General features: G+C 66.8%; 58 protein-coding genes, 2 tRNA genes and 1 pseudogene (1 of these 61 running past the window's edge). 29 read left to right on the forward strand and 32 right to left on the reverse strand.

The genetic code is table 11. The features are described 5' to 3' along the window. Positions 1-295, reverse strand: a pseudogene (locus ABQE44_RS23295) (hypothetical protein); the annotation flags it as partial. A gap of 303 nt (positions 296-598) precedes the next feature. Here ABQE44_RS23295 and ABQE44_RS23300 point away from each other — a divergent pair. Continuing rightward, complete coding sequence (locus ABQE44_RS23300) at positions 599-1,078, forward strand: hypothetical protein (RefSeq protein ID WP_448432122.1); 480 nt, start codon at positions 599-601, stop codon at positions 1,076-1,078. 378 nt (positions 1,079-1,456) lie between these two features. Here the strand turns inward: ABQE44_RS23300 and ABQE44_RS23305 are convergent, their stop codons facing one another. From ABQE44_RS23305 to ABQE44_RS23335, 7 genes are all read right to left on the reverse strand, one after another. After that, positions 1,457-1,786, reverse strand: coding sequence for an SseB family protein (locus ABQE44_RS23305; RefSeq protein WP_448432124.1), 330 nt, complete (start codon positions 1,784-1,786; stop codon positions 1,457-1,459). Positions 1,787-2,368: 582 nt separating this feature from the next. After that, a complete protein-coding gene (locus tag ABQE44_RS23310; protein WP_448432126.1) occupies positions 2,369-2,851 on the reverse strand; it encodes an Imm61 family immunity protein in 483 nt (160 codons plus the stop codon). A 340-nt stretch (positions 2,852-3,191) separates the two neighbouring features. Further along, positions 3,192-3,635 (reverse strand): Imm61 family immunity protein, encoded by a 444-nt coding sequence (locus ABQE44_RS23315; protein WP_448432128.1) that lies wholly within the window; start codon positions 3,633-3,635, stop codon positions 3,192-3,194. Positions 3,636-3,687: 52 nt separating this feature from the next. Next, entirely contained in the window at positions 3,688-3,981 is a 294-nt protein-coding gene (locus ABQE44_RS23320; RefSeq protein ID WP_448432130.1) for a hypothetical protein, read from the reverse strand. A 169-nt stretch (positions 3,982-4,150) separates the two neighbouring features. Beyond that, positions 4,151-4,885, reverse strand: a complete 735-nt coding sequence (locus ABQE44_RS23325) for a hypothetical protein (protein ID WP_448432131.1) — start codon at positions 4,883-4,885, stop codon at positions 4,151-4,153. 634 nt (positions 4,886-5,519) lie between these two features. Next, positions 5,520-7,232, reverse strand: a complete 1,713-nt coding sequence (locus ABQE44_RS23330; protein WP_448432133.1) for a glycohydrolase toxin TNT-related protein — start codon at positions 7,230-7,232, stop codon at positions 5,520-5,522. Positions 7,233-7,241: 9 nt separating this feature from the next. After that, positions 7,242-7,556, reverse strand: a complete 315-nt coding sequence (locus ABQE44_RS23335; protein WP_448432135.1) for an ESX-1 secretion-associated protein — start codon at positions 7,554-7,556, stop codon at positions 7,242-7,244. Positions 7,557-7,702: 146 nt separating this feature from the next. Between ABQE44_RS23335 and ABQE44_RS23340 the strand changes: the two genes are divergently transcribed. The 6 genes from ABQE44_RS23340 (at position 7,703) to ABQE44_RS23365 (ending at position 11,028) form a co-directional block, all read left to right on the forward strand. Next, positions 7,703-8,404 carry a mycothiol-dependent nitroreductase Rv2466c family protein gene (locus ABQE44_RS23340; protein WP_448432137.1) on the forward strand — a complete coding sequence of 234 codons (702 nt, stop codon included), beginning with the start codon at positions 7,703-7,705 and terminating at the stop codon, positions 8,402-8,404. Positions 8,405-8,470: 66 nt separating this feature from the next. Next, positions 8,471-9,613, forward strand: coding sequence for a serine hydrolase domain-containing protein (locus tag ABQE44_RS23345; protein WP_448432139.1), 1,143 nt, complete (start codon positions 8,471-8,473; stop codon positions 9,611-9,613). Positions 9,614-9,681: 68 nt separating this feature from the next. After that, positions 9,682-9,879 (forward strand): antitoxin Phd, encoded by a 198-nt coding sequence (locus ABQE44_RS23350; protein WP_448432141.1) that lies wholly within the window; start codon positions 9,682-9,684, stop codon positions 9,877-9,879. Then, the gene (locus tag ABQE44_RS23355; RefSeq protein ID WP_448432143.1) at positions 9,876-10,259 is read left to right on the forward strand and encodes a type II toxin-antitoxin system death-on-curing family toxin; all 384 of its coding nucleotides are present in this window, start codon (positions 9,876-9,878) and stop codon (positions 10,257-10,259) included. Before ABQE44_RS23350 ends, ABQE44_RS23355 begins: the two co-directional genes overlap by 4 nt. A gap of 104 nt (positions 10,260-10,363) precedes the next feature. After that, entirely contained in the window at positions 10,364-10,621 is a 258-nt protein-coding gene (locus ABQE44_RS23360; RefSeq protein WP_448432145.1) for a type II toxin-antitoxin system Phd/YefM family antitoxin, read from the forward strand. After that, positions 10,621-11,028 carry a type II toxin-antitoxin system VapC family toxin gene (locus ABQE44_RS23365; RefSeq protein WP_448432252.1) on the forward strand — a complete coding sequence of 136 codons (408 nt, stop codon included), beginning with the start codon at positions 10,621-10,623 and terminating at the stop codon, positions 11,026-11,028. Before ABQE44_RS23360 ends, ABQE44_RS23365 begins: the two co-directional genes overlap by 1 nt. A 232-nt stretch (positions 11,029-11,260) precedes the next feature. Here the strand turns inward: ABQE44_RS23365 and ABQE44_RS23370 are convergent, their stop codons facing one another. Continuing rightward, on the reverse strand, positions 11,261-12,553 hold the full coding sequence (locus tag ABQE44_RS23370; protein ID WP_448432147.1) for an alpha/beta hydrolase fold domain-containing protein: 1,293 nt from the start codon (positions 12,551-12,553) through the stop codon (positions 11,261-11,263). 87 nt (positions 12,554-12,640) lie between these two features. Here ABQE44_RS23370 and ABQE44_RS23375 point away from each other — a divergent pair, with 87 nt between their 5' ends. From ABQE44_RS23375 to ABQE44_RS23405, 7 genes are all read left to right on the forward strand, one after another. Continuing rightward, the gene (locus ABQE44_RS23375; protein ID WP_448432254.1) at positions 12,641-12,874 is read left to right on the forward strand and encodes a hypothetical protein; all 234 of its coding nucleotides are present in this window, start codon (positions 12,641-12,643) and stop codon (positions 12,872-12,874) included. Positions 12,875-12,929: 55 nt separating this feature from the next. After that, positions 12,930-14,078 (forward strand): hypothetical protein, encoded by a 1,149-nt coding sequence (locus ABQE44_RS23380; protein ID WP_448432149.1) that lies wholly within the window; start codon positions 12,930-12,932, stop codon positions 14,076-14,078. A 79-nt stretch (positions 14,079-14,157) separates the two neighbouring features. Beyond that, entirely contained in the window at positions 14,158-15,810 is a 1,653-nt protein-coding gene (locus ABQE44_RS23385) for an NERD domain-containing protein (RefSeq protein WP_448432151.1), read from the forward strand. 3 nt (positions 15,811-15,813) lie between these two features. Continuing rightward, entirely contained in the window at positions 15,814-16,362 is a 549-nt protein-coding gene (locus ABQE44_RS23390) for a class I SAM-dependent methyltransferase (RefSeq protein ID WP_448432153.1), read from the forward strand. 109 nt (positions 16,363-16,471) lie between these two features. Further along, a complete protein-coding gene (locus tag ABQE44_RS23395) occupies positions 16,472-16,711 on the forward strand; it encodes an AbrB/MazE/SpoVT family DNA-binding domain-containing protein (RefSeq protein ID WP_448432155.1) in 240 nt (79 codons plus the stop codon). Beyond that, positions 16,708-17,142: a type II toxin-antitoxin system VapC family toxin gene (locus ABQE44_RS23400; RefSeq protein ID WP_448432157.1), complete on the forward strand. Its 435-nt coding sequence runs from the start codon at positions 16,708-16,710 to the stop codon at positions 17,140-17,142. The genes ABQE44_RS23395 and ABQE44_RS23400 overlap by 4 nt, the downstream gene beginning before the upstream one ends. A gap of 48 nt (positions 17,143-17,190) precedes the next feature. Continuing rightward, entirely contained in the window at positions 17,191-18,843 is a 1,653-nt protein-coding gene (locus ABQE44_RS23405) for an SWIM zinc finger family protein (RefSeq protein ID WP_448432158.1), read from the forward strand. 55 nt (positions 18,844-18,898) lie between these two features. On the opposite strand, the gene ABQE44_RS23410 is transcribed toward ABQE44_RS23405, so the two are convergent. The 4 genes from ABQE44_RS23410 to ABQE44_RS23425 form a co-directional block, all read right to left on the reverse strand. Then, entirely contained in the window at positions 18,899-19,942 is a 1,044-nt protein-coding gene (locus ABQE44_RS23410) for a DUF2293 domain-containing protein (RefSeq protein WP_448432160.1), read from the reverse strand. A 12-nt stretch (positions 19,943-19,954) separates the two neighbouring features. Then, positions 19,955-20,305: a hypothetical protein gene (locus ABQE44_RS23415; RefSeq protein WP_448432162.1), complete on the reverse strand. Its 351-nt coding sequence runs from the start codon at positions 20,303-20,305 to the stop codon at positions 19,955-19,957. A 146-nt stretch (positions 20,306-20,451) separates the two neighbouring features. Beyond that, positions 20,452-22,062, reverse strand: coding sequence for a peptide chain release factor 3 (locus ABQE44_RS23420; protein WP_448432164.1), 1,611 nt, complete (start codon positions 22,060-22,062; stop codon positions 20,452-20,454). 20 nt (positions 22,063-22,082) lie between these two features. Further along, the gene (locus ABQE44_RS23425; RefSeq protein WP_448432166.1) at positions 22,083-23,099 is read right to left on the reverse strand and encodes a TIGR03617 family F420-dependent LLM class oxidoreductase; all 1,017 of its coding nucleotides are present in this window, start codon (positions 23,097-23,099) and stop codon (positions 22,083-22,085) included. A gap of 30 nt (positions 23,100-23,129) precedes the next feature. On the opposite strand from ABQE44_RS23425, the gene ABQE44_RS23430 reads away from it, so the two are divergent. The 5 genes from ABQE44_RS23430 (at position 23,130) to ABQE44_RS23450 (ending at position 27,776) form a co-directional block, all read left to right on the forward strand. Beyond that, complete coding sequence (locus ABQE44_RS23430) at positions 23,130-23,483, forward strand: Fe-S protein (RefSeq protein WP_448432168.1); 354 nt, start codon at positions 23,130-23,132, stop codon at positions 23,481-23,483. Positions 23,484-23,622: 139 nt separating this feature from the next. Then, positions 23,623-26,046 (forward strand): nitric-oxide reductase large subunit, encoded by a 2,424-nt coding sequence (locus ABQE44_RS23435; RefSeq protein ID WP_448432170.1) that lies wholly within the window; start codon positions 23,623-23,625, stop codon positions 26,044-26,046. After that, a complete protein-coding gene (locus tag ABQE44_RS23440) occupies positions 26,043-26,678 on the forward strand; it encodes a hypothetical protein (RefSeq protein WP_448432172.1) in 636 nt (211 codons plus the stop codon). The genes ABQE44_RS23435 and ABQE44_RS23440 overlap by 4 nt, the downstream gene beginning before the upstream one ends. Continuing rightward, positions 26,675-27,487, forward strand: coding sequence for a slipin family protein (locus tag ABQE44_RS23445; protein WP_448432174.1), 813 nt, complete (start codon positions 26,675-26,677; stop codon positions 27,485-27,487). The genes ABQE44_RS23440 and ABQE44_RS23445 overlap by 4 nt, the downstream gene beginning before the upstream one ends. After that, entirely contained in the window at positions 27,480-27,776 is a 297-nt protein-coding gene (locus tag ABQE44_RS23450; RefSeq protein ID WP_448432176.1) for a hypothetical protein, read from the forward strand. The genes ABQE44_RS23445 and ABQE44_RS23450 overlap by 8 nt, the downstream gene beginning before the upstream one ends. Here ABQE44_RS23450 and ABQE44_RS23455 read toward each other — a convergent pair. The 11 genes from ABQE44_RS23455 to ABQE44_RS23505 all read right to left on the reverse strand — a co-directional run bounded on the left by ABQE44_RS23455 (position 27,773) and on the right by ABQE44_RS23505 (position 44,172). Then, positions 27,773-28,795, reverse strand: coding sequence for an esterase family protein (locus ABQE44_RS23455; protein WP_448432256.1), 1,023 nt, complete (start codon positions 28,793-28,795; stop codon positions 27,773-27,775). The two genes, ABQE44_RS23450 and ABQE44_RS23455, sit on opposite strands and share 4 nt — an antisense overlap. Positions 28,796-28,992: 197 nt before the next feature. Beyond that, a complete protein-coding gene (locus tag ABQE44_RS23460) occupies positions 28,993-29,571 on the reverse strand; it encodes a YdcF family protein (protein ID WP_448432178.1) in 579 nt (192 codons plus the stop codon). Positions 29,572-29,632: 61 nt separating this feature from the next. After that, the gene (locus ABQE44_RS23465; RefSeq protein ID WP_448432180.1) at positions 29,633-30,376 is read right to left on the reverse strand and encodes a TspO-related membrane protein; all 744 of its coding nucleotides are present in this window, start codon (positions 30,374-30,376) and stop codon (positions 29,633-29,635) included. Then, positions 30,373-32,154, reverse strand: a complete 1,782-nt coding sequence (locus ABQE44_RS23470) for a sulfatase-like hydrolase/transferase (protein WP_448432258.1) — start codon at positions 32,152-32,154, stop codon at positions 30,373-30,375. The genes ABQE44_RS23465 and ABQE44_RS23470 overlap by 4 nt, the downstream gene beginning before the upstream one ends. A gap of 19 nt (positions 32,155-32,173) precedes the next feature. Continuing rightward, entirely contained in the window at positions 32,174-32,617 is a 444-nt protein-coding gene (locus tag ABQE44_RS23475) for an SRPBCC family protein (protein ID WP_448392114.1), read from the reverse strand. After that, complete coding sequence (locus tag ABQE44_RS23480) at positions 32,604-33,881, reverse strand: metal-dependent hydrolase family protein (RefSeq protein WP_448392113.1); 1,278 nt, start codon at positions 33,879-33,881, stop codon at positions 32,604-32,606. The genes ABQE44_RS23475 and ABQE44_RS23480 overlap by 14 nt, the downstream gene beginning before the upstream one ends. A gap of 50 nt (positions 33,882-33,931) precedes the next feature. Beyond that, positions 33,932-34,987 (reverse strand): tartrate dehydrogenase, encoded by a 1,056-nt coding sequence (locus ABQE44_RS23485; RefSeq protein WP_448432181.1) that lies wholly within the window; start codon positions 34,985-34,987, stop codon positions 33,932-33,934. A gap of 105 nt (positions 34,988-35,092) precedes the next feature. After that, positions 35,093-36,754 carry an exodeoxyribonuclease V subunit alpha gene (gene recD / locus ABQE44_RS23490; RefSeq protein ID WP_448432183.1) on the reverse strand — a complete coding sequence of 554 codons (1,662 nt, stop codon included), beginning with the start codon at positions 36,752-36,754 and terminating at the stop codon, positions 35,093-35,095. Next, positions 36,751-39,993: an exodeoxyribonuclease V subunit beta gene (recB, locus tag ABQE44_RS23495; RefSeq protein ID WP_448432260.1), complete on the reverse strand. Its 3,243-nt coding sequence runs from the start codon at positions 39,991-39,993 to the stop codon at positions 36,751-36,753. Before recB ends, recD begins: the two co-directional genes overlap by 4 nt. 2 nt (positions 39,994-39,995) lie before the next feature. Beyond that, on the reverse strand, positions 39,996-43,247 hold the full coding sequence (recC, locus tag ABQE44_RS23500) for an exodeoxyribonuclease V subunit gamma (protein ID WP_448432185.1): 3,252 nt from the start codon (positions 43,245-43,247) through the stop codon (positions 39,996-39,998). A gap of 19 nt (positions 43,248-43,266) precedes the next feature. Then, positions 43,267-44,172 (reverse strand): universal stress protein, encoded by a 906-nt coding sequence (locus tag ABQE44_RS23505; protein ID WP_448432187.1) that lies wholly within the window; start codon positions 44,170-44,172, stop codon positions 43,267-43,269. A gap of 121 nt (positions 44,173-44,293) precedes the next feature. Between ABQE44_RS23505 and ABQE44_RS23510 the strand changes: the two genes are divergently transcribed. The 4 genes from ABQE44_RS23510 (at position 44,294) to vapC (ending at position 47,016) form a co-directional block, all read left to right on the forward strand. Next, positions 44,294-45,028 (forward strand): ZIP family metal transporter, encoded by a 735-nt coding sequence (locus tag ABQE44_RS23510; RefSeq protein WP_448432189.1) that lies wholly within the window; start codon positions 44,294-44,296, stop codon positions 45,026-45,028. 38 nt (positions 45,029-45,066) lie between these two features. Beyond that, the gene (locus ABQE44_RS23515) at positions 45,067-46,221 is read left to right on the forward strand and encodes a zinc-binding dehydrogenase (protein ID WP_448392106.1); all 1,155 of its coding nucleotides are present in this window, start codon (positions 45,067-45,069) and stop codon (positions 46,219-46,221) included. A 181-nt stretch (positions 46,222-46,402) separates the two neighbouring features. Beyond that, a complete protein-coding gene (locus tag ABQE44_RS23520) occupies positions 46,403-46,615 on the forward strand; it encodes a type II toxin-antitoxin system VapB family antitoxin (protein ID WP_448432191.1) in 213 nt (70 codons plus the stop codon). Beyond that, complete coding sequence (vapC, locus tag ABQE44_RS23525; protein WP_448432193.1) at positions 46,612-47,016, forward strand: type II toxin-antitoxin system VapC family toxin; 405 nt, start codon at positions 46,612-46,614, stop codon at positions 47,014-47,016. The genes ABQE44_RS23520 and vapC overlap by 4 nt, the downstream gene beginning before the upstream one ends. A gap of 6 nt (positions 47,017-47,022) precedes the next feature. Here vapC and ABQE44_RS23530 read toward each other — a convergent pair whose 3' ends face one another. Beyond that, on the reverse strand, positions 47,023-47,697 hold the full coding sequence (locus ABQE44_RS23530; RefSeq protein WP_448432195.1) for a DUF3060 domain-containing protein: 675 nt from the start codon (positions 47,695-47,697) through the stop codon (positions 47,023-47,025). 57 nt (positions 47,698-47,754) lie between these two features. On the opposite strand from ABQE44_RS23530, the gene ABQE44_RS23535 reads away from it, so the two are divergent. After that, positions 47,755-48,123: a VOC family protein gene (locus ABQE44_RS23535; protein WP_448432197.1), complete on the forward strand. Its 369-nt coding sequence runs from the start codon at positions 47,755-47,757 to the stop codon at positions 48,121-48,123. A gap of 36 nt (positions 48,124-48,159) precedes the next feature. Then, positions 48,160-49,257, forward strand: a complete 1,098-nt coding sequence (locus tag ABQE44_RS23540; protein ID WP_448432199.1) for an NAD(P)/FAD-dependent oxidoreductase — start codon at positions 48,160-48,162, stop codon at positions 49,255-49,257. Here the strand turns inward: ABQE44_RS23540 and ABQE44_RS23545 are convergent. The 7 genes from ABQE44_RS23545 to ABQE44_RS23575 all read right to left on the reverse strand — a co-directional run bounded on the left by ABQE44_RS23545 (position 49,235) and on the right by ABQE44_RS23575 (position 55,607). After that, positions 49,235-50,200: a magnesium transporter CorA family protein gene (locus tag ABQE44_RS23545; RefSeq protein ID WP_448432201.1), complete on the reverse strand. Its 966-nt coding sequence runs from the start codon at positions 50,198-50,200 to the stop codon at positions 49,235-49,237. The genes ABQE44_RS23540 and ABQE44_RS23545 overlap by 23 nt on opposite strands. 6 nt (positions 50,201-50,206) lie before the next feature. Continuing rightward, positions 50,207-50,905 carry a crotonase/enoyl-CoA hydratase family protein gene (locus ABQE44_RS23550; protein ID WP_448392099.1) on the reverse strand — a complete coding sequence of 233 codons (699 nt, stop codon included), beginning with the start codon at positions 50,903-50,905 and terminating at the stop codon, positions 50,207-50,209. 120 nt (positions 50,906-51,025) lie between these two features. Continuing rightward, positions 51,026-51,988, reverse strand: a complete 963-nt coding sequence (locus ABQE44_RS23555; protein WP_448432203.1) for a phospholipase effector Tle1 domain-containing protein — start codon at positions 51,986-51,988, stop codon at positions 51,026-51,028. Between the two features lie 90 nt (positions 51,989-52,078). Continuing rightward, positions 52,079-52,627, reverse strand: a complete 549-nt coding sequence (locus ABQE44_RS23560) for a DUF4352 domain-containing protein (RefSeq protein WP_448432205.1) — start codon at positions 52,625-52,627, stop codon at positions 52,079-52,081. Positions 52,628-52,636: 9 nt separating this feature from the next. Further along, complete coding sequence (locus ABQE44_RS23565) at positions 52,637-53,353, reverse strand: MBL fold metallo-hydrolase (protein ID WP_448392096.1); 717 nt, start codon at positions 53,351-53,353, stop codon at positions 52,637-52,639. Between the two features lie 20 nt (positions 53,354-53,373). After that, complete coding sequence (locus tag ABQE44_RS23570; protein ID WP_448392095.1) at positions 53,374-54,237, reverse strand: NYN domain-containing protein; 864 nt, start codon at positions 54,235-54,237, stop codon at positions 53,374-53,376. After that, the gene (locus tag ABQE44_RS23575; RefSeq protein WP_448432207.1) at positions 54,234-55,607 is read right to left on the reverse strand and encodes a DUF2254 domain-containing protein; all 1,374 of its coding nucleotides are present in this window, start codon (positions 55,605-55,607) and stop codon (positions 54,234-54,236) included. The genes ABQE44_RS23570 and ABQE44_RS23575 overlap by 4 nt, the downstream gene beginning before the upstream one ends. A gap of 166 nt (positions 55,608-55,773) precedes the next feature. Between ABQE44_RS23575 and ABQE44_RS23580 the strand changes: the two genes are divergently transcribed. The 4 genes from ABQE44_RS23580 to hadA all read left to right on the forward strand — a co-directional run. After that, a tRNA-Thr gene (locus ABQE44_RS23580) sits at positions 55,774-55,846 on the forward strand. Positions 55,847-55,908: 62 nt separating this feature from the next. Then, positions 55,909-55,982, forward strand: a tRNA-Met gene (locus tag ABQE44_RS23585). Positions 55,983-56,017: 35 nt separating this feature from the next. Then, positions 56,018-56,185: a 50S ribosomal protein L33 gene (gene rpmG, locus ABQE44_RS23590; protein ID WP_059101288.1), complete on the forward strand. Its 168-nt coding sequence runs from the start codon at positions 56,018-56,020 to the stop codon at positions 56,183-56,185. 21 nt (positions 56,186-56,206) lie between these two features. Then, positions 56,207-56,468: the 5' portion of a (3R)-hydroxyacyl-ACP dehydratase subunit HadA gene (gene hadA / locus ABQE44_RS23595; RefSeq protein WP_448392092.1), read on the forward strand. 215 nt of this gene lie beyond the right edge of the window; the window shows 262 of its 477 coding nt (coding positions 1-262); it begins with the start codon at positions 56,207-56,209; its stop codon lies beyond the right edge, outside the window.

A 56,468-nucleotide genomic window follows, 5' to 3' on the forward strand; every position in this document is an offset into this window, starting at 1 on the left:
CGTAGCGCCCGTCGAATCCGTGCAATCCCACCAGCGATGCCGGAATAGCGCGGTGAGACAACCACATATCTGCGATCGCTGCGCCCGCTTTGCCGTCGGACCGGACTCGACCGACTTGCAGCAGCGCCAATCTGGGCTCGCAGTCGAATATCACGACCACGCCGTCGCCTCGTCGTGAATCCGGCAGCTCTGGCCATGGCCGGTACGGCGAGCGCGGCTCCAGATGACTGATGACGGCGTCCTTCCACGGCGATCCGACGACGACATGAATCCGTTTCGGCGCGGAGTTATACATCCGCGGACTCTTTACACCACGTCGGCATAACCGTCGTCCGGCCGACAACGCCCGCCGTGGCCCCCAGGCACATGGTCTGCATGCATGTTCCCCCTTAGATTCGCGCTTGAGAGGACGGTACGACTGGCCACCGACAGAAAATGTGACCGCGAGCTCGAGCGAAGCGGTGTACCGGCGTGCGCTTGGCGGCGGACCCAACCGGACCAGCGGGCGCGCTCGAACGCGTCGTGCACTTCAATCCTCAGTCCGAAGCCGACAGCAACGTGACCGGTTCTTGTCAGTGGTCGTCACTAGGATAGTTGTATGCAGGCAGCAACCAGTATTTACCCTACGCTGGACCGCGATCTAGCCCGGGTGAGCAAAGACGACGAGCCGCCGTCGCGGGTCCACACTCAGATTCCCGTCGAGGGCGTCGGCGTCGTTCATGTCATCACTGAAGTGGACACCGACTCGGGATACGCATTCAGCGACGTTACCCTCGCGCGCTATCGCGACGGCGAACTGACCGAGCACATCCCTCTTGTCGGTTCCGTATGTGAAAGCTTGGTGGCGCGGTGCATGCACGAACACTGGTGCGATGTGGAGCGGGCCATCAGGTGCGTCCATCGCGATATGGAGACACTGTGCGTGCTAGATATCGACTGGGAAATGGACGACGACGAAAGCGTGCCGGACCACTCAGTTGAGGACATTGATTCCAGGGAGACGCCGCGAGTACTCGCTCTGTACGAACAGGCTTTGGGCCGCAGTGTGCGAACGCCTAACCTCCACGGCACGTCCTAGGTGCTTCGAAACGCGGGCCCGATCGTGCGTGATGGCCCTCGTCGGGCGCGATCAATGGCAAAATGACGGCCCGACTACCTTGCCGCTCCTAAGTTCCGGCGGGGCCGCTTCGTAGTCTTCACCAATATTTTGAAAGCGAACCCATCGGACGTGCTCCACGCTGGTCTTGGCCGTAGTGCGCGTACCGACTCAATTAGATTTCGATGCACATCGGGGCATACGCGCGAACTTGGTCGACAGGGCCATTGAAAGAACCGTCGTGCGAGTCGAATTCGTGTGGTGCCCGTCCACCGGGTCACATAGCCAGCCGGTGGACCAGTTGCTCAATCTCGTACATCGATTTTGAAGCATTCGGACTGACGGCTTTTCTCCGTCCGGTCAAGAGTTAGGCAGGATCTCGACCGGGTGTTCGCTCAAGGGCTCAATGACGATGCCCACTTCCTTCATCTGCTCAATTGAGCGGTTAGTGTCCATCACGCTCTGTACGTCTCCCTCCAGAATCATGTACGTGGCACGATCGACTCGCTCGTAGAACTCCTTCATCGACTCCACGCTACGAAAGACCGGCAAGTACCGAACGCCCTCGCGTTCAAGTAAAAACAGCCTCTGCTTGCCATCTCGCGTGTCGCCGAAAGGGGTGGAGTAATACACCTTGGCCTCACTGTCAGCTGGCTCGTGCTGCTCCTTCTTCTTCTTGAATAGACCCATGGAACCTCCTTATGTATCGAGTGTCTGCCCTGGGCACATGGACCGGCCCCGGCTACGCGACGCCCTCCTTGACCATTCGCTCGACCTCATCGACAGACATCGACATGAGATGACTGAAGATCGTGGCGATGGACCTCGGCACTATGGCTGAATTATCGAGTGTGCGCAGCTCAACGGCTCCTTCTCGTTCCGTGGGTATGGTGTCCACGTTGGGCGCCATACCGAGAGACTGAAGTTGGAGCCCGAGATGTTTAGCACCAATCGCGCTACGCGTGACGGATGACCATCGCCAGATGAGGTACTTCTCCGCAAGATCGAGCGTGGAGAATTTGGCCCCAGCCCATTGTGCCGCTGATTACGGTCATCGACCTTATCTACCACCCACCAGTTAGTGTCCCGCCTCAGGTGGAAGGATTGGTCATCTGACGTGAAGAGGACTTGGCAGTCTTCGCATTCGGTCGATACTGCAACATGCCGCATGCGGGCGAGGTTGGTCCACTGAACCCAATTCTCGGACAGGCGGGATAAATCCACCATTTCGTCATGGCCTCGGTCTCGTCCAAATGCTATGCGCAGCATCCACTAAGCGATCCCTTCCACGGCCGCCTGCTCAAGCTCCTCGACAGACTTCGCCATCAAATGACTGAAGATTGTCGCAGCTGGCTCCGCCAGACGAGCTCGACCGGCATCAGACTGCAGTTCAACGAACCACTCCTTGTCGGAAGGCCCAACGGAAACGTCGTTGTTGGGGCCTGAGGCATAAAGCTCGGTACCGTACAACTTCGCGCGGAGTGCACTGCGCAGCAGAGAACCCCACCTCCAGACGAGGTATTTTTCGGCGAGGTCGAACGTGGAAAAGGTGGCGGTGTCGCTGTACCTTCTGCCGCGATCATCGACGACATCGATTTTCCACCAGCCGTTCTGCTCTCGGAGAAAGAAAGACTGGTCGTCAGAGAAGAACCCAATTTCAGCGTCGCCTCTGGCCGGATCTACCGACACGTTCGCCATTCCGATCCTGCGCGTCCACTCGGTCCAGACGTTGGCAAGGCGTGAGAAATCTGGCATCCGATTCACCAATCTCTCTTAAGTAGCCCGCATCGCTAGGAATTCTACGGGGAGCCCATGCCGGGAGGGGCGGTGATTCGGAATGACAACTCGCCGCCTGGCTGGCGGAACCATGGCGCTGCCTGCGAGCGTTCGATGCGCGATCCCGGTGGGAGTACGGTGGGGTCATCGACGACCCGTGTTGGGAATCGCATGGGCTTGTTCGGCAGGCCGTCGTCGGGGATCACTGCTTCGACGCCGCCGGCTGCGAGCACGTGCTTTGCCGCTGGGAGGGCCTCGGCGCGGTGGCGGCGGCTTGGCCGGCGATTTCACGGCTGAGGGTCAGGTACCGCGTGACCGGCTACGCGAGACCTCTCTTAACTATGCGGTCAATCTCATCGGCGGATTTCAACATGAGATGGCTGAAGATTGTCGCTGGCACTCCTTTCACGATCGCCTCGCCCGCCGGAGAAGTCAGCCTATACACGCCTTCTCGTAGCCGGTGCATTTGGACTTTGGGGCTGAAGCCTTGCGCGTACAGTTCACGGCCGAGAGACGGTGCGCGAATTGTGCTACGTGCCAGCGATGCCCAGTTCCAGATGAGGTACTTCTCGGCTAGATCGAACGTCGAGAACCTGGCGGCGTCATCGCGTCGCTGGCCGCGGTCGTCTACTTCATCGAGTATCCACTGATCGGCGGATTGTCTGAGATAAAAGGATGCGTCGTCAGACTTGAAGCAGACCTGAGCGCCGTCGCAGTCGGTCGATACTGATGCGTTCGCCCACTGGCTCAGATTCGACCACATGAGCCAGTTGTTCGACAACCGGGAGATGACGACCACTATCGCGGTGACCGATTCAACGGAGCTGCCAGCCGACGCATCGTCCGATTTCCTCCAACGCCTCTGGTGATAGTTCAGGATGCCGCTGACTGAATCTGTAAAGGATGTTGCTGACGCCTTCAGCGAGATTCATATTGCCCCAATCAATCGGCATCGCAACGGCTTCCCGCACTAGGTCCGTGACTCGGTCGGCGACGACGCCGCCCTTGTCATCTCCGTAGCGATCGATGAGCTTTTGTCGGTCGACTATCGGTATCGGCGATCCGCTGATACCTATTGTGATTGCTTCGTTGATCGTGTCTGCGTCCATTTTCGGCGGTCATCCTAATTGGTGGAATACTACGGTCTCAGCACCAGTGTCGGGGTTGATCACAGTGATTCTTGTAGGCTCCCATCAGATCCTCGATGCCTTCTTCGGTGTGAACCAGCCTTCGGCGAAACGTTCAGTGAAGCCGGGCGGCGGATCGCATCGAGTTGCCTTACCCGAATCGACCGTCAGCCAAGCGCTTCAGCGCCTGGCCGTCGGTCAGCTCGTCGCGGTGGCCCGGATTCTGCCAATAGAACCGGACCAGCTCCCGAATAGCTCGCCCCTCTGGAGTGAACGACGCTCCCGGCAATGTCAGCACGTTCTCATCGGACATCACTACGACGATCGCGCTCGGTGTTGGAGCCGACTCGTTCGCCGAGGCGTCAGGGACGTCTACCACCTGCGCCCAGTCACCGCGCTGCGGGCGCCACCCTTGCACGAACGTGAATCCATTGGGGGTCAGACGCAGGTACTGCAAGCTGCCGCGGCGCAATGTTCTCCACATGATTGGCGCACCCATGATTGCGGTGGCCGCGCTGACGAACGGAATGTACAAGCGCATCTGCTCTGGCACCGGAATGTCCAGTAGCCCAGTGGGTCCGAATATCGCGAACAATCCACTAGCTACCGTCAGTCCCAGTAGCGAAATCTGGAGAGGTATGTCAACGCCTCGATCCGGCCGAATCGTCGTCCCCTCGTCGTCGAATTCACCGCTTGGGATCAGCTTCCCCGGAACGGTCTTGGCGAACGGGGCGATAAGACCCAGGCAGAACATCGCGAACCCAAGCGATACAACGGCCGTCAGGTATTCGCTTCGCCCAATGTTGATGACTGCCCAAACCGCCCCGATAATGCCCACGGGTCCGAAGAGCAGCGTGCAGATGATCGCGATGGGGAGAACCTTCATTTGGGACACACGTTATTGCCGATGATTCCGTCGACATAGCCCGGGGCATCGGCGTGAACTTGGTCCGGGGCACTGCCACTTGAGAGATCTATCGTGCGGGCACGTCGCGCGGGTCCGCTGCGACCGGCGTGCCGCCCCGGGGCCTCAGTAGTCAGTCAGTCCCTGGTGGACCAATTGCTCGATCTCGTATACAGATTTTGACATAAGGTGACTAAACATCGCCGCGCTAGACATGGGCAGAACGGCGGATCCATTAGGTGCTCGCAGTTCGACAAAATAGTCGCGTTCTGTCGGCACAGTCTCAACATCCGGTGCCATCCCCAGCGCATGAAGGTCGCGTCCGAGTGGTCTAGCGCCAACTGCGCTCCTAGTCACCGAGGCCCAAGTCCAAATGAGATACGCCTCGGCCAAGTCAAAGGTGGAGAACCTTGCGGTGTCGGCATAGCGTCTGCCGCGGTCATCCACGGCATCAACTGACCACCAGGCGCCGTCCTGCCGTAGGTGGAAGGCTTGGTCATCGGATTTGAAGAAGATCTGGCAGTCATCGCAGTCTTCAGACACCGAGACACGCGTCATGCGGGCCCGGGCCGTCCATTCAGCCCAATTTCTTGACAACCTAGTGAAGTCCGCCATCTCATTTAGCCTGCCTCAAAAATCCCCAGTTAACCAGCGTTTGGACTGAGGGCGTTACCCCGTCGGGGGCGATGATTCGGTATTGCGTTCCACCGCCGGGTTGGTGGAACCAGGGCGCCGCCTGTGATTGTTCGATGCGCCATCCCGGCGGAAGCGCGGTGGGGTCGTCAACGACGTACCGGTAATAGGGCTTCGCGGCACTGTCGGGTGGCAACGACAGTTCGGCGAAGGGCGTTCCTTCTGGGGCCAGGTACGTCCCACCCGGGTATCCGAAGCGCCCGAGCTCGGTACCTGCGGATAGCTGGGCATCGGGGACTACGGTGCCAGGAATCGCATACGGCTTGCTCGGCAGGCTGTCGTCGGGGTAGATGAGACTGCCGTCCGGCCTGGTGAATTCAGGGCCCGGAGGTACTGGATCGTAGCCGTCGAACAACGGCGACTCTAGCGGGAGCGGCGGCGGTGGTCCATCGGGTATCGACGCGTGAGTGCCGTGGTGGCTTGGAGCATCAGCGAGTGGCGTCGGATGATCGACTGTGCCTGTACCACTTGGCATGTCGACGACATTGTCGGGCACGGCCGCGCGGGCTGCGAGAGCGGCTTCACCGCCGAACATGGCACCCGGCGCCGTGATGGCGGCCTCGCCGGCGACTTCGCCCAGGAAGTGCCCAGGGTACTTCGTCGCGTGCTCGACTTCCTCCGTCAAGGTGTCGACGGGGTTGGTCACGTGCTCCCAGGCACCCTTGGCCATATCGCTCCACGCGCCTTTGAGGTCCTCCCACCCGTTGGCCCCAATCAGGTCCTTGATGCCATCTTCGGTGTTGAACCAGCCGTCGGCGAACCCCTCGGCGAAACCGGGCTTCGGCACCGCGTCGCGCTCAGCCGGTTTCGTTGTGGGAAGCGGCTTTTGCGCGGCGGCGACAACCGCATCCAGCCGCTGCTCGACCTGGTCTGGCGGCACACCGCTACGCAGCATCGTCTGCCGCGCAAGGTCTTTGAACTGCTCGACCTTGGCCGGATCCATCCGCACCGGCCCGGTGGCGCCCACACCATCTGGCGTAGACGAAAAAGACCGCTGCTCGGGTTCTCCGGTGAGCTGACCCAACGCGCTGTCGAGACTGTCCGGCGTGGCCGACCGCTCACCGGGCTTATCACGCTTATCACCGTCGTCGGGCAGCAACAGATCCTGCAGCGACGCCGCCGACTTCACCGCCGGTTCGGCAGTGCCACTAGCCGCGGTGATCGCGCCCGCCAGGTCCGCGTCCATCCGTTCACCGTCGGCGAGCGCCGCAGCGATGCGCTCCTGCAGATCGGCGACCTTGGCCGCGACCTGCGCGGCGTACTCCTCGGTCATGTGGCTGGTGTCCGGCGGGATCACCTGATTGGTGGACTCGTCCACGACCACCGCCGGCGAAGCGGCGGCATCATCGAGGATGCGCTTGATCGTGTCGGCGAGATCCTCAGCGTCCTGGTGGACCAGTTCCATCCGGTTCGCCGCGGCGCCGAGACTGTCGGCCACCGACTCGTGCTCGCCCGCCGACGCCTCCATCGCCGACGTCGCCGCCTGCGCGCCGCGTCCCTCCCAGGTAGACACCCTGATCAACGAGCGATAGAAGTCCGCGGAACCGGTGTGGTTCGCCGCCGCATCGCGCGCTGCTCGAGCCAAATCGGCGATCTCAGGAGGCCATTGCTTGAGCTCCTCCAGATTCAACGTCACGTGCTCAGCTCACGGCGCAGAACCCGCGTCGTCGATTTCGTCGGCGCTGGCGGCGTCAGTGCGCACGTAGCCGTCCGCGGCCTCTCGGTGCGCCTGTACATACCTGGCGAAATGCTCGCCGAACCGCGCACCGTCAGCGTCCCAAGCCGCCACCATCGCGGGCAACGCCGCGGCCGCCGATCCCGACCCGAGAGCCGCCCTGCCCGCCCGCTCCTGCGCCGATCGATGCGCTGCCTGAAAACCGCTGGCGTGACCGGCGAGCTGATCTGCGGCCATGCGCAACTCCGTCGGATCGACCTTCAGCGGCTCATCCGGATGTGACACGGCATCCCCCTTCCGCGCGCTAATCGCACATTAACACCGCTCCGATACCCCCCGGTACGCCAATTTGACCGCTACATGGTCATCGACTCCGGCGCGATCGCCTGGCAGGATGGCGACCACCTGCCGCCCAGCCTGAGGTACTCGCTGTGACCAATCGCCCTGTCTCCGTTGACTTTCACTTCGACATCATGTGCCCGTTCGCCTACCAGACGTCGCGGTGGATCCGCGAGGTGCGCGATCAGACGGGTCTGCAGGTGAACTGGCGCTTCTTCAGCCTCGAGGAGATCAACCGCCAGGACGGCAAGAAGCACCCGTGGGAACGCGAGTGGTCCTACGGCTGGTCGATGATGCGCATCGGCGCGCTGCTGCGCCGGCAGTCCATGGCCGACGTCGACGCCTGGTACGAACGCGCCGCCCGCGCCCTGCACACCGAAGGTCTCAAACCGCACGAAAAAGACGTCGCCAGAATCCTTTTGACAGAACTTGGCTTCGACCCCGGGCTCGTCGACCAAGCCATCGCCGACCCGACCACCAACGACGAGGTGATGGCCGATCACCAACGCGTCGTCGACGCCGACGGCTACGGCGTGCCGACCCTGTTCTTCCCCGACGGCCAGTGCCTGTTCGGACCGGTGCTCATCGACCCACCCGTCGGCGATGCCGCGGTGCGGCTGTGGGACGCCGTCGTCGCCTGGACGGAATTCCCGCACCTCTACGAACTGCAGCGCCCCAAGACACCGGCCGACCAGCAGGCGATCGTCGAGTCCTTCCGCCCGTACCTGCAGGCCCGCGACTGGGTCTCGATCAACCGGGGCGAGGTCGTCCCCCTCGACCCGCCACCGAGCTGACACCGACTCGGTCCCCGGGGCATCGTGCAATGATGGCCCGCGTATCCCAAAGCAAAGGAGCTTCGAATGGGGTTCGAGCGCATCGACGACCTGCTCAACGGCGTGACCGCCGACGGCACGTTGCACGGCGTCGCCGCCACCGTGGTCGGCCGCGACGGCGTCCTCTACCAGGGCGCAGCAGGAGATGCCAAGGCCGACAGCATGTTTCGCAACGCGTCGATGACCAAGGCCGTCGCCACCACCGCCGCGCTGCAACTCGTCGAACAGGGCCGCGTGCAGCTCGACGCGCCCGTCGCCTCGATCGTGCCCGAGTTCGGTGAGCTGCAGGTGCTCGACGGCTTCGAGGGTGGTGAGCCGGTTTTGCGCGCGCCCAAGACGCAGGCGACCGTCCGGCAGCTGATGACGCACACCGCCGGCTGCGGCTATCACTTCCTCAACGAGAAACTCTTCAGCTACTGCACCGAGCACGGCTTTCCCAACCCGCTCGAGGGCGTCAAGCGCAGCCTCAGCGCACCGCTGGTCCACGACCCCGGCACGGTCTGGGAGTACGGCATGAGCACCGACTGGCTGGGCCTGGTCGTCGAGGCCGTCAGCGGCCAGACGCTGGCCGACTATCTTGTTGAGCACGTCTACGGCCCGCTCAGCATGGCGGATTCGACGTTTGCCCCCAGCGACGAGCAGCGCGCCCGACTGCTACCGATCCGCTTTCGAGCACCCGACGGCAGCCTCGTGGCGACCGAGCTCGACCTGCCGCCCGAGCCGGAATGGGATGCGGCCGGTCACGGGTCCTATGGGACGATCAGCGACTACGGGCGCTTCCTGCGCGTCTGGCTCAACGGCGGCGAGCTCGACGGCAGCCGCATCCTCAAACCGGAGACGGTCGAGCTGGCATTGCGCGACCACCTCGACGGGGCGCCGCTGCCCAAAAAGCTCGAGCCGACCATCCCCGAGCTGGCCAAGCCGGTCGAGTCGCTCGACGTCCCGCAGGGCTGGGGCCTCGGGTTTCATCTTTACTTGACCGACCTGCCCGGTATGCGCAGCGCCGGCTCCGCGGACTGGTCGGGGCTGTTCAACAGCTTCTTCTGGATCGACCGCAAGGCCGGCATCGCCGCGGTGATCGCCACGCAGCTGCTGCCGTTCTTCGACGACAAGATGGTCGAGACGATCCTCGGGTTCGAGGCGGCGGTGTACGCGGGGCTCGGCGCTTAAGCAGTTCCGGCATCGACGGGCAACTGCATGGTACCGGTCTCGGTACTGAATCTGGTACCGTTCGAAGTATGCCTGCATTGAACGTCAGCTTCAGTGACGAGGAGATGGAGCAATTGCGCACCGCAGCCGCGGATGGGGACCTGTCGCTGCGCGCGTTCGTGCACCGCGCCGCCCTCGATGCCGCGAGCGATCACAAGCGCCGCGTGCGTGAAGGCGCGCGCATCGTCGCAGAGCGCAGCGCAGCGCTCAATCGTCGCCTGGCGTGACCGAATACCTGGATCGCGACGACGTTCTCGTCGCCGGTGCTGCAGCCGTGGGCGTCGAGCTGAGGGTGGCCGACTATGGCCTGCTCGATGCGGCAGTGGCGCGGCCCCAGGCCACCGCCTTCGGGGTCGACGCATATCCCGACCTGTTCACCAAGGCAGCGGCGCTTTTGCAGTCGCTGGCGCGCAACCCTGCGTTGGTCGATGGCAACAAGCGCACCGCATGGGCCGCTGCATGGACGTTCTTGTACCTCAATGACGTCGAGTTGGACCCCGGCTTCGACGTCGACGACGCCGAGGACTTCATGAATGCCGTTGCAACACAAGGAGATCTGGAGTTGGCAGAGCTCTCGGAGAAGATGCAGGCATTTGCGTCCGGATGACTGCACCAGTGCAGCAGCGTCGGCGCACCCAGGTTCACGTCGAGGCGGTCGTTGCGACTGGAAAGCGACCGGCTGGTGTGCTACACAAATGCTACGCTCGTAGCATGTCTGTGGTGCCGTCCCGCGAACTGAGAAACGACACGGCCGGCGTGCTTCGTCGGGTTCAAGCAGGCGAAGAGGTGACGATCACCGTAAATGGACGAGCCGTCGCGGTGATCGCCGCTGTGGCGCCGAAACGTCGGCGGTGGGTGTCGAAGACAGAATTGGTCAAGCGGCTCCAGACCAGCCAGGCGGACCCCGGCTTGCGTGATGACCTCGCGGAGCTCGCTGGTGAAACCACCGACGACCTCGATGAGCTGTGATAGTCGATCAGCCTGCGGCCGGCATCCTCGACACTTCGGTCTTCATCGCCAACGAGAACGGGCGCCAACTGGAGACGTCGCTGATTCCGGAGGAGCTAGCCACGACGGTGGTGACCCTCGCAGAACTGAATGCAGGTGTGCTCGCGGCGCGGACCTCCGAGGTCCGGGCGCGTCGCCTTCGTACCTTGGATGCGGTTGCAGATATGGCCGCGTTACCGGTCGACGAAGAGGCGGCGCAACTTTGGGCGCTGCTACGCGTCCACCTGGCCGAGGCGGGGCGACGGGTCCGCGTCAATGATCTGTGGATCGCTGCCATCGCAGCCGCCAAGCACTTGCCGGTAGTCACGCAGGATGGGGACTTCGATGCCCTGGAGGGTGTTGCGGGTCTGGCGATAGTGCATGTCTGACACCACTTCTGAGCGACGGGCCGAGTCGTTGGGTCGGCGATGCTATGAACCGGCAGTGAACCGGCTGCGCGCGTTGGCGGGCGCATGGCGCCTCTGCGGTCCTATGCACGACATTGCAGTCAGGGTCGTGCGGTAGTGCAGCAGCCCTCAGTGCAGTCTCGGTCATAGCGTCAAGATGGTGTTGGCTCAGCAAGCGCAAACCAGTAATCGGAGCGGAGGTCGGAGTCGGCCGTCAGTACCCGGTGAGACGTTGTGATTCCGTCGCCTGCTGCCGGTCCGCGTAGATCTCGGCCAGGAACTGCTCGACGGCCACCGCCGCATGCGCGGCGCGCGCCGAGCCCAGCATGTCGAAAGCGTGCTGGGCGAACGGTAATTCGGCGTACACGACCGGCTGGGTACTGACGTCGCGCAGCCTCGCCACGAACGCCCGTGCCTGCTCGACGGGCACCAGCGAGTCGTTGGTGCCGTGCAACACGAAGAACGGCGGCGCGTCGGCGCTCACGTGGTTCACCGGCGACGCGTCGGCATACGTTTCGAAGTTCGTCGACTGCGGTTGTTTGATGACCATCTGCTCGAGCAGCTCGGGCATTGACGGATGCATCGCGTCCTCGAATCGGGTGAAGTCGTAGACCCCGTAGAACGGGACGGCGGCCTGCACCCGAGTGTCGACGTCCTCGAAGCCCGGCTGGAACCGCGCGTCGTTGGGCGTCAACGCCGCCAGCGAGGACAGATGCCCGCCCGCCGAGCCGCCGGTGATCGCGATGAAGTCCGGGTCGCCGCCGTACTCGGCGATGTGGGTCTTGACCCATGCCAGCGCGCGCTTGACGTCGACGATGTGGTCGGGCCACGTGTTGCGCGGGCTGTGCCGGTAATTGATCGCCACGCAGATCCAACCGAGCTCGGCGAGGTGGCTCATCAACGGATGTGCCTGTCCGCGTTTGTTTCCGGTGATCCAGGCGCCACCGGGAATCTGGAAGAGCACCGGCGCCTTCCCGGTCGGTTCGAGATCGGGACGCCGCCAGATGTCGAGCTGGTTGGCGCTGCTGTATTCGCCGTAGCTGATGTTGCCGTCGTGAGTGTAGTCGCGGTAGATCCGCAGCATCCTCAGCGCACCGGGGCTCTTGGCGGTGCCGGCGCCGGCAGGCTGGCGCCACAGGCCTGTCGAGTCGGTGCGGCGATCAGCACCCAGGCCGCTGTCCAACGCTTCGCGCAGCGGAATCCCCGCCCGATGACCCGCGCGGTTGAAGTTCAGCAGACCCGCCGCCGAAATGGCGGCCACCACCGCCGCGATGATGCGCACGGGCCGGGTCATGCGCCGAGCCGTCAACGCCAGTCCGCCGAGCTGGCTGGCCAGCGTCTGTAGCGGAAACTCGCTGACCACCAGGCCGAGCCCGAACGAAACGATCGACGGGCGTCCGCGCCGTGCCAGCGGCCGGTAGCCGTTGAGCGTCGCAGCGGCCGTCACAGCCGTGACAGCCAACGCCCCGACCTGCCGGGCGGTGTGGAGAACTCGATCCTTGCGCATTCGGCCACCATACGAGGCGCTATCCACAGCCACCTCATCGACTGACAACACCAGCGGCCATCGTCGCCTACGCTGATCGTCGTGTGGATGCTCGAGGACCATGAAGCGCGGATTTCGGCGCTGGAGGCGGCGCAGGGTGATTACCGCGCCGTGCTGGCGGCAGTCAATGCGCTGGGCTTGAACCAACGGGAACACACGATTCGTCTGACCAGCGTCGAGACCGGACTGGCCGAATTCCGTCAAGAAGCCCGAGCCCGATTTCGCTCGGTGGATGAGCATCTCGTCGAGATCAAGGATTTGATCGTCGGCCGTAACCGCTGACCGGTCGCCTCACGTTCGGCGGAGCTTGTCAGTGTCCGCGCGTACCGTCCGCGCCATGAACGACGGACGCAGACGACGCCGGGCCAAACAGGCGCGACGTGCCGCACGACGTCGAGGCAAACGTGACACCGCGAACAAGGCGCCACTGGTAGCCCTGATCCGCGACTTGCTGTCCACGGGCCGTCCGCTGAAGCTGCTCGCCTTGGCCAGCGCGCTGATCGACATGGCGACGCCCGACCCCCTCGCGAAGCTGAAATCCCGCCCCCGCGAGCCACTTTGTCTCGATGAAGTCGTCACCCACCTCATCGACGAGCCGTGTCGCGAGACGACGACACTGCTCGCGGTGCTCGCCGAACTGCTCGTCGACGACGAGGATCTGCGGGAGCGGTGCCGTCAACATGTTGCCGCGCGAGACGACATGGTTCCGGCCTGGGCGTACCGGCTCGGGGAGGTCGACGCTTACCGGGCGGTGCGGATGCCCCACGTGCTCGGTGACGCCGACCAGCTGCTGATCGGCGCGCGGCTCACCGGCGGGCATGAGCTGACCTGTCTGGTGTACATCGATCACAACGACGGGTCGGAAGTCACCGACGTGCTCGTCCTGCAGACTTCGATCGCCAACGTGCTCCGCGCCGCCAGGCACCCCGATATGAGCATCGTGGATATGCCCCTCGGCGATGCCCGGGCGTGGATCACCCAAGGGCTCGAGCATCCGCTGATTCGGTACCGGAACGGCAGCTGGCGGGAGTGGCGAGCATTGGTGACCTGGCTGATCCGGTACCTGCCCGAGAACGGCACCAAATATCTGCCGCCCGCAGTCGATTTCGAGCAGGGCGAGGAGGTCGTCGACGCGTTCTTGGCGTCGCCGTCGGGTGCGCCGTTCAATGTCCGCGACTACCGGGAACTGGTGCTCGAGCTCCTGGATACCGGCACCGGCGACCCGCTGCGCTGGAGCGCAACGCGCGTCGAGAGTGCGTTGGACGCATCGTCATACGGAGACGACTATATGTCCATCGCCACCGTCCTCAATGTGCCCGAAATTCTGCGGGCCTATATTCCGTTCGCGCACGCGCAGAGCGGGATTCGCGCAGAGCTCACCGAAGCGGCGGTCGCCGTCGTCGACCGGATGGCACAGTCATACAAACGGGAGGTGCTGGAACAAGCGGCGCGATGGCGCGAAGGCTTCGGCGCCGACGCGGGTTAGGTTCAACCGGACGGACCGATTGGTCAACCCGCGAAATTGTCGGCCGACGGCCCTACCCTAGCAACTGTGGGGGAACGTTATGACGATCACGCCTGATGAGACGCCGCGCTTGGCCAACGCCGCCGAGCGCCGGGTCTACCAGTGCCTGCTCGAGCAGCTCGAGCCCAACGACGCGGTGATCGCCGGCCAGCGCGTCACTGACCACCTCAAGGACCACGAGGTCGACTTCGTCGTCGCCATCGAGGGTGCGGGCATCGTCTGTCTGGAGGTCAAGGGCAACGATGTCTGGCACGACGGCGAGTCCTGGTGGCAGCGCCGCCGCGGCCACGAGCACAAAATCCACCCGGTGCGTCAGGCCCGCGAAGCCTGCTACGCGCTGCGCGAGTTCATCGAGAAGGACGACCGCTGGACCCAGGGCCGGCTGCGTTGGGATCACGTCGTCGTCTTCCCCAACGCCGAGATCGCTGCCGACTTCGCGCGACCGGAGTGCCCGCGCTGGAAGGTCATCGACCGCAACGACCTGCCGACGCTGGTCGACAAGCTCAAGTCCGTGCTCATCCGCCAGGAGCTTGACCGCCCGCTGCTGACCGCGACCGGTATCGAGCAACTCTCAACAGCGTTGAGCGGCAGGGGATTACCGCAGCGCAGCATCGTCGCCCGCGCGTTGGCCAACGAGGACTCCGCCGATGCGCTCACCGAACATCAGGCCGTCATTCTCGACGCCATCCAGCTGCTCAACCGCGTCGAGATCCGCGGGGGAGCGGGCAGCGGTAAGACGTTTCTGGCGATGGAACAGGCGCGCCGGCTCTCGGCTAAGGGGCAGCGCGTCGCGCTGGTCTGCTACTCGCACGGGCTGGCGTCGTACCTGGAGCGCATCTGCGCCACCTGGCCGCGACGCCAACAACCCGCCTACGTCGGGGAGTTCCACGACCTCGGCAAGCTGTGGGGCGCCCCGGAAGGGCCCGACGAGGCGCTTCGTACCGACGAAACGGTGCAGTTTTGGGAACACGATCTTCCGCTGCAGATGACCGAGCTGGCAACACAATTGGAGCCCGGGCATCGGTTCGATTCGATTGTCGTCGACGAGGCACAGGACTTCGCCGACGCGTGGTGGGATCCGCTGCTCGCCGCGCTCACCGACGATGAGACCGGCGGCATCTATGTGTTCACCGACGAGGGCCAACGGGTGTTCAACCGGTTCGGGGCGCCGCCGGTACCGTTGGTGCCGCTGCTGCTCGACCACAACCTGCGCAACACCCGCCAGATCGCGAATGCGTTTCAGCCGCTTGTCGATCACCCGATGCGTTACCTCGGTGGGGAGGGGCCCGCGGTGCGGTTCATCCCCTGTGCGCGTGAGGAGGCGATGGGTGTCGGCGACGATGAGGTCGAGCGGCTGCTCGAGGACGGTTGGCGACCCGAAGACGTGGCGTTGTTGACCACCGGCAGTCGTCATCCCGAACAAGTCGAGCGCCAGCGGGCCGGGCACCGGGCCTACTGGGACAGCTTCTGGGATGCAGAGCAGGTGTTCTACGGGCATGTGCTCGGTTTCAAAGGCCTTGAGCGACGGGCGGTGGTGCTGGTGGTCAACGAAGAAGCCGCGTTCGACCGCTCCCGGGAGCGGCTCTATGTCGGATTATCCAGGGCCCGTGATCAATTGGTGGTCTGCGGAGACGCCGACTTCATTCGCGAGGTGGGTGGACCCGACCTGGCGCGGCGACTGAACCTGCCGTAGCCGATGAGCGAGCAGGACCGCGAGCGCTGGGAGGAGCGCTACCAAGCCCGCGCGGCACCGTCGGTGGCCGACGTGCGCATTCCTGCCGTCTTCACCGCCTACCAGGACATCTTCCCGACCGAGGGACGAGTGCTGGACCTGGCGTGCGGGCCGGGGCTGGCCAGCGTATGGCTCGCCCGTCGCGGCATGGAGGTCTGGGGCGTCGACGTCTCGCCGACGGCCATCGACCACGCGCGCGATCTGGCGGCGCGCAGCGGCGTCGGCGATCGCTGCCGCTTTGACGTCGTCGACCTCGACTCCGGCCTGCCTGCGGGCCCGCCCGCCGATGTCGTTGTGTGCCATCGGTTCCGGGACCGCCGGCTCGACCAACCGATCATCGAGCGACTGGCGCCCCGTGGGCTGCTGGCGATCTCGGCGCTGAGTGTCGTCGGTGCCGACCCGGGACCGTTTCGGGTGACGCCAGGGGAGTTGACGACCGCGTTCGCTCAGCTGGACGTCATCGCTTCGGGTGAAGGGGACGGCGAAGCGTGGCTGCTGGCCAGGAAACCTTAGCCGGTTTCGCCCTGCGCGTCGTCGCCTTTCCGAGCGTGGATAGGAGCTTCAGCTAAGGCCCTTCACTTCCTGCCGCGGGGCGATGGGATCTGACTGGTACTCTAATCCCATGGAGGCTGTCATCGATTCCGGCGGGCGTGTTGTTTTGCCCAAGCAACTTCGTGATGCATTGGGCCTGGCGCCCGGTACGAAGGTCGATATCTCTGCCTACGGCGGTGGGATACAGATCATTCCCGGCGGGCGAACGGCACGACTTCGGCGGGATGAGGACGGGCGCCTGGTCGCCACAGCCGACACCGTGGTCACCGACGAAATGATGTTCGCGCTCATCGATTCAGGACGCCGTTGACGCCGGCGGGTGTCACAGCGGTCGACACAAGCGTTGCAGTGCCGCTCCTCATGACCTCCCACCCACAACACGCCATGGTTGCGAAGTGGGCCAAGGGGCGAACTCTTGGCCTTAGCGGTCATGCGCTGGTCGAAACATACTCTGTGCTCACACGCCTTCCTGGCGATGCGCGCGTGGATCCTAGTGATGCCGTGGCATTGCTCGACGAGAATTTCCACGAACCCCTACAGCTCGGTGCACGGGCCGCACGAGCCGCCCATCGCGAGTTGGCCCGACGCGGGATCTCCGGCGGCGCAACATATGACGGACTCGTTGCGTTGGCGGCTCGTGAACACGGCGTAGTCCTGGTCACCCGAGACGCGCGTGCCAGGTCGACCTACGAGGCACTCGGGGTGAGGACCGAAGTGTTGGCAGTCGATATTGCGCCGTGACGGCGTCTCAGTCGCGCCTGGGTCACTCCGATCGGGCACTATGGTGAAGTGCCGCTCTCTGAAACGACGCTGTTCGATATGGCCGGCGATCTGGTCTACGCCCGCGGCGAAGACTACGTCCGCTATGTCCGTGGACTGCGCATCACGCGCAGCAAGGCCTACGCGTCGATCCAGGCCAAGAATGTTTACACCGTTGAGCTCGACTGGTCCGGTCCGCTACCCGACGGAGTGTGCACCTGCCCACACAATGCCGACGGCAACTTCTGCAAGCATCTGGTCGCCGTCGGACTCGCCGCGATCGACAGCGGCCGTGGCAGCGTAGACGACGCTCCCACCCTTGGGCTGGAGGCAGTCGTAGAGGCCATGAGCGTCGACGAACTACGCCAGCTGGTTATGACGCTCGCACAACGCGACGACGGGGTGCGGCGCATGCTCGAGATTCGCGGCGCGACCGCCGTAGGCGACGACGCTCACGTGCAAGCCGAGTTGGAAACGTATGCGCGAAACACGCTGTCGTTCCGCGGGTTGATCGACTATCGACGTTCCTTCGAGGTCGCGCAAGCAGCCGGTGAAATGCTCGACGAACTCGAAGATTATCTCGACACCGGGGCGGCCGACGTCGCGCGGCCGGCATTGTTGCGCGCGGTCACCCGGCTGCGCAAGATCATGGAGCAGGCCGACGACTCCTCGGGCTCGATCGGTGACCAATGTCAACGGGCCGCCGACCTCTACGCACGGGCCTGCCGGCTGGGCAGCCCGGACCCGGTCAAACTCGCGACGTGGCTGGTGAAGTTCCGGGCGGACTCGCCGGGGTGGCCGAACGTCGTGCTGGCAGACTTCGTCGACGCGTTCGACGATCAGGCCCTCGAGACCTACCGCCGCGCGGTGGCCGCGCTGGACCGCAAGCTCGCAGATGGTAACCAATGGGGGCGATTCGACGTCGACGCCATGCTGCTGGAGCTTGCCGACCACGACGGCGACGTCGACCGGGCCGTCCAGTTGCTCAACGAGCGGGAACACCCACAGTATGGGGCGATCATCGACCGGTTACGTGCCGCCGGGCGCGTCGACGAGGCGGTGGCATGGATCGACCGCGCTGTTGCCGAGGGACGGATCTCCAGCCACGGTGGTGGAAACGCATATTGGTTGAGTCCCGACGACGTCGCCGCGACGTACCAGGGACTGGGTCGAATCGACGACGCCGTCGCCGTCCTTCGTGCGGACTTCGTTCGGCAACCGTCTGTCCAGACCTACCGTGTCCTGATGGATTTCGCAGCCCGTGTCGACCGCGCCGAGACCGAACGCGGGTGGGCGTTCGATCACGCGCGCGAACTGGCCTCAGACCGCTTCGCCGCCGGCGCGGTCCTGGTTCAGCTCCATCTGAGCGAGGGTGACGTCGACGCCGCCTGGCAGGCCGCCGACCGGTACGGACCGGGCTGGGCGTGGCGGGAGTTGGCCGACCGCGGCGCCGAAGCCCGGCCGGTGGCCGCCGCGGACCTGTACCGGCCGGAGCTGGAGAAGGACCTGCATCATCCCAACTCCAAGCTTTATCCCGATATCGCCGCGAGGCTGGCGACGATGGCGCACCTCTACGAAAAGGGCGGCCGCAGCAACGACTTCGCGTCGTTCATCGCGCAGATCCGCCAGGACTACGGAAGGCGACCGTCGTTGATGAAAGCACTGGACGCCAAGGGACTTTGAACGTCGCGCCGAGTGGCCGGTTATTCGACGAAATATGCCAAAAGGCGTGCGGTAATTAGCCACTCGGCGAGTCGTCGAGCCTGACAACACCGTCGCGCCACGTGTCGAGCACGTCCTCGACACGCGTATACACCTGTGCGCGAGCCGATTCACGGTCATATCCGGACATGAGCAGGTCGTCGTAGTCGGTGTCGACATGGCGCACCGACGCCGCGACGGCAAGCCGTACCGCATCGGGGTCCAACGACCGCCCCGCCGCGCTTCGCCCGACCCGTCCGCTACCGCGTGCCGCGGCGTGCATCGCGATCGCCTCGGCGCGCTCGGCCGGGCAACCCGGAAACTGCTGGCGAATGGCCTCGGCGAACTCACCGCGAAACTGCGCATCCTCCTCGGCCCGACGATTCTGATCACGTTCCCTGCGACGGGCACGCGCGTCCGCGTCGGACAGACACTCCTGCGCCGCCTGCTCGACGGCCGCCGGTTCCACCAAAACCCCTTGCCGCTCATACCGTTTGCGCCGTGTACTCCAGCGCACGACCACCGCCGACAGCCGGCTGGCCTTGCGTGCGCGACGCGTCAATGCCGCGTCACCGGACGGCAGGAACTCCAGGTGGCCGAGATCGGCGCAATCCAGGCACAGCGCTCCGGCCTTGTCCTTTAGGAGTAAGCCGCCGGGCTGGTTGCACGAATCGCACGTCCAGGCGTTGTGCGGCGAGATCACCACGATCTCCTGAGGCCGCTGGCGTGGGCGCTCGGAGACGGGGTCGGGCCCGTAGGCCGGCATCCAGTGGGTGCGGTAGGCGCGGTCGAGCTCGGGATCATCGTCATCGGTGAATCGCAGGTCGCGGTAGTAGTCCTCGGATGGCCTCAGCTCACGATCTCGGGCCCACTGCTGTAACGCGGCCAGCCCGGCGGCGACCTTGTCCGCGTCGACTCCCATGCACCGGCCGAGCACCGGAACCCGGCCGCGCTCCCACTGGTCGACGTTCGACTGCGCGAGCCACCCGAGGCCGACGAGTATGTCGATGGGCCGGACGAACCCCTGCTCGGCCATCGTTGCCTCGGCAATTCGCGCGACCCGGGTCTGAAGATTCGCCATGGTGCAGGCTGGCTACTGTGCCGGTCCGTTATGGCCCTGATCGGTGATGATGCTCTGAAGAAGGTCGACGATCCGTTGTTGCCCAGCGGCCATCACGTCGAACCTCCCGCGCATCTCCGGGAAGCCGTTGTCGGCGTGGGAGCGGAGGTCGGCGAAGTCCTGTCGCACGGCATTGAAACTCGCGGTGGTTGCCCGGCGGAAGTTCTGAATTTCGCCTCGGAACTCGCTGACATCGCGGTCGGCGGCCCCGGCGAGAACACGGGCGGCCGCCGCGTCCTGCTCGCTGGCGCGCACCCGGCCGGTCAGGTCGTGCACCTGCGCTTCGAGCGCGCTAACGCGTGATTCGAGGTCCCCGGACTCCACGTGTCGAGCTTAGCGGTGCTCTCCGACAACGGAATCACTATTTTCGTCCGGCTAAAGCCCGGCCTTCGGTCGCCTCGACGGCATGGCCACAACAGCCCTCAGTGCAATCTCGCCCGTAGCACGCTTTCGAGCACATCCACCCAGGGCTATTGCCCCGCGGCCACCAACGAACCCAACTGAACGTCCGGATTGTCGCGTTGGAAGCCCTCCAGCCGCCACGGGGTGGAGAACAGCACCAGCATCACCCCGTCGGTGCGGGTGAGCACTTCGGCCGACACCTGCTTGGCCATGAAGTCGGCGTCCGCTGGGTCGACCACCCGTGCCACTTGATACGGCAGTGACTCCAGTGAGATCGGGGCGCTGAGCTCGGTCGCCATCCGGTGCGACGCCACCTCGAACTGCATGGGGCCGACGGCGGCGAGCACCGGGGCCTGCTCACCGCGCCGGTCCGAGCGCAGGACCTGGACCACGCCCTCCTGCTCCAACTGCTCGATACCCCGCCGGAACTGCTTGTGCTTGCTCGGATCCTTGCACCGCGCCACCGCGAAATGCTCCGGCGAGAAGCTCGGAATCGGCGGATACGCCACCGGCTCATCGCGATACAACGTGTCCCCTGGCCGCAACACCGCCGCGTTCGCCAACCCGATGACATCCCCCGGCCACGCGGTATCCAACGTCGACCGCTGCTGCCCGAACACCGACTGCGCATACTTCGTGACGAACGGCTTACCGGTCGCCGCGTGGGTGAGCACATCACCACGCTCGAACGTGCCCGACACCACCCGCGCATACGCGATGCGATCCCGGTGCGCCGAGTCCATACCCGCCTGCACCTTGAAAACGAAAGCGCTGAAAGCTGATTCGGTGCTGCGATGCACCCCGTTGACATCCACCGCGCCCGCCGGCGCCGGCGCGAGTTCGACGAGTACATCCAGCAGCTGGTTCACGCCGAAATTCAGCGCCGCCGACGTGAACAACACCGGAGACGCTGTGCCACTGAGGAACTCGTCGCGTTCGTAATCGGCACCGTCGGCGGACAGCAGTTCGGACTCCTCCACCGCGGTATCCCAATCGGCGCCGGCCGCAGCGTTGGCGTCGACGGCGGCGATGTGCTCTTCCGGAGCCGCCTTGGCCCCGCCCGCGGTGCGGGTGAACCGGATGAAGTGACCGCGGCGGCGGTCCATCACGCCCTTGAAGTCCCCGGCGATACCGACCGGCCAGGTCAGGGGAGTGGGACGCAGGCCGATCCGCTCCTGGATCTCGTCCATCAACTCCAGGGCGTAGCGGCCCGGCCGGTCCCACTTGTTGATCACCGTGATGATCGGAATCCCCTGATGCCGGCACACCTGAAACAGCTTCAGCGTCTGCGGCTCAAGACCTTTCGCCGCATCCACCAACATGACCGCGCAGTCGACAGCGGTCAGCACCCGGTAGGTGTCCTCGGAGAAGTCGGCGTGGCCGGGGGTGTCGAGCAGGTTGATCACGCAGTCGCGGTACGGGAACTGCAGCGCCGTCGACGTGATCGAGATGCCCCTGGCCTTCTCCATGTCCTGCCAGTCCGACACCGTGGCGCGCCTACCTGCCTTGCCGTGCACCGCGCCCGCCTCGGTGATGGCTTGCGCATGCAGGGCCAACGCCTCGGTCAGCGTGGACTTACCTGCGTCGGGGTGGCTGATTACGGCAAACGTTCTACGTCGGGCGGCTTCGGCGGCGATACGGCGAGTTGCCGAAGCGGGCGCCAGGGTATTTTCTGTCATCTCTGCAGCGATGATACGAGCTATCTGTCGGCTATCCGCCGCGCGACCTCGCCGTAGCGCTCGATGCGCTCGGGATCGGCCAGCGCGTTGTACAACACGAGGCGGGTCGCCAGCCCGGTGTACTTCTCAACCAGCGCGTCGGCCAACCCATCCCACGTCGACTCCGTGGCGAACCGAGCGATGTGCTCGTCGGTGATCTGTGCCGCCATCCCCTTGAAGTCGCCGGCCTTCTGCTTCTCGCGGATCCGCGCCGTCGTCCCCTCGAAGCCCGCCTCGTCCCAGATGAACGCGTAGTTCGGCGTGCTGCCGTAGAAGCTCATGCTCGCCCGGACCAGCTCACGCTCGCGATCGCGTTCCGCGTCGCTGTCACCCACGATCGTCATCACCGGAACGATCACCGCGACGTCATCGGGCGATCGGCCCGCCTTCTCCGCCCCTACCGCGATGTTCGGCACCACGTGACGCCACATGTAGCCCGGCTCGCCGAGCGGATGTACATGCACCCCGTCGGCCACTTCACCGGCCATCCGCAACATCCACGGATTGACAGCCGCCACATCGACTTTCGGGTCCGGCGCGTCGATCGGCCCGGGGCTCCACTGGGGCGTGATGAAGTCCAGATCGTAGAACTCGCCGTGGTGGTCCAGCGTGCCGGTCCGAAACGCCGCGAAGCACGCCTTGACGGCCAGCACGTAGTCGCGCAGCCGCGGGCCCGGCCGCTCGAACTCCACCCCGTAACGCCGCACCACGTGCGTGCGCACCTGCGTGCCCAGGCCCAGCCGAAACTTGCCGCCCGTCGACTCGGCCAGCTCCCACGCCGTCGCCGCCGTCACGAACGGGCTGCGCGGAAACGCGACAGCCACCCCCGTCGACAGCTCCAGACCCGGCGCCGCCTGCGACGCCACCGCGACGTTGAGATATGCGGTGCGCCCGGTTTCGGTGAACAGCAGACCCGAGAAACCCGCCTGCTGCGTGCGCCTGGCGAGGTCGCCGGTCTGTCCCAACGGCTGCGGGGTCGTCATCGCGTCGACAAACATGGATCGGACGCTACGGGTTAAGCTCGGACCATGGAACTACTACGCAACGTAGTTGTACTGCTGCACATCGTCGGCTTCGCCGTGACCTTCGGCGCGTGGGTCGCCGAGGCGGCCGCACGACGGTTCCGCATCGCCCGCCCGATGGACTACGGGCTGCTCCTCTCGCTGCTCACCGGGCTCGTCCTGGCCGCGCCCTGGCCCGCGGGCATCGAACTGAACTACCCGAAGATCGGCGTGAAGCTCGTCCTGCTCGTGATCCTCGGCGGGCTGCTCGGTATGGGCAGCGCACGGCAGAAACGCACCGGCGAAGCCGTGCCGCGCCCGGTCTTCGTCGCCGTCGGCGTGCTGTCGTTCACCGCGGCGGCCGTCGCCGCGCTCTGGTAGGCCGCATCCGTCCGGGGACGGTGTGGTGGTCCGCCGAATCCGGACCGGGCCGGAATCGACCAGAACAGCACATATCTCAACGCATACCGTTATTTTTACTAGCAGAATGCGTTAAATTCCAGCAGTGGGGGGGTGTGGTATGACGGATCAGTTCCTGGAACCTCAGCCGACGAAGGCCGAGCTCGCCATCTCGAAAGGCTGGGTCCAGGGCGTCGCGCTCGTCATGATCTTCGGCTTCACGGTCATGGGCATCCTGGCCGCCAGGACCTATACCGACTCGATGCCCCAACCCCAACGGGTGGTCGGCCCGGACGGCCAGACCCTGTTCACCGAACAGGACATCACCGCCGGACAGCAGATCTTCCTGCGCCGCGGCCTGCAGCAGTACGGCTCGGTGATGGGCCACGGCGGCTATCTCGGGCCCGACTACACCGCGGAGTACCTGCGGTTGTCCGCCGACCACGTCGGCCAGCAGCTGCGCGACCGCGGCGTGCAGGACCCCACCGCCGCCGTCGCGGAGATGATGCGCACCAACCGCTACGACGAGTCCACCGGCACACTGCAGTTCACCGCCGAGCAGGCCCGCGCCTTCGATGCGATCCAAGCCCACTACGCCGACATCTTCGGCACCGACTCCACCGAATACGGCCTGATTCCGCGCGTCATCACCGACCCGCAGGAAATCAAGGAGCTGACCGCGTTTTTCGCGTGGACCTCCTGGGCGGCCGCCGCTGAACGCGAAGGCCACGCCTACTCCTACACCAACAACTGGCCACCCGAACAGCGGGTGAACAACACCCCGACGGCCGACATCCTGGTCTGGTCGGCGATGTCGCTGATCGCGCTGCTGGCCGGGCTCGGCGCGCTGTTCGCCCTCTACGGCCGGTGGAGCCGCAGGATCGGTTGGCATGCAACAGAAACCCCGTCGTTGCGGTTCCGCCAACCCGGCGAAGTCCAGATCACCCCGTCGCAGAAGGCGACGGCCTGGTTCTTCCTCGTCATCGCGGCGCTCTTCCTCGGCCAGTCGCTGCTGGGCGGCGCCATCGAGCACTACCGCGCCGACCTGAGCGACTTCTTCGGTATCGACCTGGCCCGCCTCCTGCCGTTCAACCTGGCGCGCACCTGGCACGTGCAGCTGTCGCTGCTGTGGACGGCGGGAGCGTTCCTGGCCGCCGGAATCTTCTTGGCGCCCATCATCTCCGGGCGTGAGCCGCGACGGCAGTCCTGGCTGGCCTACGCGCTGCTGGGCGCGCTGGTGGTCGTCGTCGGCGGCACCGTGGTGGGCACCGCGCTGAGCACGTTCGGCGTGGACTGGGCCAAGGGCTCGATCTTCTTCGACCAGCAGTGGGAGTACCTCGACCTGCCGAGGTTCTGGCAGATCCTGCTCGTTCTCGGGCTGTTCATCTGGATCGCCATCGTGTTCCGGTCGATTCGGTCGCGGCTGAAGACCGAGAGCAAGTTCAACATGCCGTGGCTGTTCTTCTACGCCGGTCTGTCCATCCCCGCGTTCTACGCGGTTGGCCTGCTCGCAGGCACCGAAACACATCTCACGGTCGCCGAGTTCTGGCGGTTCTGGGTGGTGCACCTGTGGGTCGAGGACTTCCTCGAGCTGTTCACCACGGTCATGGTCGCCTACATCTTCGTGATGCTGGGTGTGGTGCGCCGCAAGATCGCGATCCAGCTGATCTTCCTCGACGTCATCCTCTACTCGATGGGCGGCGTCATCGGCACCATGCACCACCTGTACTTCTCCGGAACCCCGGTGGAGCACATGGCCCTTGGCGCGTTCTTCTCGGCGCTGGAGGTCATTCCGCTGACGTTCCTGACGGTCGAGGCGTGGACGTTCCTGCAGCTGGGCTCGCGACAGCAGTCGCGCAGCAGCGCGCCGTTCCCGCACCGGTGGGCGGTGCTGTTCCTGGTCTCGGTCGGCTTCTGGAACTTCGTGGGCGCAGGCGTATTCGGCTTCCTGATCAACCTGCCGATCGTGTCCTACTACCAGATCGGCACGGCGCTGACCGCCAACCATGCGCACGGCGCGATGATGGGCGTCTACGGGATGCTCGCCGTCGGCCTGGCGCTGTTCGCGTTGCGCTACGTCATTCCGCCGGAACGATGGCCGGACAGACTGGCGAAGATCTCGTTCTGGTCGTTGAACATCGGGCTGGCGTGGATGGTGTTCGCCACGCTGTTGCCGCTCGGCGTGCTGCAGCTGTGGCATTCGGTGAACGACGGCTACTACGAGGCCCGCACGTTGGGCTACATCACCGAGCCCGGCAACGCGGTGTTGGAGTGGTTGCGCATGCCCGGTGACTTCCTGTTCATCATCGGCGGGGTGCTGCCATTCCTCTGGATCACCTGGCTCGGTGTGCGTTACGGCATCAAGGCGAGGACGCACACGCTGCCACCGGAGACCCTGTTCGTCGAGGAGCACGCCGAGGCCGAGGAGGACCGCACCGGGTTGGCCGCCACCGGAACTGGAACCGGCGGCGGCGCGGCCTCGCGCTATGCCTCCGATCGGCGTCCGCCGGCGCCCGACGACCGTGACACCGAGGCCAGCCCGTGATCGCGGGTATGCAGGCCGCCACCTTTCTGGTGATGGGCTACGCCGCGGTGCTGGTCGCAATCGCCTACGGCATCGACACATTCGCCCGGCGCGCGGCGGCCAAGGTCGAACAGCACCGCAACGGACCGTTCGTCTACCACGACGACCACGACGCCTGGCAGTGCCCCGAGGACCAGTGGTTGTGGCCCACCTCCTTTGACCCCGACAACCGGGTGATGCGCTACCGCGGCACCCCGTCGATCTGCAACGCGTGTCCGGTCAAGGACACCTGCACCACCTCGCAGGACGGCCGCGAGGTGAGCCGCGCGATCGACAGCTGGCCCGCATCGGAGGCCGCGCGGTTCCACCGCGGAATTGCCTGTGCGGTCAGCGCAATCGCGCTCATCTGGCCGCTGGCCATGGCGCTTGCCGCTGACACCGCACCCGAGGCGCTGCTGTTGGTGGGCACGGCGGTGCTGGCGGGGCTGGTGTCGCTGCCGCTGTGGTCGCATTTGCGCCGCACCCCGGCGGTACCCGAGGGTGTGGTGTTCCAGTCCCTCGACGATAACCTCGAAGAGCGAAACCGGTTGGCCGAAGCAGAAGTACGTCGCCGCACCACGTATGCATCGGATCGACGGGAGCCGCACGGATGAGCGCATGGGCGGTGGTCGTGGTCTTTTTGGCCGTGGTGGTGGTGGCGGTCGGGGTCGCGTCGGTGCGCATCATCAAGGAGTACGAGCGCGGTGTGGCGTTCCGCCTCGGCCGGCTGCGTGGGCCGCTCGGGCCGGGAATCATCCTCGTGCTGCCGGGGATTGACAAACTCGTCCGCGTCGACCTGCGCACGGTGACGCTGACCATCCCGCCGCAGGAGGTCATCACCCGCGACAACGTCACCGCCCGCGTCAACGCCGTCGTGCTGTTCCGGGTGACCGACCCGACGAAATCGGTGATGGCCGTGGAGAACTTCGCGGTTGCCACCTCCCAGATCGCGCAGACCACCCTGCGGTCGGTCGTCGGCCGCGCGGACCTCGACACACTGCTGGCCCACCGCGCCGACCTCAACGAGGACCTGGCCGCCTCGATTGCCAAACAGACTGAGCCGTGGGGCATTCGGGTCGACGTGGTGGAGATCAAGGACGTCGAGATCCCCGAGATGATGCAGCGCGCGATGGCCCGTGAGGCCGAGGCCGAACGGGAACGACGCGCCAAGGTGATCAGCGCGCACGGTGAGCTGCAGGCGTCGACCGAGCTGCGCGACGCCGCGATCACCCTCAGCGAGAGCCCGGCGTCGTTGCAGCTGCGCTATTTACAAACGCTGCTCGAACTCGGCGCCGACCAGAACTCCACCGTCGTCTTCCCCATTCCGATCGACATCGTTCGCCCGTTTCTCGAAGCCGGACAGCACGCAGCCGGTGCGGGCGAGGGCGTCTCGCACATCAGAAGAGTGAGGTCCGATGACTAACACCCCACCCGAACCCGAATCGATCGACGAATCCGGGCGCCCGGTCGTGCTCGAGCCCACCCCGCCGGGGATGTGGCAGGCGCTGCTGGGGTTGGCCGTCGCGGTGCTGGCTCCGCTGTTCGGCTTCCTGGTCGGCGGCATGGTCGGCGTCGGGGAGAGCGGCGACGCCGTTGATCCGATGTTCTTGTCGCTGTTCACCGGGATCGTGATCGGTGGCATCGCCCTGCTGGTGGCGTTCGCCGGCGGGGCGCGGTGGTGGCGGCACCTGCACCGCCACGGCGAGGCCTAACCCGCGGGTACCGGGAGCGCGGGCGGGAGTGCCGGCGGCAGCATGGGCGCTCCGGGCAGCGGCGGCGGTGGGGGTGGCGGCGGCGGAATCGGCGTCGTGAGGATCCGCACCAAATCCGGTTTCATCGCCTGCAATTGGGCACCCCAGTAGCCCCAGCTGTGCGTGCCGTTGGGCGGGAAGTTGAACACCGCGTTGCGGCCACCGGCGGCCAGGTACGTCTGTTGGAACTCCTTGTTGGTGCTCAGCGTGATGTTCTCCAGGTATTGGGCGCTGAACTGGGTGCCGAAATCCCCGCCGGCATCCAGATCGCTGGTGGCGCCGTTGCCGCAGTACACCCACAGCGCGGTGCGGTGGGCCACCAGCCGGTTGATGTTGAGCATCGGGTCGTTGCGCTGCCACGCCGGGTTGGTCGGCGGACCCCACATGTCGACCGCCTCGAAACCGCCGGCGTCTTTCATCGCGAACCCGATCAGCGTGGGCCACAACCCCTTTGACGGGTTCAGGTAGCCCGACAGCGACCCGGCGAAGATGAACTGCTGCGGATACCACGCCGCCAACGTCAACGCCGCACCACCCGACATCGACAACCCCACAACCGCGTTGCCCCGCGGATCCTGACCCCTGTTGGCCGCCAACCACGTCGGCAACTCCCGCGTCAGGAACGTCTCCCACTTGTAGGTGACGGTGCCGTGGGTGCCTTTGGCCGGGGCATACCAGTCGCTGTAGAAGCTGGACTGCCCGCCGACCGGCATCACCACCGAGATGCCCGACTCGTAGAACCACTCGAACGCCCCGGTGTTGATGTCCCAGCCGTTGAAATCCTCCTGGGCGCGCAGGCCGTCGAGCAGGTACACCGCATGCGGCCCGCCGCCCTGGAACTGCACGAGGATGTCGCGGCCCATCGACGGCGACGGCACGCGCAGCATCTCCACCGGCAGGCCCTCACGCGAATACGCCGACGCCTGCGGCGCGACGACCAGAGCCGCCATCGTCACCGCGGCGGCCATCACCGCGCCCATCCGGCGCACGGCACGCCCCAACCCGTTCGTCACCGCGCGAAACTAACAGCAGCGCCGCCGGTGTCGTCGCCCCCGCGCGGGGAGTGATCAGCTTGTTACCGAAAATGATGCTATGGGCGAGATTGCAGCCACGGCTGTGATGGAGGTCCAACAGCCCTGACGTCAATCTCGGTCCTAGCACGCCAACGCGGACCTACCTACCGCACGGCGATGAACGGGCTCATCACGTCGTGCACGAACTGCACCACGTTGGTCTGCGGGTTGTCATCGGGAAAGCTCACCGTGGCAAGGATGTCGGCGCCTTCGTTGATGAAGTTGGTGTCCGCGCGGTCCTGGTGCGACGACGACGTCACCAGGATGATGCCCGACGTGTCCGCCTCCTTGGCCAGCGGCACCGAGAACCGGGCGTTCTGCACCGTGCTGTTGGCCCGGTCCTCCACGATGATCCGATGGGGCGGGAAGCCCAGCAGCGTCAGCATCCTGCGCATCTGCGCGGCTTCGGTGACACCGCTGCGCGGGTTGCCGCCGGTCACGATGACCGGCGACTGCGGGAAGAACTGCGCCACGGTCAGGCCCATCAGCACGCGACGACGCAACACCGGGCGCATGGTGCCGTTCGGATGGAGGCCGTACCCCAGAATGACGATCGCCGGCTTGGAGAAGTCCTTCGCTGCGGCCGTCGGCTGAGCCTGCGCCACAGCTGGCGTGAACTCCCCGACGACGACGGCGACTGACAGTACTAGCGCTGCAAGAGCGGCACCCCAGCGACGACGCACACGGCCTCCCCGACTCCGAAACGGTGTTACGTCAAGATCATCGTCGGGTCGCGCCGAGACGTTACGGCACCCTCCGACGGCGCAGCGCCGTCGCCGCCGTGGCACCGACCATCGCCGCGGCCACCACCGCCGTCGTCGACAACACCGTGCTGTCGCGCTGAGCCGCCCCGATGGCGATCGCCACCAGCGCCCACAACACCCCGACCACATAACCCGGCGTTCCGCGCAGCATCCTCGTCAACCCGACCGCGAACGCCGCGGCCGCCACCAACACCACCAGCTGCCACCACACCACCGTGGCCGGCGCCCCGCTGTCGATCAGCGCCGCGGTGACGTTCGCGAACACCGCGATGCTGCTCCACCCCAGATACAGCCCGAACGTCGCGGTCGCCAACACCGCCAGCCACCGCTGACACGTCAGGTCGTGGCGGCGCCGCACCAACAGCCGCATGATGTGGACCAACGCCGCCACCATCACCGCGAACACCACGACGCTGACCCACAACCAGCCCTGCGCCGCCACCAGCAGCCACCCGCTGAACCCGACGAACACCACGCTGGCGTCGACCAGCACGGCCGTCTCCCACCACGATCCGAGGCCGTAGCGCAGCACCGCCAGCATCGTTGCCGCGCTCAGCAGTGTGATCAGCGTGATCAGCGCCTGGTTGGCGGCGTCCGAGCCCGCCGCGGCCCGGCTGATGAACGGCGCGGCCAACTGGCACAGCGCCAACACCGCGGCGATCCACCGCCACGTCGTCACCCGCACCGAGTTGCGGCTCGGCGCGGGGCTGGTCGCGTTGGTCAACTCGGCAGGATTCCCACCCGTTCCAGCACACCGCGCACGCCCCGCTTCGTCGGCTCAGGTGCTCTGCGCGATACGTACGGCCACGGGTTGTTGCGCTCCGGAATCGATACCGCCCGTGCTTGTTTGAGTTCCATACGCAAGTGCTGGCGCAGCTCGTGCAGCGCGGGATCGGTCCACCGGTTCTGCGCCTCGGCCGGATCGGCGTCCAGGTCGTACAGCTCCCACTGGTCGTCGAGCGGCTCGCTGCGATAGGTCTCGCCGCCCACCCCGCTGGCCGTCAGGTGCCGCACCCCCGGCTCCGTCCACGTCCCCGGATCGTCGAACGTGCGCACCAGCTTCCACAGGTGGCCCTCGCCGCCGGCCACGTCGTCGACGCGCAGCACCAGGCCCTCGAAGTTCGATCCGACATACGCGGGCACCCGGATCCGCAGCGGCGCAGGCGGTTTCACTGTCTGGTTGAGCCGCCGCGCCAGTCCCGAGGCCAGCGTGTCACCCTCGAGGACGTTGTCGCGCGTCATCAGGTACACCGCCCGCGAGTTGTCGGCCTGCTCACCGTCGACCACCGGCATGAGGTCGCGGCCCGGCAGCGGATGCACCTCGCTGAACGTCTCCGCCAACTTGGCCGCCGCCGCGTCCACGTCGACCCCGGCCGCCCCGAGCAGCGTCGGCACGATGTCCACGTGCGACGTCGGCGCCGACACCGTCCGCGCGTCCGTCGCCTGCTCACCGATGCGCGCGACGACGAACGGCACCCGCGTCGCCTCGTCGTAGAGGTTGAACCACTTCTGGTGCAGGCCGCCGTGCGCGCCGAGCAGATCGCCGTGATCCGACGTGCGCACCAGCACCGCGTTCTGTGAACCGCCCTGCGTCACCGCGCGTCGCACCCGGTCGATGGGGGTGTCCACCTCGGCGTGCAGCCGGTAGTACAGATCACGGTAGGTCTGCGCATTCTTGGTGTACACCCGCTCGATCGCGGGCGCGACGCCGTAGCCCGAGTAGTACGACTCACGGTAGGCGATCTGCGCGGCCGGCTTGGTCGACAGGTCCTCGTGCGCGGTGGGCGCCTCCGGTATCGGCGGCGGATCCAGCGGCGACGGATACAACGGGTTGTTGCGCGCCCACACCGGAAACAGCACGATGTCGTGCGGGTTGACGAAGCTGGCGACCAGCAGGAACGGGCGCAGCGCCTCGGGATCTCCTGCGCGACGCCGCGCATAGCGGTCCATCAGCCACGCGACGACGCGGTCGGCGATCAGCGGGTCACGCCGGATACCCGCGTTGGCCAGCGGCGCCCCGTGCGGTTCCGGGCCGACCCAGCCCGAAAAGCCAAACGGGTCAAGGGGATCGGCGTCCAGGTACTGCTGCACGGCGTTTTGGTCGATGACGCCGTCTTCGTCGTTGGTCGCCAACGGTTCGCCGGTCGCCGGGTCGTGCAGGTCGGCGTGCGAGATGTGCCACTTGCCGTCGTAGTGGGTGTCGTAACCGGCGGCGCGGAACCAATTGCCCAGCGTGGGCACCTCGCCTTGCCGCAGCCAGCGCATCCGGGTGTCGTCGTACACCTTGCCGATGCCGTCGGTCTGGGTAACGCCGTGCAGGTCGGGGTACTGCCCGGTGAAGATCGTCGGACGGCTGGGCACGCACGCCAGCGAACCGGTGTAGTGCCGGCCGAAGCTGACGCCATGTTCGTCGAACCACTTGCGGCCGTGCAGGGTTCGGTCGCGCCACGCCCGCACCTCGGGCGTCTCGTAGGGCGGGATCGCACGCTCCTCGTCGGTCATGATGATGACGATGTCGGGTTTAGACACGTGCGTTCTCCAATCGTTGAGCCAGTCCGGCCAGCATCGAGTCGGACTGTCGGGCCAGCACCCGACACAGCACGCGTTCGGCGAGTTGCTGGTCGACGCGCGAGCCGATTTCGACGGTGCTGGTCAGCGTCACCGTGGTCGAGGAACCCGCGGCCTGCAGCGTCCAGCGGTTGGTGAGCGCACCCAGCCGGTTGGGCAGGCCCTCGATGTCGTAGGCCAGCGTGTGCGGCGGGTCGAACTCGGTGATGCGCTCGACCAGCGTTTCGCGCCCGACCTGCAGGCGCCGCGTGGTGCCGACCGGTTCGACTCCGCTGATCAGGATGCACGAGTGCTCGACGTTGTCGGCCCACGTGCTGATCGCGCCGAAATCGGCCAGTACGTCCCAGATTTCCTTGATCGGCGCCGCGATGGTACGGGTGCGGTCAGTCGTTGCCACGGCTACCAATATCGCATGTGTTCTTGACGACCGCCCCGTCTTTAACGATCAGCACCAAGTTCTTGCCGGAGTCGCCGAGCACGCTGAGGTCGGCCAGCGGGTTCCCGTCGACCAGCAGCAGGTCAGCCCACGCGCCCGCGGTGACCTCGCCGAGCCGAGCGGACTTGTACGGATCGCGTTCACCGGCCAGCCGGAACAGCTCGGCGTTGCCCGACGTCACCATCTTCAGCGCCTCGGCGTTGGTGTAGTACTCGCCGAGCCGCACCATCATGTCGCTCTGCCGCGCGTCGTGCTCCGGCTCGAACAGCAGGTCGGTGCCCCAGGCGGTTTTCACGCCGTGCTTTTTCGCCCAGTCATAGACCTGCACTGTACCGCCGCAGATTTCGCGGTTCTTGGCCGCGCTCTCCTCGTTGATGAAGCCGTGGTCGTGTTCCTCGAACGGCTGCATCGACAGCCACACGTCGCGCTCGGCGAGCAACGCGACCGTCGCCTCGTCGGCGAGATGGCCGTGCTCGATGGACTTCACCCCCGCCTCCACTGCCCGGCGGATACCTGCGACGTTGTAGACGTGGGTGGCCACGTAGGTGCCGTAGTCCTCGGCGGCCATCACCGCGGCTCGCAGTTCGGCCTCGGTGAACTGCAGCGTGTAGAGCGGGTCGTACAGCGAGGCCGCCCCGCCGCCGGCCATCAGCTTGATCTGCGACGCGCCCAGTTTCAGCTGTTCGCGCACCGCGGCCAGGACCCGGTCGGGGCCGTCGGCCACCCGCATGAAGCCGATCTGCTCGGCTCGAGACTCCTTGCCGCCCAACGCTGTCGGCGTCTGATACACCCAGCCGAAGTCGCCGTGTCCGGCCGTCTGGGAGAGCGCCGCCTGACTGGGGTAGATGCGCGGGCCCAGCGCGAGGTCGGCGTCGATCACCTTCTTGATGCCCGCGGTGTCGCCGGCCATGTCGCGCACCGTGGTGAACCCGCGCAGCACGATGTCCTTGGCTTTGGCCAGCGACATCGCGGCGAGCTGGGTCTGTGACGCCATGACGAAGTCGATCAGCGTGTTTGCCATCCCGACGAGGTGCACGTGCGCGTCGGTCATGCCGGGCATCAAGGTGCGGCCGTTGCCGTCGATGACGTCGGCGACGTCGTCTTCGCTGATCGGGGAGGTCTCGACCGCGGCGATGGTGTGGCCGTCGACCAGCACATGCCCGGAGGTCAGGCGGTCCGAGCGGCCGTCGAAAATCTCGACGTTCTTGATCAGCAGGCGTCCCATGCCCCCAAGCTATCAGCGATTTCGGCGCGCTAAAGGACGCTAGCGGGGCATTAGCGCGCCGAAATCACGCTGGCGACCAGGGCCGCGGTGACGTCGGCGGTCGACGCGGTGCCGCCGAGGTCGGCGGTGCGGGTCTGCGGATTGGCCAGCGTCGCCTCCATGGCGGCCAGTACGTCGGCGGCGGCCTGCGGGTGGCCGAGATGCTCGAGCATCAACGCCGCCGACCACACCGCGCCGACGGGGTTGGCGACGCCGCGGCCCGCGATGTCGGGGGCGGAGCCGTGCACCGGTTCGAACATCGACGGGTACTGCTTGGTCGGGTCGAGGTTGGCCGACGGCGCGATGCCGATCGACCCGGCGACCGCTGCGGCGAGGTCAGAGAGGATGTCGCCGAACAGGTTTGAGCCCACCACCACGTCGAACCGCTGCGGTTGCAGCACGAACTTCGCGGCCAACGCGTCGATGTGCTCGCTGTCGAACCGCACATCCGGGAACCGTTCGGCGCGTTCGGCGACCACTTCGTCCCAGAACGGCAGCGTGTGCACGATCCCGTTGGACTTCGTCGCCGACGTGACGTATCCGCGCCGGGTCTTGGCCAGTTCGAACGCGAAGTCGGCGATGCGGCTGACGCCGACGCGGGTGAACACCGACTCCTGTACCGCCATTTCGTCGGGGAATCCGCGGTTGAGGCGCCCGCCGATCTCGCTGTACTCGCCCTCGACGTTCTCCCGCACGACCACGAAGTCCACGTCGGCCGCTTGGCGCAGCGGGCTGGAGACGCCGTCGAACACCCGGATCGGCCGCAGGTTGACGTACTGCCGAAACGCCCGCCGGATCGGGATCAGCAGCCCCCACAGCGAGACGTGGTCGGGCACACCCGGCCAGCCGACCGCGCCGAGCAGGATGGCGTCGAAGCCGCCCAGGGTTTCGATGCCGTCGTCGGGCATCATCGCGCCCGCACGCTCGTAGCGTTGACAGGACCAGTCGAATTCGGTGTAGGACAACTCGATTCGGTGTTCGGATGCGACGGCATCGAGTACGGTGCGCGCCGATTCGATCACTTCCGAACCGATCCCGTCCCCGGGTATGACGGCGATAGAACTCATCCGCCCAAACCTAGCAGGCTCTTCCGCCACTTCCTCTTGCCGCCGAGTGTGGGGTCGTGTCACGCCAACCGGCGCCGGAGCGTGCGGGTAACCCACGTTCGGCGGTCAAGGTGTGGACAGGCGGCGGGCTAGGCCTGAGGCGCGCACCGCCCGCCGCTGGATCGCCGCGCGCACCGACGCCTCCGGGCCGACCACCCGCACCCGCCTCTTCGCCCGCGTCACCGCCGTATAGAACAGCTCGCGGGTCAACAGCCGCGAGTCCTCCGGCGGCAACAGCACCGTCACCTCGTCGGCCTGGCTGCCCTGCGACTTGTGGATCGTCATCGCGTGCATGGTCTCGACGTCGGCCAGCCGGCTGGTCGCGAACTCGACCCGCGACGTGCCCGCGATCACCGCCCGCAACACCCCGTCGCGCTGCACCGCAACGCCCGTGTCGCCGTTGTACAGGCCCAGCCCGTAGTCGTTGGCCGTCACCAGCACCGGCCGCCCGACGTACCAGTCCGACCAGATCGGCTCGCCGGTGCGCTCGGCCAGCCACCGCTCGACCTGATGGTTCCAGTACCGCACGCCGTACGGGCCGCGTCGATGCGCGCACAGCAACCGGTGCTCGTTCAACGTCGCCAACGCCGCGGAGTCGTCACCGAGTATCGCGGCCTGCCGAAGGCTAACCGCCCACGGCACCAACACCTTCCGCAGATGTTCGGCGGGTGCGTCGGTGTCGGCCCACTCGATGTGATCGCCACCTTCGCGCAGCACCTCGACGGCGGTGTCCGCGTCACCTGCCCGGATCGCCGGCGCCAGCGCGCCGATCGACTCGCCGAACCGGTGCGACGTCTTCAGCTCCGCGATCCGCGCGCCGCCCAGCCCGTCGACCAGGTCGGCCAGCACCGCGCCGGCCTCCACCGATGCCAGCTGGTCCGGATCGCCGACGAGGATCAGCCGCGCGTCCGGGCGCACCGCCTCCAGCAGCCGCGCCATCATCGTCAGCGACACCATCGACGTCTCGTCGACGACGATCACGTCGTGCGGCAACCGATTTGCGCGGTTGTGCCGGAATCGCGCCGACGTGTCCGGCCGGCTGCCCAGTAGCCGGTGCAGGGTTGTCGCCTGCAGACCTTCCAACGCGGAGCGGTCGGCCGCCGACAGCTTGTCGACCTCGGTCTGCACCGCTTCTTGCAACCGGGCCGCGGCCTTACCCGTGGGCGCCGCCAACGCGATGCGCAACCTGCTGCCGCCGGCCAACAACGCCAGCAGCCGCGCCACCGTCGTCGTCTTACCGGTGCCCGGACCGCCGGTCAACACCGTCAACCCTTGCGACAGCGCCACTTCGGCCGCGGCGCGCTGCTCCTCGAACCCGGCCGGAAACAGCCGGTCGACGTCCGCGGAGGCCCGGGTCGGCGTGGCCGAATACATCGCCAGGATGTCCTTGCAGACCTGCTCCTCCTCACGCCAGTACCGGTCGAGGTAGAGCAGATCGCCCTCGACGCGCAGCGCCACCCCGGTCAACGGGCTGGCCCGCACCGCCGCACCGAGCCCCTTCACCTCGACCTGCGCTTCGGTCGACGGCAGGTCCAGGCACACCGACCCACCCCGCAACGCGCGCACCAGCAGCGCGATCGCCAACGCCGCCCGCTCGTCGTTGTCGCCGGCCAGCATCGTCAGCCGTTGTGCCACATGCACATCCGACGATTCGATCAGCTCGGCGTCGGTGAACGTGCGCAGCAGACCTGTCGCGCCAAAAGCCCGTCGCCACCGGCCGCTCGTCATGCCAGCAGCTCCGACATCTCGACCGTCAGCGCCGCGGGCGGCCGCCAACTGAACACCCCCGCCGGATGCCCGTCGACCACCGGCGTGGACGGCCCGCACATCCCGCGCAGGAACAGGTACAGCACCCCGCCCAGATGCTGCTCCGGGTCGTATCCGGTCAGCCGCCATCGCAGAAAGCGGTGCAGCACAACGCTGTACAGCAGCGCCTGCAGCGGATAGTCCGTGTGCAGCATCGCCTCCACCAGCCGCGGCTGCCCGTAGTCCGCGGCGGTCAACGGCCGCGACGGGTCACCCAGCCAGTTCGTCTTGTAGTCGACCACCAGGTACCGGTCGTCGACGCGCAGCACCGCATCCACCGACCCCGACAGGTACCCCTTCAACGGCTGCCCGCCCAGCGCCGCGCCGGTCAGTCGCTGCGCGTACGACGCCAGCGGATCGTCGCCAGGCAGGTGCCGGCCCAACAGCTCGCCCACCGCGCGCAGCCGACCGCCGCCGAGCGGGAACTCGAAGTCCATCTCCCGCATCCGGTCGGCCAGCCCAATCTGCCGCAACGTGATCCCGGGTGCCAACGGGCCCAGCGGGGTGTCGTGCAGCGGGACCATCGCGGCCGCCAGGTCGTCGGCGGCGACGTCGACGGGCCACCACACCGAATGTTCTTCGATGCGGGCCTGCAATTCGGCGGCCAGATCGGGCGCCAACGGGTCGGCGTCCTCCAGCACCGCGTGCACCAGCGTGCCGAACTTCGCGCCGGCGGGCAGCTCGGCCATCGGCGACGGCACGTCGGCACCGACCGGCGAAGAGGTCAGCGGGATCTCGGCCACCTCGTCGTCGAGCTCGGCGATCTCCGGCTCGCTGCTCACCGGGGTGGCTTCTGCGGCGCGGATCAGCCCCGAGTACGACGTGCGCCGCCACGACGTGTCGATCGATCGGTGAAAGTGCCTGGCCGCCAGTGTGTCCGGCGCCTCAGCTCGGGGCAACTGAGGTATCGGCCGCGGCACCGACTCCTCGACCACCAACCCGCCCACAGCTTCCCACTGTTTGAAATGCGCCCACGCGTCATCGTCGGTCACCTTCGACGGAACGACGGCCGGCGGCACCTGCGCCTGGTTCGGCGTGCGGCCGCGCAGCACCCGCGACAGGCCGCCGCAGGGCTCATCTTTGGACGGCGCCCACCACGCCACCACTTGGGATTGGGCCCGCGTCAACGCGACGTAGGTGAGCCGGCTGTCGTCGCTGGCGTCCTCGGCGCGGCCCTGCTGCACGACGGCGTGGTAGTCGGGGCTGTCGGGTCCGCCGATGTGCAGGCAGCGGGTGTTGCCTTCGTGATAGAGCACCAACTCCGGATCGCGCACGTGCCGGTTGAACGTGAACGGCAGGTACACCACCGGGAACTGCAGGCCTTTCGCGACGAATACCGTCATCACCTGTACCGCCGCGGCATCGTTGTCGAGGCGGCGGAACCGTTCGGTGGCGCCGCTGCGTTCACCGCGCTGCTCCCGCAGCCAGTCCCGCAGCGCGGGCAGGCTGTAATGCTCGCGATGCGCGGCCTCCTGCAGCAGCTGGGTAAGGTGGGCGAGGTCGGTCATGCGCCGCTCACCGTCGCGCCAGGACAGCACCCGATCGGTCATACCCGCCAGCTGCGCGGCCTCGAAGATCGCGGCCACCCCACGCTCGCGGGCATGACCGGCCCACTCCCGCAACGTATCCGCGACAGAATCGGTCAGCGCGTCACCGCCATGCACCAGCTCCTCGGCGGTCTTGCCGAAGAACATCGTCGCCGCGGCCGCGCGCACCATCCCGGGACGGTGCGGCTGGTCGAACGCCTCGAGCAGGCACAGCCAGTCCTCGGCGGCCTCGGCGCCGAAGATGTCCGAATCACCGGTATACACCGCGGCAATGCCGGCTTCGCACAGCGCGTCGTAGCACGCGCGGGCATCGACATGCTTCTCGACGATCACCGCGATGTCCTTGGCCTCGATCGGCCTGCCGTCGAACGTCGCGCCGCTGGTCAGCAACGCGGCGATATCGGCGGCCATGTCCAGCGGGATGTGTCTGCGCAGATCACCGATCAACGCCGGGTTGGTTCCGCTGCGGCCCACCGTCTCCCGACGCACCACCCGCAACCGGAACGGCTCGCACGACGGCGCACCGACCAGCCGCGAACCCTGGTGCGCCGCAGAGACTTCGTGCACGACGATCCGCGGATCCCCGAGTTCGGCGCCTTTCAACACCACCTGCAGCCGGTCGACCAGCGCCCCGTCGCTGCGCCAGTTCGTGCCCAACGTCATCTGCACACCGGCGGTCGCTGCGGCGTCGAGGTAGGTGACGATGTCACCGCCGCGGAACGCATAGATCGCCTGTTTGGGATCGCCGATCAGGATCACCGTCGAACGGCCGGTGAAGGCCCGGTCGATCACCTGCCACTGCACCGGGTCGGTGTCCTGAAACTCGTCGACCAACACGATCGGCCAGCGTTGATGCATCCGCAGCTGAGCGGGGGAGTCCTCGGCCTGCAACGCGAGAGCCAGCCGGCCCAGCAGATCGTCGTAGCCGAGGATGCGACGGCGACGCTTGCGGATATCCAGCTCGGCCAGCACGTCTATGGCGAACTGAACGCAGACCGCGGCGCGTGAGTCGGGTTCGGGGTCGACGGGCCGAAGTTCGGTCGCGGGCTTGTTGACCACCTCGCGGGCCAGGGTCAGCGCATCGTCGTAGTCCAGCAGCGGAGCTTCGCGCTCGCGGCCGAAGTGGCGCAGGTACAGATCGTCGACGATCTCGGTGGTCAACTCGTCGAGGCTCTCCACCAGCTCGACGCCGGCGTCGGTGTCACCGGCCACGCCGAGTGAGCGCAGTACCGTCTGGCAGAACTGGTGCGTGGTGGCGATCGTCGCGGCGTCGAAGGCCGCCAACGCGTCGCGCAGCCGCTGCTGCCGGTTCTGGTACTCGTCGGCGGCGCAGTCCAGCAGATGTTTGACCACCTGGTTGTCGCCGGCCAGCGACGGATCGTCGAAAGCCGTGACCGCATCGACGATTTGGCGGCGGACCCGGTCGCGCAGCTCCTGGGTGGCGGCCCGGCCGAACGTGATCAGCAACATCTGGTCCAGCGTCGCAACGCCTTCGGCCACATAGCGGGTGACCAGGCCGGCCAGCGTGAACGTCTTACCCGTTCCCGCGCTGGCTTCCAATACGGTGGTCGACCGTTCGGCGGGCAGCGGGCCCAGCAGATCGAAGGGCGGCATGGTCATTGCAGCGCTCCCAGCATCGGAAGCCACAACCGGCATGCGTAGGTGTCGAGGCCGCGGGAAACCAGATCTTTGAGCCAGGCGTTCTTGCCGAACGCCAGCTGGTATGCCGCCTCGGTGTCCTCGCCGGGGTAACGGTCCGAGCGCCACCGGTAGCCGGCCCGCCGTTCCGGCTCGCCGTGGCCGTGGACGGCTTCGGCCCACGCGTACGACGTCTTGACCGGCAGCGGCAACGGTTCGCGTCGGCCCTCGTCGTAGAGCGCCACCAGATCGGCCAGCAGCTCGACGGCCGACGACTCGGGGCGGCCCATCACCTCGACGCGGGGGGTGGTGCCCCGCGGGGGCCTGCCGACCGACACCGCGGTCCAGTTGCGCGACGGAGCGTGGGCGAGCAACGCCAGCAACCGAATCCACGGCTGCAGCAGATGTCGCCCGTCGAGCTTGGAGTACGTCGCCGACACCAGCTGATCGCCGTAGACCGGCGCCACCGTGCCGGTGACGCGCCGCCCACCGCCGATGTCGATGTCGACGTCGACCGCGCCCGGTTCGGCGCTGCGAAAGGGCCGCACCGCATCCGCGATCAGCCCGGACTGCTCGCAGATCTTGTTCGCTGTGCGCCAACCCAATTGGCCCGGCGGCAAGGTGCCTCGCCGCCATTCGAGGTCTTTGGCCTCGCGGGGTTCCATGCCGCGCAGCATGTCGTGCAGCATCCGGTCACCGACCGTCCACTCCTCGAGCGCGTCGATGTCGACGGGCATGGCGTCCTGGACGCCGTCGACCTCCCACGGCAGCGTGTACTCCAGCGCGCGAAAGAATCCCTTCACCGGGTCGCGGAAGAAGTTGAGCAGGTCGGCCAGCGCGACATCTTCGGGTGGGGGAGCGGGCAACGGCCCGGCGATGAACGGCTGCCGCTCGGCGCGCTCGCCGGCGCGGGCGTGGGCGGCCCGCAGCACCGTGGGATCGAACGTGAACGGTTGCCCCGCCGGCATACCCAGCGCGCCGGGGACGACGTTGCGGGTGTCGAAGGGCTGCAACGGATGTTCGACGACGACGGTCTTACGTACGGGGTGCTCGGTGGTGTGCTCGAGCGTGTCGAGCAGTTCGGCCAGCGGCACCGCGGGCGGGCGTTCCTGTCCGTTGTATTCGTTGGCGCCGGTGTAGGTAATCACCAGCGTCTCGGTGGCCGCGCCGATCGCGTCGAGCAGCAGTTGGCGGTCCTCCGAACGGATGTCGCGCTCACCGGTCATCGGGTCGCGGGCCAGCGCGTCGTCGCCGTCGACGATGCCGCGCCGCGGGAACACGCCGTCGTCCAGGCCGACCAGGCACACCACCCGGTGCGGCACCGAGCGCATCGGCACCATGGTGCACACGGTCAGCGTGCCGGTGCGGAAGTTCGCCCGGGTCGGCCGGCCGGCCAGGTGGCGCTGCAGCAGCGCGCGGATGTCGGGCAGGCGCAGCAGGGTGTCGGCGCGGGAACCGGCGTCGGTGAGCACGTCGCCGAACTCGCGCTGCAGCTGGCTGATCTGCCACGCGTCGTCGTCGCCGACGTCGGCGAGCAGCTCGATACCGTCGGTCAGTGCCTTCAGCCAGTCCGTCAACGGCTGTGCGCCGGTAAGGGATTCGACAACCTGTTGGAGCCGGTCCACGTACTCGGCCAGCTTTCCAGCCAGCTCGACGCGGTTGCTGCTGACGTCGTCGAGCGGCAGCGTGGTCTCGATCCAGGCGTGCGAATCGTCGGACATCGCCACCCCGGCGAGCACCCGGTCGATACCGAAACGCCAAGTGTTCTGCACGAAGTCGACGCCGAACGGATGGCGATGCTGTTGGTCGAAACCCCACCGGATATTGGCCTGGCGCACCCAGCGGGTGATGTCCTCGAGATCGTCATCGGTGAAACCGAACCGGGTGCGCACCGGCGCGGCGTGCGCGAGGTTGAGCACCTCGCTGGAGGTGGCGCGTCCGCCGGCCAGCGCCAGCAGTTGCGACGCCACCCCGAGCAGCGGGTTGGTCTGGGTGAGCGCGCGGTCGGCGAGCTTGACCCGCAGCTGATGCGCCGGATGCACACCGGTGATCATGTCGCCGAGCCCGAACCCGGCGACGATCAGCGGCGCATAGGTCTCAATATCCGGGCACATCACGAGGATGTCGCGCGGCTCCAGCGTCGGGTCGTCGGCGAGCAGCCCGAGCAGCACCTCGCGCAGCACGTCGATCTGGCGGGCCGGGCCGTGGCAGCTGTGCACCTGCACCGAGCGGTCAGTAGCGTTGTGCGAGCGGCCTTTCGGGCGCAGGGCGTTGGCGGTGATGTCGGCCTGCAGCCAGCCCAGCAGGGTGTCGGGGCGCTCGGGGCCGGGCAGGTATTCGTCGGTGTGGGCGTCGGCGGGCAGGCTGCGCTGCAGCTCGCGAAGGTCGCGGCCGAGGGTGGCCAGCAGCGGATGGTCGACCTCGCGGTGGCTGGTGTCCTCGCTGCGCGGGATCTGCCCGTGCACGCCGCGCAGCGACGACCACAGCCGGTCGCTGGGATGCGGCAGCCACAGGTGCAGGTCGTGGTGGGTGGACAGCGCGCGCAACAGTTCTATCTCGGTGCTGGGCAGCCGGGTGTGGCCGAACAACGACATCCGCTGCGGCAGATCGGTGGGTGACTCCTCAAGCATCGCAACGGTTTTGGCGTGCCTGATGTGCGGCGGATCGGCGGCGATCTTGTCGAGCAGAGCCCGCCACAGCGGCGGCTGCCACCGCAGATCCTCGGCGACGTCACCGGCGTCGCCGTTCTCCCAGTCGACGAGCAGCTGCGGACGCTGCCGGGCGTAGGAGGCGAACAGGCCCGCGAGACGGCGGGCCACCGCGTAGCGCCGGCCCTGCCGCAGTTCCTTTTCCTCACCGGTTTCGAAGTGGCCGAGGTGGGTGGCCAGCGGCTTGCACCAGGCCTCGGTGCAGCTGGCGTCGATCACCTCCAGCAGCGGCCACACCATCGCGTCGGGCGCCCACGGGTCGTCGGCGCTGCGGTCGAGGCCGAGGAGTTCCGCGATCAGCGAGCGCGGATTGCGGAACGCGATACCCGCACAGACACCGTCGTCGCCGGCCCCGCGGCCCAGCACGTGCGAGAGCCGCTGGCTCAGCCAGCGTTCGACACCCTTGGCGGGCACGATGACCAGTTCCTGCGCGAACGGGTCGGCCAGCGGATCCGACAGCAGCGCACCAAGGCCATCGGCAAGCAGGTCGGTACGTTCCGCCCGATGGATAAACAGAGCCATCGAAGCGATTCTGCCGTGTTCAGCCGCGAGGCATACGGGCGATGATCACCGGGACCTGGGCAGCGTTGGCCACTGCGGTGCTGACCGAGCCCAGCAGCATGCCGGTGAACCCGCCGCGGCCGTGGCTGCCGAGCACCACCAGCTGGGCATTGTCGGCCTGCTCCAACAGCCGCGGCGCCGGGCGGTCACACACCACGACCCTGCGCACGCCGACGTCGGGATACCGTTCTTGCCATCCGGCCAGCCGCTCGGCGAGTACTTCTTCCTCCTGGTCCTTGATATTCCGCCATTCGATCGGCGCCCAGTCCGTCGGCGGGAAGCCCAGCGGGCCCATGTCGCTCCAGGCGTGCAGCGCTACCAGCTCGACACCGCGGCGCGAAGCTTCGTCGAAGGCGATCTGTGTCGCGAGTTCCGAGGTCGGTGATCCGTCGATGCCGACCACCACCGGGGCTTGCGAGCGCTCGGTAAGCGGTACCTCGTCGTGGACGACGGCCACCGGGCAGTGCGCGTGATGGGCCACGCCGGAACTGACCGAGCCCATCAGGGCACGGGAGACGGCGCCCTGTCCACGGCAGCCCACCACGATCATGTCGGTCCGCTTGGAGAGCTCCAGCAGGGTCGGCACGACCGGGGCGTAACTGACCTCGGTGCTCACCTGGGCCGCGCGGTCCGAAGACACGGCCGCCACGGCGACCTTGTGCGCGTGCTCGATGATCTGGCGGGCCTGGTCTTGCTGCAACCTCGCGTAGTCATCCGAGGCCTCGGTCCATCCCTCGGTGGTCACCAGCGGCGCCACGACATGCACGACCTTCAGCGGTACGTTCCGCAGCTCGGCATCGCGTGCGGCCCACTCAACCGCCACCATCGACGACGGTGAGCCGTCGGCACCGACCACGATCCCCAACGAAGTTTGTTGGTCCGACACTTCAGTCTCCTTCCCAGCACACCAGGCGCAGGTGCTCTCGACATTAGGTGCGATTCGACGGGATGTCAGTGGGCTTTAGTCCCTAACCGGCCGAGCACTTTGGCCGATAACGTGTTTGGCCATGTCGGTGCTGGGCTGGATCGTCGTTTCGGGCCTGGCGATGAGCGCATTAGCGCTGATCGGTGGCGCGGCGCTGTTTTTACCGCCACCGCTGTTCTCGCGCGTGGTGCTGCCGATGGTGGCGCTGGCCGCAGGCACTTTGCTCGGTGGAGCGCTGTTTCACATGCTGCCCGAATCGATCGCGGTGCTCGGCAACCAGCTATCGGTCTATCTGTGGGTGGCGGCCGGCATGGTCTCGTTTCACGTCCTCGAGCAATTCCTGCACTGGCACCACTGCCATCGCCCGATCGACGAACATCGTCCCATCGGCTATCTGATCCTGGCCGCCGACGGACTGCACAACCTCATCGGCGGAGTCGCCGTCGGCAGCGCGTTCATCATCGACATCCGGCTCGGCATCATCACCTGGCTGGTCGCGGCCGCACACGAAATCCCGCAAGAGATGGGCGATTTCGGGATCCTCGTGCACAGCGGCTGGCGCGTGCGGCACGCGTTGGCCTACAACGTAGCCTCAGCACTGACATTCCCGCTCGGCGGGTTGATCGCCTACGGCTTCGCCGGGCACGTCGAGGTCGCGGTTCTGGTGCCGTTCGCCGCGGGCAACTTCATCTACATCGCGCTGGCTGATCTATTGCCCGAAATCACAAGCTCGCCGCGCCTTCGCGAGAAGGCCGTGTACACCCTGAGCTTCTTAGCCGGGTTAGCGCTGCTGGGGACGGTCGCGTTGCTGGGATGACGCCCACCGAGCCACACTGCGCGGATACGCTCGGACGCGTGAAAACCGTCGTCTGCACCAACGCGAACCTGCACGTGGTCGAGCAACCGACCCCGATCCCGGCGAAGGGCCAGCTCCTGATCGACGTGCAACGCTGCGGCATCTGCGGCTCCGACCTGCACGCCCGCCACTCCATGGACGAGCTCGCCGACGTGATGGCCGAAACCGGCTACGACGAGTTCATGCGTTCCGATCAGCAGGTGGTATTCGGCCACGAGTTCTGCGGCACCGTGCTCGACCACGGGCCCAAGACGCGCAAGGCGCCCAAGCCCGGCACGACCGTGGTCGCGATGCCGCTGCTGCGGCGCGGCAAGGACGTCCACGGCATCGGGCTGACCGCCAAGGCGCCCGGCGCGTACGCCGAGCAGCTGCTCGTCGAACAGGCCCTCACGTTCCCGGTGCCCAACGGGTTACCTGTCGAGGTGGCGGCACTCACCGAACCGATGGCCGTCGGCTGGCACGCCGTGCAGCGCGGCGACGTGCGCAAGGGCCAGGTCGCCTTCGTGATCGGCTGCGGGCCGATCGGGCTGGCGGTCATTCTGGCGCTGAAGGCCAAGGGTGTGCGCACGGTGATCGCCAGCGACTTCTCGGCCGGCCGGCGCGCGCTGGCGACCCGCTGCGGCGCCGACGTCGTCGTGGATCCCGCGCAGGAATCGCCGTTCTCCGGTGAGCACGGCTTCCTCGAATCCTTCACCGACGCCGGGGATCTCGCGCTGAGCACGATCGAGAAGATCCACAAGCTGCGGCTGCCATGGTGGCACGTCTGGCGCGCCGCGGACAAGGCCGGCGCGACCACGCCGAAGCACCCGGTCATCTTCGAATGCGTTGGCGTGCCCGGCATTATCGAGAGCATCATCACCAGCGCGCCGGTGTTCTCGCGCGTGGTGGTCGTCGGGGTGTGTATGGGCGCCGACCACATTCGGCCGTCGATGGCGATCAACAAGGAGATCGACCTGCGCTTCGTGCTGGGCTACACGCCGCTGGAGTTCCGCGACACGCTGTATCTGCTCGCCGACGGCAAGATCGACGCCGCCCCGCTGATCACCGGAACCGTCGGGTTGGGCGGTGTCGAGGCCGCGTTCGACGCGCTGGGCGACCCGGAGGCGCACGCCAAGATCCTGATCGATCCCGGAAGCGACGCGGACGCGCCGTAGCGGGGGCTGGGGCGCCGGGGGGTATGTGGCAAGTGCCAAGCTCTGCGCGAATTATTCGCTGCTAATGGCCATGGTGGTCGGTAAGAGCGAATCTTTCGCGCATAGCTTGGCACCTTCGGTCACCATCCTTCAGAGCGCCGGGGCCACCGGACGGCGAGACTGCGAGGTGTATGCTTGGTGTATGGCACGCACAAACATCGATCTCGACGATGCGCTGGTCGCTGAGGTGATGCGCAGATTCGGCGTCGCCACCAAGAAAGACGCCGTCGATCTGGCGTTGCGACGACTGGTCGGCGCCCCGCTGGACAAGGAGTTCCTCCTCGGGCTGGAAGGCGTCGGATGGGACGGCGACCTCGACGAGCTGCGACGCGAGCAGCCCGACGAGTTGTCGTGATCCTGATCGACACCTCGGCGTGGGTGGAGTACTTCCGGGCGACGGGTTCGGCGGCTGCAGTCGAAGTCCGGCGCTTGCTTTCCGAGGAAACAGACGACGTCGCGATGTGCGAGCCCGTCGCGATGGAAATCCTGTCGGGTGCGCGCGGCGAGGATGTGTACCTCAAACTCGAGCGCTTGGTCAATGGGCTGCCGTCATTGGCCGTCGACGGCGCAACCGACTTTCGGGCGGCCGCACAGATCTACTGCACTGCCCGTCGCGCCGGCCGCACGGTTCGCAGTATCAACGACTGCTTGATCGCGGCGTTGGCCATTCGGCATGACGCTCGAATTGTCCACCGTGATACCGACTTCGAGGTGATCGCGGCGATGACCACCCTCGAGGCAACATCGTTGCGATGAAACCCGTCAGCCCCGGGCCACCGAGTTCCGCGAAGAGGCGTTGATCTCGGGGTCGCCGAAGTGGTAGATCACGCCGTTGTCGAACCCGGACACGATGATGGCGTTGGCGCTGTCGAGGGTCACCTGATTGTCGACGCCGGACACGTTGACCATCGCGCAGTGCCCGGTGATCGTGACGGTGTTGTTAACCCCGCTGATGTTGATTTCGCTGTCGTCGCACTCGACGGTCTTGGTGCCGTCCACGCCCGCGACGCTGAGCTTGCCGCCCGGCGGCGCGGTCACCACCGAGTCGTTGCCGGGCAGCATCGGCTCGATGGCCGGGAAGTCGACGTCGGGCGCAGGCACCGGGTCCAACAATCCGCCCCCGCCGGCCACCCCGGGGTCCACCCTGGCCGTCGTCTGTGTGCTCATGTTCCACACGATCGCCCCGACCACGCCGAACACCGCCAGCACTGCCACCGCGATCACCACGAAGATCACCATGGCCGGCGTCCGACTGTGGGACTGCTGCGGGTACGGCACCCCGTATTGCGGCGCGCCATACGGGTCCGCCCACACCGGCGGCGGCAGCGGCTGTGTAGGTGGCGTCGGCTGGGTCGCGCCCAACTCGACGGCGCCCGGCCCGGTCCGCAGCTGCTCGAGCTGGCGGATGCGCTCCTCGGGGTCGTCCTGCGGATTCATGGGCAGATATTGGCACACTCCCGTTTGCGACGGCGGATTAGCGGCAACTCGGCCCTCATGATCGGCAACTTGCGATCCGTCGTCGTGGACTGCAGAGACCCCCGAGCGCTGGCGGACTTCTATGCCAAAGTGCTCGGCGGCACCATCACACAAAAAGACGACACCTGGGTGGTGCTGACCGACCCCTCGGGTCGACGGCTGGCGTTCCAACACTCGCCGGAGCACGAGCCGCCCACGTTCCCCGATCCGCGTGGCTCCCAGCAGTTCCACCTCGACATCGCAGTCGACGACGCCGACGCCGCCGAACGCGACATCCTGGCTCTGGGCGCCGCCCGGGTCACCGACGCCGTCGGCAAAGACAACTTCCGGGTCTTTCGTGATCCGGCCGGCCACACCTTCTGCCTCGTCTGGGACTTCGACGACTAAAGCGTGCCCGGCGCCCCAGATGGGTATGAAGACGGTGTGGTGGCAGCAGGTTTCATCGCCGTCGGCGCCGGCCCGGCCGGGGTCAGCGCCGCGGAGACGTTCCGCGCCAAACACCGCGACATCCCCGTGCGCATCCTGACCGACGACCCCGCCCTGCCGTATGCCAAACCGCCGCTGAGCAAGGGCTATCTGTGCGGCCGCGAAGACAAGCGCGACCTGCACAGCCCCGCCTGGTTCACCCGCAACCGCGTCGACCTGATCCGCGGCGTCGCCGTCGCCGCCATCGACGTCGACCGCCAGGAGGTCATCACCAAAGGCGGCAGCCGCTACCCCTACTGGCACCTCGTCATCGCGTCGGGCGCCACCGCGGTGCGGCCCGACATCCCCGGCGTCGAGTCGGCGCTGACCCTGCGCACCTTCGCCGACGCGGTCGCGCTCAAGATGGCCGCCCGCTACGCCGACTCGGCCGTCGTGATCGGCGCCGGGCTGATCGGCTGCGAGGCCGCCGCCTGCCTGGCCGAGCAGGGTGTCGCGACGACGTTGGTGGCCGCCGAACCCGTGCCGCTGCACCGTCGCTTCGGTCTGGAAGCCGGTGAACGCGTGGTAAAGATCCTGTCCGACAACGACGTCCGCTTCGTCGGCGAAGCCACCGTCATCGGCATCGACGACGCCGGCGTGCTGCTGGGTAGCGGTGAAGCCGTCGACGCCGACGTCGTCGTGACGGCCACCGGGGTGCGGCCCGACGTCACGCTGGCCCGCGCGGCCGGGCTAAAGATCCACGACGGGCGCATCGTCGTCGACGAGCACATGCGCACGTCGGCGCGCAACGTCTACGCCGCCGGTGACGTCGCGCTGGCCCGAAACGTCACCGCGGGCAGGCACATCCCCGCCGAGCACTGGCGCGACGCCGCCCAGCAGGGTTACGTCGCCGGGCTTACCGCCGCCGGCTACGGCGCCCGCTGGGACCAGGTGCCCCAGTTCTCCTGCCTGATCGGCAATTCCGCGCTCAGGTACCGCGGGTGGGGCACCGGCTACGACGTCAGCAGGCTCGTCGACGACCACAACGGCTTCACCGTCGAGTACGAGGCCGACGGCAAGGAAGTCGGCGTGCTCACAGCCAGTCTCGGCGTTTGAAGCTCACGTACAGGATGATCACGAGCAGCACGATGATGATGCTGCTGGTCAGGAAGCCGGCCACCGTGTCGATGCCCGGAAACATCACGTTCTGGCCGTAGAAGCCGGTGATCGCCGTCGGCACCGCGATGATCGCCGCCCAGCCGGTGAGCTTCTTCATCACCGTGTTCAGCCGCGCGTCCTGCAGCGAGAGGTTGGTCTCGAACACCGTGGTGATCATGTCGCGCAACGACTCGGTCCACTCCGAGACCCGCAGCACGTGGTCGTAGAGGTCGGCATACAGCGGGTCGAGCTCGGGTGCGGTCTTGGCGTCCAGGCGGCGGTGCTGAATCGAGTTGACCATCTCGCGCATCGGCAACACCACCCGCCGCAGCTTCACCAGGTCCTTGCGCAGCTGGAAAGTGCGGCGCTGCAACTCATCACGCGGCCGGTCGGCGAACAGCTCGTCCTCGATCCCCTCGATGGCGTCGTCGAGCACCTGTACCGCGTCGAAGTGGCCGTCGACCACGACGTCGAGAAGTCCGTGCACCAACGCACCCACGCCGTACTCGTGGCCGCCGAGTTCGTCGAACCGCTGTGACGCCGAGTCGATCTCGAAGTCCGGGGGCAGCCGCACCGTGATCAGCCCGCGCGGCAGCACGAACCCGGAGATGCGATGGGTCTGGATCGTCGCCTCGTCGACCGAGACGGCGTACACGGTGAAAAAGGTGTGCGTATGGTAGGCAACGGCTTTGGTGCGTTCGGCCTCGGCGATCGCGTCCTCGACCGCCCAGGTGTTCAGCCCGATCTCCTCGGCCAGCTCCTTGAACGTCTCATGGTCGGGGTCGTAGATGTCGCACCACACCAGGGCGTCGGCGTCGGCCAGGTAGTCCGAGATCGACGCGAAGTCGAAGTCGTCCTGCGGCTTACCGCCGCGCCACACCCGCCCCCGGACCCGTTTCACAGCGTCCTAGAGACTGAATTCGCTTGCCAAGCCGTCGATTCCGGCGCGGATCGCGGCCAGCGCCGACTCGCGCGCCTTCATCTTGGTGGCCAGGTGCGCGCCCGCGTGGATGCCCGACGCCGCCTCGGCGGCCACCTCCTGAGCGCGGGTCAGCACCCGATCCGCGTCGACGATCTCGTCGAGCCAGCCGCCGGTGATCGCCTCGTCGCCGGCGAACGTCGCGGCCATCGACGCGCCCCGCTGAAACGCCGCGGGGGTCAACCGCATCCGCATGATCTCCAGCGCCGCAATGGGTATCGTCATGCCGATCGCCACCTCGATCGCCTGACATTTCGACTTCGGTTGGCCCACCCGGTGATCCCCGGACAGCAGCAGAAACGATCCCATCGCGATCGCCGGGCCCGTCGCGGCCATGATGACCGGCTTGGGAAACGTCAGGCACCGCACCGCCAGCTCGAAGCCACCGGTCAGCATCCCGAGCCCGGCCTTCGCGTCGCCGGATTGAAACACCGTCAGGTCGAAGCCGCCGCTGAACACCCGCCCGTTGCCCGCCAGCACCACGGCCTTGGCGTTGTCCTTCTCGGCGCGGTCCAGGGCGTCGTTGAGGGCCGCCTGCATCGCGGGCCCGAGCACGTTGACCTTGCCGTCGTCCATCGTGATGGTCGCGACGGATTCGGTCAGGTCATAGCCAACGGCGCTGGTCATCGGTTCTCCTTAAGGTGTCCGACAGGATGCTAGCGCCGAAAGTGAAACCACGGTCGTTGCGCACCGGTTTTGCGACCGTGGCTGCAATCTCGGTGCAACAGGCGCAAACGGCGCAATAGGTTACGACACGAGCTTGTCGCGCGAGACCAGCCGCTCACCGCGGGCCAGCCACTCCGGGTCCGCCCACGTCACCCGCGCGGGCAGGCGCCGCCAGTACTCCGGATGCTCGCGCAAATACACATCCACGCTGGAATGCACTGCCGCGCCGTCGGGCAGCCGGCGCATCGCCAGCCGGTGCGGGCTACCGGCCACCGCGTCGAACTCGGTGGGCAGCGGGACCGCATACCGCAGCCGCGGCGACACCCGAAGGCTGGCCCGCAGCGCCCCGTCGAGCATCCAATCGAAGGTGATCGCGGCCAACGGCCCACACGCGCCCGGAGATCCGGTGATATCGGCGTGGGTGCCGCGGAACCAGACCTCCTCGGTACGCTCCGATGCCCATCCGACCAGCCGCTCACCGGGCAACCCGTCCACCGCGACGGCGTGGCGGCCGAACACGACGTTGCGCAGCGGCGCCGGCGTCGTGCGCCGGGTGAAGCCCGGAATCCGCAGCGTGTCCCACATCCCCAGGAACCACACCGGAACGCTGACGTCGTGTCGCGAGGACAACCCGGCTGCGATGCGCGCCACCCGCTGCCAGTCTTGTGCCGTGCGCTCGGTGCGCGGCAGGGCATACGCATCGAGCACGTAATCCATCAGGTCTGGCAGCACCCCGACGGTGCCGAGCAGCCGGGTCAGCGTCTGCGCGCAGTACGCGCCGCGGCCGGACCCGAACAGGAAGATGCGGTCCTCGGGTGCCCAGTGGTCGACGAGGAAGCGGTAGGCCTGCGCGATGGCGGTCCTGGCGTCGTCGGCGGCTGCCGCGCGCCGGTGCAGTCGATGCGGCGCCGACGCGCATGATTCGTGCCAGCTGAGTTGCTCATTTCCCTCGACAAGCAAACCCAGCAAGCGCTGCAGGTTGGTGCAGTCCGGCCCCACCGGATCACCGCGGAACCGGTCGAAACACAACACGAGCTTCTTCACGAGGCCCCCCACGGCTCGGATTGACGCGCTCGTCTCAGTGTGCCTGGCAAAGCAGGCGATGTCTATGCGCGGTTCGCTAAAAACGTGCCGTTACGTGAGTGCCAGCTCGACACCCGCGCTGGCGGAGTCGGCGCGCAGTTCGACCGTGCCCGGCACCGTGCCCGCCGGGACGGTGAATGCCAGCGCGACGTCGGCCTTGCCGCCCGGCGCAAGTTCGGCGACGCCGCCGCCGAGCGCGGCGGTGGCCTCGTCGTCGATGTAGTAGACGGCGCCGTCGGCCTTCAGCGTCTGGTAGGTGCCAAGGAACGTGGCGGGCGCGTCGCCGACGTTGGTGACGGTCAGGTTGACGACGACGTGCTCGCCCGCCTCGTCGGACTCGTAGCCCCGCACGGTGAACGACATGGGGCCGTCGACGCCGGCGTCGACCGGGGAAGCCTGCGGCGGGGCGACCCAACCGCTGGTCGCAATCGCCCTTGCGGCAGTGTCGCGTTCGACTTCTTCGCCTGCGACGATCGCGGTCGTGTTGATAAACAACCCGTAGATCACGACGAACACCAGCACCGCCAACAGCGCCGAGCATGCGGCGGCGTAGGAGATGACGAGCCGTCGGACGTCTTCGGTGGGCGGGGCGGTGGGCATCGCGCCGGATCAGCCGCCCATCAGCGTTCGCCACTGGTCGAGGTTGCTGACCCGGTACACGTAGTTGGTCTGGCGCACCTCCGACAGCGACGCGCTGGGCTCGGCGGAATACCAGTGCCCCGGGAACACCGTCGGATCACCCGACAGCTTGGCCAGCGCCTGCAGGCTGCGGAACATGTCGTCGATGTTGCCGCCGGGGAAGTCGGTGCGCCCGCAACCCTCGAGGAACAGGGTGTCGCCGGCGACCAGGCGCCCGTCGAGCAGGAAGCACTGGCTGCCGGGGGTGTGGCCGGGGGTGTGCAACAACTCGATGTCCAGGTCGCCGACCTTGACCACGTCGCCGTGCTGGTGCTCGGTGAGCTCGCTGCGTGCGATCCCGGTGACCTTCGAAACCCAGTCCGCCTCGAGGTTGTTCACGTGCACCGGGACGCTGACCCGGTCCAGCAGCTCGGCGAGACCGCTGAGCTGAAAGCCCATCATCGACCCGCCGACGTGGTCGGGGTGGTGATGCGTCACGAGCACGCCGGAAAGGTGCATGCCGTCGGCTTCCAGGGCGTCGACCAGATCACCGGCGGCGTAGGCCGGATCCACGACGACGGTGTCGCCGGTCTGGCGGTCGCCGATCAGGTAGGCGAAGTTGCGCATCTGCTGCGCCATCATGTCGCTGGCAGCGAAGTCGCGACCCGACAACAGCTGGCGGAAATAGAGGCGGTCAGAGTCAGCCATGAGGTCAGGGTATCGGCGGGTCACTCGTCGCTGCGCAGCCGGACCATCCGGATGGTGCTGCTCTCGTCGAGTTCGGCGATCTGGTCGCGTGAGCGCAGGAAGTCGCTGAACGAGCGAAAGCCCAGCGACCGCTCCGAGAACGACGGGTCCATCCGCTTCATCTGCGCCTTGACCGCCGAATTGTGCAGCCAGTCGGCGTCGTCTTTCTCATGTCCGATACGCAGCGCGCGCTCCAGCAATGCCGTCGCCGCAACCTGCGGATCGGGAGCCTCGGGTTCCTGGTCGGCGTCGGCCTTGGTGCGTCGTCGCTTGGGCGCCTCCGGCGTCTTGACCGGGGTGACGCCGGGCAGCGCGTCGTAGGAGACGTACTCGTCGCACGCCGCGGTCAACGAGCGGCTGATGGAGCCGGTGATGCCGATGCCCACGACGTAGCGGCCGAGGCGTTTGCAGCGCTGGGCCAGCGGGATGTAGTCGGAGTCGCCGGCCACGATCACCACGTGGGTCAGGTCGGGCAGCCGGAACATGTCCTCGACGGCATCGACGGCGAGCCGGATGTCGGCGCCGTTCTTGCTGTACGCGGCGGCGGGGAACAGTTGGACGAGGTCGACGGCGCGGCCGACGAGTTGGTCGCGGTAGTCGGCGTTGACGTCGGCGGACCAGTCGGCGTAGGCCCTGGTCAGCACCAGGGTGCCGAACGACGAGGCGAAGTCGATGATGGCGCCGACGTCGACGCGGGCCTCGGCCAGCCGGCCGGGATTCTTGTGGAAGCCGGCGGCCTTGTCGCGCTGAAACGAGTTGCGCCCGTGGATCTGGTCGTAGCGGGAGATGACGACGTTGTCGAAGTCCAGGTACACCGCCACGCGCGCAATGTCGGTATCGGTCATGTCGGGCTCCGTCCGTCAAGTATCGACTCGACCGATCGGCACGCACGCATCAGCGCGTCGCGTCGCTCCTGGTCGAAATCTCGTTCGGCGACATTGCGTTTCGCAAGCGCGAGCTGGCGGGCGATGGCGGCCCGCTGATCCGTGTTCGCGGCGCACCACGCTACCTCACCCAACAGGTCCAGGATCCCTCGCAGCACCGCGGCGTCGGCGGCACCGTAGTGCCGGGGTTGCGCCAGGGCCTCGTCGAGCAGGTCGGCGAAGTCGGGGCGCGCCAGCATCACTCGCGGGGCGCCGTCTTCGTCGGAGCGCAGCACCGGTCCCAGCCGTCGTTTGGCCAACGTGCACAGCAGCGCCGAGCTGTGTCCCAGCGCATGAACCGCGGTGGTGGGGTCGTTGATGCCCGGCGACAGCGCCTTGACCGCGACGTCGGTGAGCTGACGGATCGCATAACCGGCATCTTGCACTGTGGTGCGCTCGTCGCCGGTGTGAATTGCGCCGACGACCCGGTTGCACAGCGTCGCCAATTGGTCGGGGTCGAAGTCGGCGCCGCCCCGGTCGGGCCACACCCAGCCCACCGGTGTCCCGGCCACCAGCCAGGCGCCGGGCGGACGGGTCACGGCGATGACGGCGTTGTGCTCGACGGCGGCGGCCAGCAGCGCGTCCTCGTCGAGGTGCACCAGGAACCCCGATGCCGCCACCGGCACCACCGACGCGTCGCCGGGGATGTCGATGGACCGAACGCTAGGGTGCGGCGCGGCGCCGTCGTGTCGGTCGCCGTCGTCTTCCAGGGGCAGCAGCTCGCACGCGCTCTGCAGCCCGTCGGCGTAGACACTGCGCAGCATCGTCTCGACGCGGATCTCGCGGACCAGGTGAGCCAGGAACAGCACCAGGGCCACGACGCTGAGCAGCGTCAGCAGGAAGCCGATCGTCACCGCGATGCGCGGCACGAACTCGGGGTCGTCGCGAACGGTGCGCAACACGGTCAGCGCATAGGTGAAGGTGGCCAAGAACAGCGCCAGCGTGCGCTGCACGAAGCGGTCGCGCGCGAAGGTCCGCAGCAATCGCGGTGAGAACTGGCTGCTGGCCAACTGGAGGGTGACCAGCGTCAGGGAGAAGGTCAGCGACGTCACGGTGATCAGCGCGGTCGCCACCGCGCCGAGCACCTCGCGGGCCGCGGCCGGGCCGCCGCCGAACAACACCTCGGTCACCGCTGGCGGCAGGACGTCGTCGATCGCGCGGTCCAGGCGGGTCAGCGCGACGCCGCTGGCGATGGCGAGCAGTATGCCGACGGTGGGCACCGGCCACAGCCTGGTGCGCCAGGCGTCGGCGAGCAGCACCCGCCGTTGGTTGACCCCTGACCACACGCTCATCGCCGCACCTCCGTGGTTCATGCATAGCGCGGCGAAGCCGTCCCGGTACCGCTTTCGGGTGGGATCCGGTCGGCCGGACCGGCCGCGACTGGACCGACCAGCGGTTTGGCGCGCCAATCGGCGAGGCTGTACCCTCTTTAAGGCCCGCCGCACGGTGCGGGAGCAGGCCCCCTTAGCTCAGTCGGCAGAGCGTTTCCATGGTAAGGAAAAGGTCAACGGTTCGATTCCGTTAGGGGGCTCGGTGGAACAGCCGGGGCGAGCGAAGCGACGGGTAGCTTGGTTCGCGCGGCGGCGCCGGTAAGGCGGTGTAGCTCAGCTGGTTAGAGCGCACGACTCATAATCGTGAGGTCGGGGGATCGAGTCCCCCCACCGCTACAACACCAAGACGAACGCGTAGAAGGACGACACAAGTGGCCTCCAGTACCGACGTACGGCCCAAGATCACCTTGGCCTGCGAGGTGTGCAAGCACCGCAACTACATCACCAAGAAGAACCGTCGCAACGATCCCGACCGGCTCGAGATCAAGAAGTTCTGCCCGAACTGCGGCAAGCACCAACCGCACAAAGAGTCGCGGTAACTAGGTAGGTTCAGCCCAAGCGTGTCTCTGTCAGAGCGCATCGTCGGGATCCATTTTCGCTATCCCGACCATTACGTGGTGGGCCGCGAAAAGGTGCGCGAATACGCGACCGCGGTCAAAAACGATGATCCGCCGTTCTTCGACGAGAAGGCCGCCGCCGAGCTGGGCCACGATCGGCTGCCCGCGCCGCTGACGTTCACCTCGGTGTTGGGCTACATGGCCCAGGTGGCGTTTTTCGAGCACGCCAACGTCGAGATCAAAGACGCCAAGATCGTGCAGGTCG

The organism is Mycolicibacterium sp. XJ2546 (genome assembly GCF_053483195.1).

Bases quoted from the DNA above. Each gene is read 5' to 3' on its own strand.
- ABQE44_RS23320 (WP_448432130.1), bottom strand. From the start codon at position 3,981: ATGGACGCAGACACGATCAACGAAGCAATCACAATAGGTATCAGCGGA.
- ABQE44_RS23470 (WP_448432258.1), bottom strand. From the start codon at position 32,154: ATGACCGACGAGGAGCGTGCGATCCCGCCCTACGAGACGCCCGAGGTG.
- ABQE44_RS23450 (WP_448432176.1), top strand. From the start codon at position 27,480: ATGACTAACACCCCACCCGAACCCGAATCGATCGACGAATCCGGGCGC.
- ABQE44_RS23375 (WP_448432254.1), top strand. From the start codon at position 12,641: ATGCTCGAGGACCATGAAGCGCGGATTTCGGCGCTGGAGGCGGCGCAG.
- ABQE44_RS23575 (WP_448432207.1), bottom strand. From the start codon at position 55,607: ATGAGCGTGTGGTCAGGGGTCAACCAACGGCGGGTGCTGCTCGCCGAC.
- ABQE44_RS23385 (WP_448432151.1), top strand. From the start codon at position 14,158: ATGACGATCACGCCTGATGAGACGCCGCGCTTGGCCAACGCCGCCGAG.
- ABQE44_RS23345 (WP_448432139.1), top strand. From the start codon at position 8,471: ATGGGGTTCGAGCGCATCGACGACCTGCTCAACGGCGTGACCGCCGAC.
- ABQE44_RS23420 (WP_448432164.1), bottom strand. From the start codon at position 22,062: ATGACAGAAAATACCCTGGCGCCCGCTTCGGCAACTCGCCGTATCGCC.
- ABQE44_RS23445 (WP_448432174.1), top strand. From the start codon at position 26,675: ATGAGCGCATGGGCGGTGGTCGTGGTCTTTTTGGCCGTGGTGGTGGTG.
- ABQE44_RS23380 (WP_448432149.1), top strand. From the start codon at position 12,930: ATGAACGACGGACGCAGACGACGCCGGGCCAAACAGGCGCGACGTGCC.
- ABQE44_RS23425 (WP_448432166.1), bottom strand. From the start codon at position 23,099: ATGTTTGTCGACGCGATGACGACCCCGCAGCCGTTGGGACAGACCGGC.
- ABQE44_RS23530 (WP_448432195.1), bottom strand. From the start codon at position 47,697: ATGAATCCGCAGGACGACCCCGAGGAGCGCATCCGCCAGCTCGAGCAG.
- ABQE44_RS23510 (WP_448432189.1), top strand. From the start codon at position 44,294: ATGTCGGTGCTGGGCTGGATCGTCGTTTCGGGCCTGGCGATGAGCGCA.
- ABQE44_RS23435 (WP_448432170.1), top strand. From the start codon at position 23,623: ATGACGGATCAGTTCCTGGAACCTCAGCCGACGAAGGCCGAGCTCGCC.
- recD (WP_448432183.1), bottom strand. From the start codon at position 36,754: ATGACGAGCGGCCGGTGGCGACGGGCTTTTGGCGCGACAGGTCTGCTG.
- ABQE44_RS23565 (WP_448392096.1), bottom strand. From the start codon at position 53,353: ATGGCTGACTCTGACCGCCTCTATTTCCGCCAGCTGTTGTCGGGTCGC.
- ABQE44_RS23305 (WP_448432124.1), bottom strand. From the start codon at position 1,786: ATGGGTCTATTCAAGAAGAAGAAGGAGCAGCACGAGCCAGCTGACAGT.
- ABQE44_RS23310 (WP_448432126.1), bottom strand. From the start codon at position 2,851: ATGCCAGATTTCTCACGCCTTGCCAACGTCTGGACCGAGTGGACGCGC.
- ABQE44_RS23395 (WP_448432155.1), top strand. From the start codon at position 16,472: ATGGAGGCTGTCATCGATTCCGGCGGGCGTGTTGTTTTGCCCAAGCAA.
- ABQE44_RS23535 (WP_448432197.1), top strand. From the start codon at position 47,755: ATGATCGGCAACTTGCGATCCGTCGTCGTGGACTGCAGAGACCCCCGA.
- ABQE44_RS23570 (WP_448392095.1), bottom strand. From the start codon at position 54,237: ATGACCGATACCGACATTGCGCGCGTGGCGGTGTACCTGGACTTCGAC.
- ABQE44_RS23390 (WP_448432153.1), top strand. From the start codon at position 15,814: ATGAGCGAGCAGGACCGCGAGCGCTGGGAGGAGCGCTACCAAGCCCGC.
- ABQE44_RS23485 (WP_448432181.1), bottom strand. From the start codon at position 34,987: ATGAGTTCTATCGCCGTCATACCCGGGGACGGGATCGGTTCGGAAGTG.
- recC (WP_448432185.1), bottom strand. From the start codon at position 43,247: ATGGCTCTGTTTATCCATCGGGCGGAACGTACCGACCTGCTTGCCGAT.
- ABQE44_RS23480 (WP_448392113.1), bottom strand. From the start codon at position 33,881: ATGGGACGCCTGCTGATCAAGAACGTCGAGATTTTCGACGGCCGCTCG.
- ABQE44_RS23350 (WP_448432141.1), top strand. From the start codon at position 9,682: ATGCCTGCATTGAACGTCAGCTTCAGTGACGAGGAGATGGAGCAATTG.
- ABQE44_RS23370 (WP_448432147.1), bottom strand. From the start codon at position 12,553: ATGCGCAAGGATCGAGTTCTCCACACCGCCCGGCAGGTCGGGGCGTTG.
- ABQE44_RS23410 (WP_448432160.1), bottom strand. From the start codon at position 19,942: ATGGCGAATCTTCAGACCCGGGTCGCGCGAATTGCCGAGGCAACGATG.
- ABQE44_RS23315 (WP_448432128.1), bottom strand. From the start codon at position 3,635: ATGTGGTCGAATCTGAGCCAGTGGGCGAACGCATCAGTATCGACCGAC.
- ABQE44_RS23300 (WP_448432122.1), top strand. From the start codon at position 599: ATGCAGGCAGCAACCAGTATTTACCCTACGCTGGACCGCGATCTAGCC.
- recB (WP_448432260.1), bottom strand. From the start codon at position 39,993: ATGCCGCCCTTCGATCTGCTGGGCCCGCTGCCCGCCGAACGGTCGACC.
- ABQE44_RS23360 (WP_448432145.1), top strand. From the start codon at position 10,364: ATGTCTGTGGTGCCGTCCCGCGAACTGAGAAACGACACGGCCGGCGTG.
- ABQE44_RS23550 (WP_448392099.1), bottom strand. From the start codon at position 50,905: ATGACCAGCGCCGTTGGCTATGACCTGACCGAATCCGTCGCGACCATC.
- ABQE44_RS23520 (WP_448432191.1), top strand. From the start codon at position 46,403: ATGGCACGCACAAACATCGATCTCGACGATGCGCTGGTCGCTGAGGTG.
- ABQE44_RS23430 (WP_448432168.1), top strand. From the start codon at position 23,130: ATGGAACTACTACGCAACGTAGTTGTACTGCTGCACATCGTCGGCTTC.
- ABQE44_RS23455 (WP_448432256.1), bottom strand. From the start codon at position 28,795: ATGGGCGCGGTGATGGCCGCCGCGGTGACGATGGCGGCTCTGGTCGTC.
- ABQE44_RS23325 (WP_448432131.1), bottom strand. From the start codon at position 4,885: ATGAAGGTTCTCCCCATCGCGATCATCTGCACGCTGCTCTTCGGACCC.
- ABQE44_RS23560 (WP_448432205.1), bottom strand. From the start codon at position 52,627: ATGCCCACCGCCCCGCCCACCGAAGACGTCCGACGGCTCGTCATCTCC.